Genomic DNA, 57671 nt, shown 5'->3' on the forward strand with positions numbered 1-57671 from the left:
CAGGTGGTCGGAGTCGAACCCGTCGGTGCACCGACTCTGCACGCCGCGCTCGCGGCCGGGCATCCGGTGGATGTGCACATCAACACCATCGCCTCGGATGCGTTGGGGGCCACCAGGATCGGCGAGATGGCGATGGAGCTCGCGCAGCGCTACCGGATCGGTTCGGTGCTGGTGAGCGATGACGCGATCTCGATGGCGCGGGAGTATCTGTGGCGCGAGTTCCGGGTCGTGGTCGAGCCCGCCGGGGCGACCGCGCTGGCGGCGATCCAGAGCGGTGCGTATGTGCCGGGACCGCAGGAACGGCCGGTCATCGTGTTGACCGGAGCCAATACGGACCTCACCACGCTCTGATCCGGGCGTCGGGGAATCCGGAACGTCGTCTACTCACAAGGCGAAAGTTATCCCCAAATCGGGAATCGCTCTGGCACACCCCGCGATGATCGGCCAGGCTTGATCACAACGTCGAAATGTCCGCGACGTCGAAATGTCAAGGGGTGGAGTCATGTACGAGGCATATACGGCACTGGTCGGCAATGTGGTCACCCATCCGGTGCGACGCAGCCTGCCCAACGGGCAGCAGTTGGTCACCTTCCGGATGGCCAGCAATGCGCGCAGACTCGATCGCGGCAGTGGGGACTGGGTCGACAACGGGACGGTGTACGTCACGGTGAACTGCTGGCGCAAACTGGTCGAGGGGGTCGATGCCTCGCTGAGCGTCGGCGATCCGATCCTGGTCTACGGCCAGTTGCGGTCGAACGAATACCGCACCAAGGAGGGGCATACCCGGCAGGATCTCGAACTGCGGGCCAATGCGATCGGACCGGATCTGGGCCGCTGTACCGCCACGGTGCTGCGGCGCGGGAATTATCGAAAACCCACCGAACCGCGGTTCTCCGATTCCGCGCCCGCACCGTCGTCGGACGCGGAGGCCGGAGTGCCGACCGAGCCCACCACGCGACTCGTGGCGGTGCTCGATTCGGACGCTTCCGGGCGCGGGTAGGGCTGTTCGCACACGGGGCGGATACGATCGCTCCGCACTGTCATCGCGCGGTGCATCGGCGCCGGGCTCCCCGCGTGAGCGGGGATGAGCCACACTAGGGTGAGGGATATGGCTGAGTTCATTTACCAGATGAGGAAAGTTCGTAAGGCGCACGGCGACAAGGTCGTCCTGGACGATGTGACCCTGAACTTCCTTCCCGGTGCCAAGATCGGTGTCGTCGGGCCGAACGGCGCTGGTAAGTCCAGCGTGCTGAAGATCATGGCCGGACTGGATCAGCCCAACAACGGTGATGCGTTCCTGGCTCCCGGTGCGACCGTCGGCATCCTGCAGCAGGAACCCCCGCTGAACGAGGAGAAGACCGTCCGCGGCAACGTCGAGGAGGGTCTCGGCGAGGTCAAGGTCAAGCTGGACCGGTTCAACGAGATCGCCGAACTGATGGCGACCGACTACTCCGACGAGCTCATGGACGAGATGGGCAAACTCCAGGAATACCTGGACCACGCCGACGCGTGGGATATCGACTCCCAGCTCGAGCAGGCCATGGACGCGCTGCGCTGCCCGCCGCCGGACGAGCCGGTCACCAACCTCTCCGGTGGTGAGCGTCGCCGGGTCGCGCTGTGCAAACTGCTGCTGAGCAAGCCGGACCTGCTGCTGCTGGACGAGCCGACCAACCACCTGGATGCCGAGAGCGTGCTGTGGCTCGAACAGCACCTGGCCTCCTATGCCGGCGCCGTCCTGGCCGTGACCCACGACCGGTACTTCCTGGACAACGTCGCGGAGTGGATCCTCGAGCTCGACCGCGGCCGCGCCTACCCGTACGAGGGCAACTACTCCACCTACCTGGAGAAGAAGGCGCAGCGCCTCGAGGTCCAGGGCAAGAAGGACCAGAAGCTGCAGAAGCGCCTCAAGGAGGAGCTGGCCTGGGTCCGTTCCGGCGCCAAGGCCCGGCAGGCCAAGAACAAGGCGCGTCTGGGCCGGTACGAGGAGATGGCCGCCGAGGCCGAGAAGCACCGCAAGTTGGACTTCGAGGAGATCCAGATCCCCGCGGGGCCGCGCCTGGGCAGTGTCGTGGTCGAGGTCGAGCACCTGGACAAGGGTTTCGGCGATCGCCAGCTGATCAAGGATCTGTCGTTCACGTTGCCGCGCAACGGAATCGTCGGTGTCATCGGCCCCAACGGTGTCGGTAAGACCACGCTGTTCAAGACCATCGTCGGACTCGAGTCGCCGGACAGCGGCGAGGTGAAGGTCGGCGAGACGGTCAAGCTCAGCTACGTCGACCAGAACCGCGCCGGGATCGACCCGAAGAAGAATGTGTGGCAGGTCGTTTCGGACGGTCTGGACTTCATCGAGGTCGGCAACCAGGAGATGCCCTCGCGCGCCTACGTCAGCGCGTTCGGATTCAAGGGCCCGGATCAGCAGAAGCCGGCCGGGGTGCTCTCCGGTGGTGAGCGCAACCGCCTCAACCTGGCGCTGACCCTCAAGCAGGGCGGCAACCTGATCCTGCTCGACGAGCCGACCAACGACCTGGACGTGGAGACCCTGAGTTCGCTGGAGAACGCGCTCGAGCAGTTCCCCGGCTGCGCCGTGGTCATCTCCCACGACCGCTGGTTCCTGGACCGCACCTGCACGCATATCCTTGCGTGGGAAGGTGATTCGGACAACGAGGCGTCCTGGTTCTGGTTCGAGGGCAACTTCGAGGCTTACGAGGCCAACAAGATCGAGCGGCTCGGACCGGAGGCGGCCAGGCCGCATCGGGTCACCCACCGCAAGCTCACCCGGGACTGATCCCGCCCCGGCGCCGCTACCGCGCGGTAACCCTCCGGCGAAACGTGTGTTTCGCCACAATTGGATAGAATCGCCCAACGTGCAACGGGCGCAACATATGTCGGGCTTCACCTGGTAGTTCGGTCATGTCCGAGTGAGGTAGGACCAACCGGGCCGCATTGGCGGCTGGGCGTCGCCGAAGCTTTGGGAAGTATTTCCTTCAGCGTTCGCGACGCCCAGCTACCCTCGACTCCGGCGTCACTTTGTTACGGAACCTAATCCGAGGAGTTGGCGAAGAAAATGACGGTCTCGTCCGAATTGTCCAGTGCCGCTTGGGCGGCGGGGTTACCGGAGCCGCTGCGGGGCGAACTCGCGACGCTCGAGGAAGCCTATTTCCGCCATGCGGACACCGGCGATGTGGACTGTGCTATCAGCGGAAGTTCGAGTCTGGTGTTCCGCCGACACCTCGAGCTCGGTATGCAGCGGCGCGCGGGCGAGCGTCGCGTCCTGGTCCACCACCCCGACGACAACACCGGGCTGGGTGCGGCGGTCCAGCTCGTCACCGATGACATGCCCATGCTGGTCGAATCGGTCACGGCCGCACTGACCAGGATCGGAGTCAGCGTCAGCGAGGTGATCCACCCGATCTTCGAGGTGATCCGCGACGCCGACGGACGTCTCGAATCCGCCGCCGCGCACGAGGTGGACGGCCACGGCATGATCGGGCTGCGCGAGTCCTGGATGCATGTGCAACTGCATCCCTCGACCAGCCGCGAACTGCTGGCGCGGGTGGAGAACGAGATCCCCGACGTCCTCACCGACGTGCGCCAGGTCATCGGCGACACCCAGGCCATGCGCACCGTGCAGGACACCCTCGCTGGGGCGTTGAAACTCGCCGCGAAGAACGGCACCGCGCCGTTCTCCTCGACCGATCTGATCGACTGCGCGAATCTGCTGCGCTGGCTGGCCGACGGTCACTTCACCGTGCTCGGTTACGCCCGCTACGAGCGCGCCGCCACGGCGACGAAATCCGTTGTGGTGCCGGACAGTTGCCTCGGCGTGCTGCGCCCGGACGTGGGCACCGACTTCCGCGTTCCCGTCAACGGCGGTGACCGTCCACTGCTGATGCTGACCCAGGGGCTGGTCCCGGCCACGGTGCACCGCTCGGTCTACCCCTACTTCATCGGTGTCGCGGACTTCGACGACACCGGCGCGCTGATCGGGAAACACGTCTTCATCGGCGTGTTCACCGTCGCCGCACTGCACGAGAACGTGCTGGACATCCCGGTGATCGAGCGCCGGGTCCGGTCGGTCATCGAGGCCAGCGGATTCGATCTGGAGTCCTTCTCCGGGCAGGCCATGCTGGAGGTGATCCAGTCCTTCCCGCGCACCGAGCTGTTCTCCTCGGACGCCGAGACGATGCGTCGCACGGCCGGTGCGGTGCTGAATGTCGGTATGCGACGGCAGGTTCGGCTGTTCCTGCGCTCGGACTCCTACGGTCGTTTCGTGGCCTGCATGGTGTATCTGCCGCGCGACCGCTACACCACCGCGGTCCGGCTCGAGATGCAGGAGATCCTGGTCCGCGAACTGGGCGGCGTCTCCATCGACTATTCCGCGCGGGTGTCCGAGAACGAGCTCGCCAGTGTGTATTTCACCGTGCGCCTCGCGCAGCCGGGCACCCCGGTGGACGCCTCGGAGGCGAACCGGCTGCGCATCCAGGATCTGCTCGGCCAGGCGAGCCACACCTGGGACGACGAGCTGCGCGAGGTGGTGTCCAGCTCCACGGTGCTCGATCCCGCTGTCGTGCAACGGTATTCCGATGCGCTGCCCGAGGCGTACAAGGCCGATTTCGATCCGGCCCGCGCGCTGGCCGATGTGGTACGGCTCGAACATCTGGGCGGCGACCGCATCGAGCAGCATCTGTATCGGCGGCCCGGATCCGATTCCGGCTCATGGCGTTTCACGCTCTACGTGGGCAGCGGCGTCTCGCTGAGCCAGGTGCTGCCGCTGTTGCAGAGCCTGGGCGTCGAGGTGGTCGACGAGCGTCCGTACCAGGTGTCCTTCGAGGACGACCGGGAGTGCTGGATCTACGATTTCGGCCTCCAGGCCCGCCCGGATCTGCTCAGCCGCGCGCTGGACCGGAACATGGACGCCGAACTCATCGAGACCCCCGAGCGGCTCGACATGTTCGAGGCCCAGGAGCGCGGTCTGCGCGAGCGTTTCACCGAGGCGTTCGACGCGCTCTGGTACGGCCGCGCCTCGGCCGACGCACTGAACGAACTGGTCCTGCGCGCCGGTCTGCACTGGCGCACGGTCTCGATCCTGCGCGCCTACTCGAGGTACCTGCAACAGGCCGATTTCCCCTACAGCCAGGCCAATATCGCCCGCGTGCTGCTGGCCGCCCCCGATGCGGCGCGGTTGTTCGTGGAGCTGTTCGCGGCGCTGTTCGATCCCGATTCCGCCTCGCCGGAACGGGCCGCCGAGCTCGAGCAGGCGGTGGCCGAGCGGATCAACGAGGTGGTGAGCCTGGATGCCGACCGCATCCTGCGCGCGATCCTGAGCCTGGTGAAGGCGACGTTGCGGACCAACTACTACCGCACCGACGAGAACGGCGAACCCCGCTCCTACCTGTCGATCAAGGTGGAACCGCAGGAAATCGCCGAATTGCCCAAGCCCAGGCCACAATTCGAGATCTTCGTGTACTCGCCTCGGGTCGAGGGTGTGCACCTGCGGTTCGGGCCCGTGGCCCGTGGCGGGTTGCGATGGTCCGACCGGCTGGAGGATTTCCGGACCGAGATCCTGGGGCTGGTGAAGGCGCAGGCGGTCAAGAACGCCGTGATCGTGCCGGTCGGTGCCAAGGGCGGTTTCGTGGTGAAGCACCCGCCCGCCGCGACCGGTGATCCGGGCGCGGACCGGCAGGCGATGCAGGCCGAGGGGATCGCGTGCTATCGGACGTTCATCTCGGGTCTGCTGGATGTGACCGACAACGTGGATCACGCGTCGGGTGCGGTGATCCCGCCCGAGCGCGTGGTGCGCCGCGATGGTGACGACACATATCTGGTGGTGGCCGCGGACAAGGGCACCGCGACGTTCTCCGACATCGCCAACGAGGTCGCGCAGTCGTACGGGTTCTGGCTCGGCGACGCGTTCGCGTCGGGTGGTTCGGCGGGCTACGACCACAAGGCCATGGGCATCACCGCCAAGGGCGCGTGGGAGAGCGTGAAGCGGCACTTCGCCGAGATGGATATCGACACGCAGACAACGGATTTCACTGTCGTCGGTGTGGGTGACATGTCGGGTGACGTGTTCGGCAACGGCATGCTGCTCTCACGCCACATTCGCCTGGTGGCCGCGTTCGATCACCGCCACATCTTCCTGGACCCGAATCCGGATGCGGCCACGTCGTTCGTGGAGCGGGAGCGGATGTTCGCGCTGCCGCGGTCGTCCTGGGCGGATTATGACAAATCCCTGATCAGCGCCGGTGGCGGGGTATTCGACCGCACGGTCAAGGCGGTGCCGATCAGCCCGCAGGCGCGCGCCGCGCTGGGCCTGGCTGACAACGTCACCACGCTCTCGCCCCCGGAATTGATGCGCGCGATCCTGCTGTCCCCGGTGGATCTGCTGTGGAACGGAGGTATCGGCACCTACGTGAAGGCGTCGAGCGAATCCAACTCCGAGGTCGGCGACAAGGCCAACGACGCGATCCGGGTCAACGCGAATGCCATGCGGGTCAAGGTGATCGGCGAGGGCGGCAACCTCGGCGCCACCGCGCTGGGCCGAATCCAGTTCTGCGCCAACGGCGGCAAGATGAACACCGACGCGCTGGACAACTCCGCGGGCGTGGACTGCTCGGACCACGAGGTCAATATCAAGGTGCTGCTCGACGGCGTGGTGACCAGCGGTGAGCTGCCCGCGGGCGACCGCAACGCGCTGCTGGCCTCGATGACCGACGACGTGTCCTCGATGGTGTTGGCGGACAACGTATCCCAGAACTTCCTGATGGGGATGTCCCGCACCGAGGCGCCGCGCATGCTGAATGTGCACATGCGCGTCATCGACGATCTGGAAGAGCGTCGCGGGCTGGATCGCGAACTCGAGGCGCTGCCCTCGGACGCGGAGATGAACCGCCGGGCCGAGATCGGTACCGGTCTGACCTCGCCCGAATTGGCGAATCTCATGGCGCACGTGAAGCTTTCGCTCAAGGCCGATCTGCTCGAGACCGATCTACCGGACAGCCCGTACTTCTCGGCGCGGCTGCCGGAGTACTTCCCGGTGCCGTTGCGGGAGCGGTTCGGCGCGGCGATCAAGCGGCATCGGCTGCACAGCGAGATCGTCACCACCATGGTCGTCAACGAGATGGTGGATCTGGGCGGTATCACCTACGCGCATCGGCTGAACGAGGAGATCGGCGCGGGCACCGGCGATTCGGTGCGGGCGTTCGCGGCGGCGAGCCAGATCTTCGATCTGCACTCGATCTGGGAGCGGATCCGGGCCGCGGACACCTCCGTCGCAGTCAAGGACGATCTGGAGCTCGAGACCAAGCGGACCCTCGATCGGGCCTCGCGCTGGTTGCTGAGCAACCGGCCGCAGCCGGTCGCGGTCGGGTCGGAGATACACCGGTACAACGAGCAGGTGCGGGCGCTCGCGCCGGAGGTGCCGGGGTGGCTGCGCGGTCACCACATCGACACCCTCCAGGAACAGTCGACGAAACTGATCGCCCGCGGCGCGCCGGAGGCCCTGGCCACCGAGGTGTTCGGCCTGCTCAATCTGTTCCCGCTGCTGGACATCATCGATATCGCCGACATCACCGAACGCGACGGCGCCGAGGTGGGCGCGCTGTACTACGCGCTCAACGAACACCTCAAGGTCGACTGGCTGTTGCAGGCGGTCAGCCACCTCGAACGCGGTGATCGCTGGCACGCCCTGGCTCGTCTCGCGCTGCGTGACGACATGTACTCCTCGCTGCGTTCGCTCACCCTGGACGTGCTCTCGGCCGGTGATCCGGAGGAGACCGCCGAGGAGAAGATCGCCTACTGGGAGTCGAAGAACCAGGCCCGCCTCGGCCGCGCCCGCGCCGCCCTGTCGGAACTGTTCCAATCCGGCACCCACGACCTGGCCACCCTGTCGGTCGCGGCCCGCCAGGTCCGCAGCATGGTCAGCGGCGTCGGCGTGCAGTCCGACCTGCGCTGAACGTCGTCCCGCCGGTCGCCCTGATCCGGGCGACCGGCGGGACGCGCAGCCGTGGGTTCGGAACGACCACTCGATGCTGGTCCGGTGCGCGCTGCCCGGCATACTGGGTAGCCGATTCGGTCCGCGCGGTGTGGCGGTGGCGCCGGACGGGCTCAGTGCTTCTATCGGGAGGTATCGCGTGACCAGTGTCGACTCGCCGCAGAGTGACGGGGGTGTCGAGGCCGAGGCGCCGCGGCATTTCCACACCAAGGTCGAGGTGCGGTGGTCCGATATGGATGTGTTCCAGCACATCAACCACGCTCGGATGGTGACGTTGCTGGAGGAGGCGCGGATTCCGTGGCTGTTCGGTGAGGGGAAGCCGACCGACGGGTTGCGCACCGGGTGCGTGCTGGTCGATCTGCATGTGCAGTACAAGGGGCAGTTGCGGCACGAGGACACGCCGCTGGACGTGTCGATGTGGGTCGAGCAGTTGCGGGCGGTGGATTTCACCATCGGGTACGAGGTGCGGGCCGCGGGTGCGGCGCCGGATTCGCGGGCGTCGGTGATCGCGACCACGCAGATGGCCGCCTTCGACATCGATACCCAGCGCCTGCGCCGGTTGACCCCGAGCGAGCGCGACTATCTGGCGCTGTGGAAGTGACGATACGGCGATGATGCCCGGACAGGGAACGCTGCTGGTTCCCGATCCCGCCGAACGCGAGAACCTCAGCACCTTCGTCGGTCGCGCCGTGCGCCTGGACCCGGCCGCGGTGATCCGGCTGCGACGTCGCGGTGATCGCTACGTCTCCGCTTGGGCCGCAACGAGTTTCGAGGTGCTGGCGGTGCGCACGGTGGTCGGTGAACTCGGTGTCGACGATGTCACCGCCGGTGGGGATGTGTTGCTGACCGGTCTACGCGCGCCCGCGTCGGACGGCCGGATCGATCTCGGATTCTCCATGGATTCGGCCTGGCGTACCGCGCTGCCGCCGGTGACGGGTTTCAGCCACATCGACGACATTCCGGCCCGTTCGTTGGTCGAATTGGCCGAGCGCGGTGTGGAATTGGCCGCCGAACACGGCAGTGGACACGGTCCGCCCGCCTCGCTGCTGGAGCAGACCGTGCTGACCGTCACCGGGGCGGGAGAGCGGGCCGAGGTGCCGATGCGCGTGGTGTTCGCGCTGACCGCAATGGATTTCATCCCGCACGGGGGTGATCGTCCCGATGCGCGGCGGATCGCTCCCGGTGAGATCGTCCGGGTCCGGGCCAGCCGCACCTGGCTGCGTCTGGACGCCCGCTACGGTTCGGTGGCTCGTCGTCGCGGACCGGCCCTGCTCGCGCGCTGACCCCCTGTTTGCGCGTCGAACTGTCTCGTCGAGGCGGTACTAGGTGTGCACGGGTGCGGCTGCGGTCAGCACCGGACGCAACGGCCCGTCCGACAGCCGGTTCACCAGGGGAGTGACGTAGCGCCGCAACAGAATTGCGGTGAAGTAACCGACGACCACACCCACGATGGCTCCGGCGAGGACGTCGTGCGGATAGTGCGCGCCCACGTACACCCGGGAGATCCCCATGATCGTCGCGGCGACGAATGCCCAGATGCCGAGTCGCCGGTTGACCACCAGTAGCGCCACCGCCATGGCGAACACCACGACGGTGTGATTGCTCGGAAAGGAGTAGTCGTCCGGCGCGGGGCATTTCTCCAGCAGGAATGCGCTGGGGAACCGGTAGCAGGGACGCCGTTCGGAGATGATCAGCTTGATCGCGTCGTTGACGACATAGGCGATGACCGCGACGAACGGCACCGCCAGCGCCGCGGCCATCACCGACGCGTCACGTCGGCGGGCGAGCCACCAGCCGATGACCATGAACACCACGAACAGCCCGACCCCGACTCCGCTGTATACGGTCATCGGGGTATTCAGCCAGGAGGTGTCCCTGGCGAACCGGGTCGTGTCGACGTACCAGGATCCATCGATACCGGCTGGATCCAAGCTCAGGATGTCGCTGGTCATATCCTCGATTTCTCGATCGAGGTGCGGCCGCTCGTCGCCCCGCACCGTGCCCGGACAGATCATCCAGGCTCGCACAGGCCCGCTGAGAAATTGCTGAGCGCGACTCGCAGCGCTTATGCCGAAGTTACGAAGCGCAGTGCTCGGGCGACTCCGGCAGCGTCAGGCGACTCCGGCCAAACGCAACAGCGCCGTGGTGGCCGCGGCACCGATGGCGACCACCACCAACGGCACCTTCCGCCAGGCGAGCACCACCGCGACCAGCACCCCGGCGGGCAGTGCGAATCGAGCCCGATGATCGGCCGGAACGAGGGTGGTCACCGCCAACGCGGTCAACAGCACAACCGACCCGATCTCCAGAAATTGAGCGATCCGAGGCGGAAACGTCAGCCGCCGTCGCAACACCGGCCCGGCCAACCGAATCCCGAACGTACCGACAGCCAGACAAGCGGCCCCGGCGATCAACGCGACATTCATGACGCCGCAATCCGTTCCGCGTTCGATGACCCGACTGCCATGCTCGTTGGGTCGCTCGCGTACGTCGGGCCGGTTGTCGCAGCGGCCGCGCGCCTCGGGTCGGTTGTCTCACTCAAATAGCTGATTGCCGTGTTCGACGGTGTGACCGTGGCACCCGATGGACCGATCATCGCATTCGAAGGATCGGCTATCGCATCCGATGAACCGGGGGTCGCACTCGTTGTGGCTGTTGTCGGCTGTAGCGAGTCGCGGTGGGGAGCGGGCAGCATTCTCGTGATCACATCACCCCGACGACCGCGCAGTTTGTCGGTCATATGTTGTGCGGTGAGCACGACGAACGCGGCGGGCAGGGCCAGCAGTACCGGCAGACCTGCGGGTAGGAACACGGCGGCGACCACGGCCACCACGGCTCCGGCCAACGCGGCGTGCCGGGTTCGACGATCTCGCAGGGCGGGCAGCGCCAGCGCGATGAGTACGGCGGGGAACACCGCGTCCAGCCCGAACTCGTCCGGATTCGGGACCGCGGTGCCCAGGCCGACGCCGAGCAGCGCGCCCACCGGCCAGGCCAGCAGCACGCCCAGGCCGCAGAGCCAGTAGGCAGCGCGGCTGCGTTCGCGATCGGATTCGCCCAGTGCCATGGCGACCGATTCGTCGTTCATGACGTGCGTGCCGAGCAGTCGCCGCCAACCGGTGCCCAGCACGTCGGGCAGGGCCAGCCCGTACGGTAGATGCCGGGCATTGACCAGCAGTCCGGCCAATACCGCCGCGATCGGTCCGCCACCTGCGGCGATAATGCCGACGAAGAGGAATTCCGAGCCGCCGGCCAGCACCAGCACACTGAGTACGATCGGCAGCCAGGCGGGCAGTCCGGAGGTGACCGCCGTGGCCCCGTAGGACACGCCGATCACGCAGACGGCCAGGCAGACCGCTGCGATTCCGGTGAGGTCACCGCGACTCAGTGTTCGTTGTATCGAACGCACGACTTCTATAGTGAACACCGCATCGCGGTTCGTCAACGTCGCCCGGAGCACACCCCATGTACCCTTCGGAATCACCATGACCGAGCAGGAAAGCGTTCCCGAATCGACCCCGCAGCAGACGATCGCGGCCGGACTGCGCCGTGAGCGCGCCCGGTCCGGGCTCTCGCTCACCGAGGTCGCCAAGCGCGCCGGAATCGCGAAATCGACGCTGTCGCAACTGGAATCGGGTTCGGGCAATCCGAGTATCGAAACCCTGTGGGCGCTGTGCACCGCCCTGGGCATCCCGTTCTCGAATCTGCTGGACCCGCCGCAACCGCAGGTCCGGGTGATCCGCGCCGGTCAGGGCCCGGAGGTCGCGTCCTCCACCTCGCGCTACCGGGCCACCCTGCTCGCCGCCGCCCCGCCCAACGTCCGCCGCGACCTGTTCCGCATCACCGCCGAACCCGGCCACCCCCGCGACTCGGACCCACACCTGCACGGCAGCGTCGAACACGTCCTGCTGGCCGCCGGCCGCGCCATGGTCGGCCCTGCCGACGACCCCGCCGAACTACATCCGGGCGACTACATCTGCTACCCCGGCGACCGCCCCCACGTCTTCGAGGCCCTCGAACCCGGCACCTGGGGCATGCTCGCCAGCGACTTCATCTGACCCCTTCCGCCGCAACACATTCCGGTCGACGACGGTTGCCGGCGCCGGATTACGCCGCGCCCTCGCCGAGGTACTGCAACCACACCGGGTCCAGGTCGGCGGTGGTGGACAGCAGCCGCCAGTGCGGGCCCTTGGGAGCGACCATCGGGTGGCGGAGGGTCCAGCCGAGTTCGCTGAGCATCTTGTCGGCCTTGCGATGGTTGCAGGGTGCGCAGGAGGCGACGCAGTTCTCCCAGGAGTGCGCGCCGCCGCGGCTGCGCGGGATGACGTGATCGATGGTCTCGGCCTTGCCGCCGCAGTAGGCGCAGCGGTATCGGTCGCGGTGCATGAGGGCCGCGCGGGTCATCGGGACGCGCGCGCGATAGGGGACTCGGACGTAGTTGCGCAGTCGGATCACCGAGGGCAGCGCGATCGACGCACCGGCCGAATGCACGACCGGACCCTCGGCGTTGTGGTGCACGGCATCGGCCTTGTCGCAGATCAGCAGCACGATGGCGCGACGTGCGGACAGGGCGGTCAGCGGCTCGTAGGTGGCGTTCAGAAGCAGCACCCGGCGCTTGCGCCATGCTGGCTGCGGTGGATTTTCCAGATTGCGATGCACCGGAGTGTCGCAGGGAGAATGTTCGGAATGCTCGCGATCGGGGTGGTCACGATCGGGATGGGAATGGTCGGACAGGATGTGCAGCGGAATGGCCCCCGACCCACGATTGTGGACGTCGGCGGGCTGGAGTTGTCGATGCGCTCTGGCCTCTTGTGACCGAGCGCCGTGCCGCTGCTTCATGAGGACCCCGAATTCGTGTAGTCCGGTTCGTGTGGTATCTGGGCACAGACACTGCCACCCAGTTGACCACGGAACCCGTACCAATGCACGAGTATTTCGCACATTGTCGGGCACGTTCGGGTGAACAACGCGTGATCGGCGGCCGTCCCACGCTCGACCGGCCGGTTCGCCGCCGCCGACTATGCTTCGAATGCGGCGGGCCCATTCGGCCGCGAGGGACGGTAGGCGGCCCGGATGACGTCCGGTTGCCGCGCACGAGGCGATGAAGGAGCGAGCAGGTGGCCGGTGAGCGACAGGTGACGGAACCGGCGACGTTCTACGAGGCGGTCGGCGGCGCGGAGACCTTCCACCGGCTGGTGGCGACGTTCTATCGTGAGGTCGCCGCCGACGAGGTGTTGCGCCCGCTGTATCCGGAGGAGGATCTCGGCCCGGCCGAACGTCGCCTGCGGATGTTCCTCGAACAGTACTGGGGCGGCCCGCGCACCTACTCCGACGAGCGCGGACATCCGCGACTGCGCATGCGGCACATGCCGTTTCGGATCGGCCCGATCGAACGCGACGCCTGGTTGCGCTGTATGCGCATCGCGGTCGAGGAGATCGGATCCGAGGTGCTGGACGACGAACACCGCCGCGCGCTGCTCGATTACCTGGAGATGGCGGCAAATTCGCTGGTCAACTCGACTTTCTGAACCTTGTGGCACAAAACCTGGTGCAACCCAAAGCTTTTCCGGGCGGCGGGCATCGGCTGCTGATCATTTGCCGAATGTCGCCAACACTAGGTAGTTGCCGCACCTTCGCCGGAAACCTTTGGCACTATTGGGTGTCGTGACGCCTTCATCACCCGGAGATCCGGCGGTAGGGCCGGATATGGGGTCCTCCGTGGTTGTGCCGACGGCCTCGTCCGGGCCCGATGCTTCCGACGAATCAACAGTGCTCGAGTCCGGTCCGCCCGGCGGGCAGTGGTGGCGCTCGGCCGTGTTCTACCAGGTCTATCCGCGCTCGTTCGCCGATTCCGGCGGTGACGGGGTGGGCGATCTGGGTGGCCTGCTGGAGCGGCTCGGCTATCTGGAGTTGCTCGGCGTGGACGCGCTGTGGATCTGCCCGGTGATGCGCTCGCCGATGGCCGACGGCGGGTACGACGTCAGCGATCCGCGCGATATCGATCCGCTGTTCGGCGATATCGCGGTGCTCGACGAGGTGCTCGAGGAGGCGCACGACCGGGGGATGCGGGTCACCATGGATCTGGTGCCCAATCACACCAGTGACCGGCATCCGTGGTTCACCGCCGCGTTGCGGGCCGCACCCGGCAGCCCCGAACGCGAGCGCTACATCTTCCGCGACGGCCGCGGCCCGAAGGGGGCCGAGCCGCCGAACAACTGGCCCAGCATCTTCGGCGGTCCCGCGTGGACGCGCGTCACCGAGCCGAACGGTAAGCCCGGCCAGTGGTACCTGCACATCTTCGCGCCCGAACAGCCCGATCTGAACTGGGAGAATCCCGAGGTCGTCGCGGATTTCGAACAGACCATGCGGTTCTGGCTGAACCGCGGCGTGGACGGTTTCCGGATCGATGTCGCGCACGGGATGGCCAAACCGCCCGGCCTGCCCGATATGGACCGGGTCAACACCGCGATGCTCGTGCACGACGACAACGACCCGCGCTTCAACGATCCGGGCGTGCACGACATCCACCGCCGCCTGCGCAAGGTGCTCGACGAGTACCCGGACGCGGTGTCGATCGGTGAGGTGTGGGTCGATGACAACGTGCGTTTCGGTGAGTACGTGCGGTCCGACGAACTCCATCTCGCCTTCAACTTCCGCCTCGCCGAGACCTCCTTCGACGCCGCGAAAATCCGTGCCGCGGTCGATAATTCGATCGAAGCGGTGGCCGCGGTGGGTGCCGTGCCGACCTGGACGCTGTCCAATCACGACATCGAACGCGAGGTGACCCGGTACGGCGGCGGCGCGGTGGGGCTGCGCCGGGCGCGCGCGATGATCCTGCTCGAACTGGCCCTACCGGGTGCGGTGTTCCTCTACAACGGTTCGGAACTGGGCCTGCCCAATGTCGACGATCTGCCCGAGGACGCGCTGCGCGATCCGACGTGGGAGCGCTCCGGGCACACCGAACGCGGCCGCGACGGGTGCCGGGTGCCGATCCCGTGGGAGGGCCGGCAGCCGCCGTTCGGTTTCACCAGCGCCGAGCAGTCCTGGCTGCCGATCCCGCCGCAGTGGGCCGGGCTGACGGTGGAGTCGCAGCTCGAACGGCTCGACTCGATGGTGTCGCTGTGCCGGATGGCGATCGAATTGCGCAGTGTGCGACCGGAATTCGCCGGTGACGGGCTGGAGTGGTATGGCAGTCCGGTCGGCTGCCTGGCGTTCCGGCGCGCGGGTGGATTGATCTGTGCGGTCAACACCTCGTCCGTGCCGACGCCGCTGCCGCCCGGTGAGGTGCTGCTGTCCAGCGTGCCGCTCGACGGCGCGATGCTGCCGCCCGATACGGCGGTGTGGCTGGTGTAGCGGGTGCGGGAATCGACACGCGCGGGCGAACAGCTCACCAGTCGGCACGGCGTCCGGGCGCATCGTCTACCGTTGGGTCGTGAGCATTCTCGAGACAGTGCTGATCTTCCTCGGCATTCCGCTGGTGATCTACGCGGTCATCGCGGGGTTGTCGTTCCTCGGCAAACCGTATCCCGGGGAGAAGCCGGTCCACTACAACCTCGGCGACAAGTGGACCGCGGACCCGGTGCTGTGGAGCGCGACCGACGAGGTGACCGGCCACGGCCACCACGACGCCTCGCACGGCGCCCACGACGCAATCGAATCCGCGGAGTCGGACCTGATCGGAGGCCGGGCAAGTGGCAAGTTCTAATTGGCCCGCGGTGGTCGAGGCAGACCTCCCACACGGGTGGGTCGTCACCACCAGCGGACGCGTGTCCGGGGTTCACGAGCCGGGCACCGTGTTCAGGGAGGCGCCGTTCAGCGACACCGAGCGGTTGATCATGGACAACACGCTCACCGAGGTCACCCGCGCTACCAAGGTCCGGTTCAACGTCTTCATCGGTGAGCTGGGCGCGGATTCGGCCGCGGGCGCGGACGCGATCTTCCCGCACACGCCCGAGGCGGCGCGTTCGGTGCTCATCGCCGTCTCCCCGAACGACAAGGCCGTCGAGGTCCGTTCGGGCCGCGACGTCGCCGACCGCGTCAACGACCGGATCTGCCAGCTCGGTCTGACCGCGCTGCTCAGCTCGCTGCGTCAAGGTGAGCTGATCGACGGGCTGGTCTCGGCGGTTCGGGTCATGGGTTCGGCTATCGGCCGTCCCAGCTGATCGACGTCTTCGGACAACTACAGACTGTTTCGCGATCCCGTGCACGGGCGCGTACCTGGTTGAGGTGCGTGCTCGTGCACGGGATCGTGTGTATGTGCCGGTGTGGTGCGCTCGTTGTACGAGCGTCGGCGGATCGCGGTGCGGCCGGTGCGTTCGAGATGGTCCTGTGGGACAACACGTACGGCTGTCCGAGGACCACAACGCAGTCGTTGACCGCCACTGTCTACGCGGGGACGCGGGGACGCGGGGACGCGGGGACGCGGGGACGCGGGGACGCGGGGACGACGCGGCAAAATGTGAACTATGGCTCCGGTAATCCTAGTCCTCATTGGGCTTCGGCGTTGCGATCTGTACCTCTTTTCTGTGAAAGATGGTTCTGATCAAGCAATTCTGGAGATACCCGTTGACCGGCCAGGCTCGACTCGGCAGACTTGAGTAAACCGGAATGGTGATTCTCATTATCGCGTCGATTGGAGGGCCGGATGACGGTCCGAGCAGAGTCCGAAGTACGTTCGCCCGAGTTGGCCGGGCGGGTCGAGGAGTTGAAGGAGCGGGCGCGCAGGCTGCGGCGGGAGTTGCCGGACAGCGCCGCGGCCGCCGATGCCGAGAACGCCGACTCGGCCGAGAGTATGCGCAAGATCTGGGAGGCCGGGCTGTACGAGTTCCATCTGCCGCGGCGTTACGGCGGTATCACCGATGGCGATCCGGGCGTGCTGACCGAGGATTTCCTGGAGATCGTGCTGGATCTGTGCGCCGGTGATTCGGCGGCGGGGATGAACTACAGCGTGCAGACGTTGGTGACCACCGAGATCTTCGGCACCGACAACGGTCTGCCCGAATCGACCAAGGCCGAGCTGGCGGAGCTGATCACGCGCGACGGTGTCAGGCTGGTCGCCTCGAATGCCGAAACCGGTTCCGCGCGACCGGTTCTCGGCCGCGTCGTGCCCGGCGGGATCCGGATCAGCGGGGTGAAGTCGTTCAATACCAACAGCGGCGGTGGCGGCTGGGCCAACGTCGGGCTGCGGATGTCGCCGGACGACCAGCCGATGAGCTATCACGCGCTGGTGCCGCTGGACAGCGAAGGTGTGCGGTGCACCCACGAGTGGGACATGATGGGGCAGCGCGGAACACACAGTCAGACAATCGAATACAACGACGTCTTCGTGCCGGATGGTTACCATTTCCCGCGGCCCGGGATGTCGCCCGGGGCGTTGTCGGCCCTGTTCCTCGCGCACTCCGCGATCATGCTCGGACCCGGATACGGCGCGCTGGACGCGGCGCTGGACTACGTCCGCAAACTCGACCGATCGACGTTGCCCGGCGAATTCGATTCCGCCACAACCGATCCCCTGGTGCGTCGGCGGATCGGGGAGTACGTGTCGACCCTGGGCGCCGCGCGGGCGTACCTGCTGCGCACCGCGGGGCAGGTGGCCGGCGGTATGGACGATCTGGACCTGACCATCGAGTCGTTCGCGGTCAAGGTCGCGTGCGTGAAGGCCGCGCTCGACGTCACCGCGGGCATCTTCGATTTGACCGGCGCCCGCAGCGCGTCGAACCGGTACCGCTTCGACCGTTTCTGGCGCAACGCCCGGACCTTCTCCCTGCACGATCCGACCGACGCCAAGGAGGTCTGGGTCGGCGACTACCACCTGACCGGGGCCGAGCCGCCGGTGGTCGCGTATCTGCGGGTGTAGTGCCCGGGTAGCCTCCATGCCATGAGCGCCGAGGTCACGGGTGCCGCGGGGCCGCGCCCCCCGCAGCAGGAGCGGAGCCGGGAGGCGCTGCGGAAGGTGCTGGCCGCCGCCGAGGACATCCTGCGCACCGAGGGCCCCGACGCGTTCACCATGGCCGGGGTCGCCGAGCGGGCCGGGGTGTCGGTCGGCGCGGTGTACCGGCGGTTCGCGGGCCGGGAAGAGCTGGTCAACGCGGTGAAGGATCGCCTGATCGACAACATGGAGAGTGAGTTGTCCGCGGCGCTGGCCGCCGCGGACGACTCGCTCGAGGGTGTCGTGGACGCGTTCGCCGGCGCGATCGTGCGCGGGTTGTCCGCGGGCACCGATGTGTTCCCACATCTGTTGAGCGGCAAGGGCGGTGAGGCGAAACAGGAACGGACCGGCCGCGCGGTGGCCGTCATGCAGCGCCTGTTCCTCGACGCCGCGGGCGCCCACGCGGCCCAGGTCCGCCGCGCCGATCCGGTGACGGCTCTGGCGACGGTCTTCCGCGTCCTGCTCGGCGGCTGCATCCACCGCATGCTGACGGTGCAGAACGTCCCCGACGGCATCTCCTGGCAACGCTGGATCGAGGAGACCTCCGATATGGCCGTCGTATATCTGACCACGCCCGGTCGACACCACGAATGAGCTGCGGCCCGATATCTGCTGTGAGCAGAATCGAGGCGTGCCGCGGGCGGGGTGATCGTAGGCTCGGAACATGGCCGAGCATCCACGACTTCATGCCATCCCCGGCGGACGAGACGAACGCACCGGGCCGGATGCGCCTCGGCCCGCGCCGGCGCGGCACACCGGCGAGCCGCTGTGGCGGGAGGCGCTCGGGCGGAGGTTGCGCGCGTTGCGCGGTGAGCAGGGGGAGACCCTCGTCGAAACCGCTGGGCGCGCAGGCGTTTCGCCGCAGTACCTGTCCGAGGTCGAGCGCGGGCGCAAGGATCCCTCCAGCGAGATGGTCGCCGCCCTGGCCGGAGCGCTGGGCGTCACCCTCGTCGGCCTCACCGAACAGGTCGTGCGGGATCTACATCAGCGGCACCGCACCGAATTCGCGTCAGGGGCGCGTCGCAACTCGGGTCCCACGATGTACGCCCTTGCCGCCTGAGCTCTCGGATATCGTGTCGCGGATGTGTCGGCGCGCCGTAGGCGGGTTGCACCGTCGGCGAGGTCGAGCCGATGGCCGGTGGTCGTAGGCAGTCGGCCGCAGCGATCCGGATCATCGGGTGAGTTCGGTATTCCCTTGCGCTGCAGTCGCATTCCGTTCGGCGTGCCAGGTACGGGCCGCCTCGACATCGTCGATGTGGTTGTACGCCCACGATCGCAGCACCGCAACCGTGTCGCTGAGGCCGCGGGTTCAGCGGCCGATCACGCGACGGGGTCGAGGATCTGGTCGATCAGGCCGTAGTCGACGGCGGTGTGGGCGGTGAAGACACGGTCGCGGTCGGTGTCGTGGCGGAGGGTTTCGACGTTCTGGCCGGTGTGGCGGGACAGGATGGATTCGATTTCCGCGCGCATGCGGACCAACTCGTCGGCTTGCAGGATGAGGTCGGGGATCGCGCCCTGGCCTCGGGTGGCGGGCTGGTGCAGGACGACGCGGCCGTGCGGGAGCATCGCGCGACGTCCGGTCGAGCCACCCGCCAGCAACACCGCGCTGACGGCGATGGCCTGGCCGACGCAGGTGGTCGCGACGGGGGACCGGATGTACTGCATGGTGTCGTAGACCGCGAGCATGGCGGGCAGGTCGCCGCCCTCGCAGTTGATGTAGAGGTTGATGTCCTGGCCGGGGCTGTCGGCGTCCAGGTGCAGCAGTTGGGCGATGAGGGCGTTCGCAACACCGGCGTCGATGGGAGTGCCCAGGTAGACGATCCGCTCGGTGAGCAGATGCGAGTAGACGTCCATGATCCGCTCGCCGCGCGGATGCTGGGCGATGACATTGGGAATCGTGTAGCTGGTCATGAGTGCGCCTCTGCGGTCGTGGTCGGCTCGGTCACGCGTTGATGCCGACGCGCGGTCGTTGCGGGATGATCTGGTCGAAGGAGTCCACGATCCGGTCCACGAAGCCGTACGCCCGGGCCTGCTCGGCGGTGAACCAGCGATCGTGCAGCGAATCCTCGTAGATGCGGTCGAACCGCTGGCCGGTGTCCTCGGCGATGATGCCGAGCACCGTGTTCACCGTGTGCCGCAGATCGTCCGCCTGCACCTCGACCTCACCGGCGGTGCCGCCGATCCCGGACGAGCCCTGATGCATCAGGATGCGGGCGTGCGGCAGCGCGAAACGTCGCCCGGGACTGCCCGCGGACAGCAGGAATTGTCCTGCGCTGCAAGCCAATCCGAGCGCCAGCGTGGACACCTCGCACGGGATCAGCCGCATGGTGTCGCGGATCGCGAGCATCGAGGGCACCGAACCGCCGGGGGAGTGGATCCACAGCGAGACGGGCGCGTCGGGATCCTCGGCGGCGAGGGTGAGCAGTTGCGTCATCAACACGGTGCCGTTGTCGTCGTCCAACGGTCCGTCCAGTACCAGAATGCGGCGGCCGAACAGCTGTTCGCGCATCCGCCAACCGAACATCGGAGTCTTGTCGTCCTGAGCCATGCCTCCACGATGCCGCGCGAACGCCGGGAAATCGCGCCACGCTGCTCTGGGCGGATCAGCTCACAGCAGCGAACGCTTCGGGGACGAGTTGAACTGGTGTGCAACCACTTTCGGATGTCAAACCGGCAACGTCAGCGGTCGCGGAGCGGAATGTCGCAGGGCGGTTCGACGCCCATTCGAGAGGTGCTGTGCGCGTCGGACCAAGTGATGTCGTTGCCGACCGCCGACTTCATTCAGCGACCGCATCGATCGGCGAGTGTCGTTGGGCAGCAACCTGTTCGGCAGTTATCGGACCCGGCCCACGGGGCGGTCTTTCGGCGGTCCGGGATCGTCCGGCGCGCCGATGTAGGCTGCGACGCAGGGGCCGGATACGCCGCCGACCCCCTCCCACGACGGTGGAAGGGGGCCGGCTAGTTCGCGCCTGACTCAGCTGGCGTCGAAAGTCCTTGCGCGCAAGGAGCGTTCGATGCCCGCTTTACCCTCGACCACCAGGCGGCGCAGGGCCGGGGGATGGTCGTCGGCGAGGAACTTGTCCGCCACGGCGACGGCCTCGTCGGTGATCGCCCAGTGCGGGTAGAGGCCGACCACGACGGTCTGCGCGACCTCGCTCGAACGCCGCTCCCACACCGCCGGGATCTCGGCGAAGTAGCGCTCGACGTAGGGGGCGAGCAGATCGGCCTGACCGGCCGGTGCGAAGCCGCCCACGATGGCGCGGGTGGTGATGTTCGGCAGCGAATCGTCGGTCAGCACCGAATCCCAGGCGCTCTGCTTGACCTGCGCCTGCGGGCGGGCGGTCGCGGCGGAGGCGGCCTGACGGCGGCCCGCGGCGGTCTGGTCGCGATCCAATTCGCTGTCGATGACCGGTGTTTCGACACCGTCGGCATCGATGACGCCGGATGCTGCCAGTGCCTGCACGACACGCCAGCGCAGATCGGTGTCGACCACCAGACCGGGCAGCCCGGACGTCGCGGCATCGCCGGACAGCAGCGCGTGCAGCACCTCGGTATGCGCCGGGGACAACCGCGCGCCGGTCAACGCGTTGACGAAGGCGAGCTGATGATCCGACCCCGCCTCGGCCGCCCGCGCCAGCTCCAGCAGCCGGTCGGCGAATTCGGGCCAGCCGGTGGCCGCGGCCCAGTCCGGTTCGGCGTAGCTGCTCAGCGCGGTGTTCGCCTGCATCAGAAGACGTTGCACCACACCGATTTCCGACTCCGCGCCGACACCACTGCGCACCAGGGCGACGAAATCGCGGGCCCGCATCTCGGCCTGACGGGTCATCTCCCACGCGGCCGACCAGCACAGCGTGCGCGGCAGCGATTCGGCGATATCGGCGATGCGGGTGGTGACCGTGTCCAGGGACTCCGGATCCAGCCGCACCGAGCAGTAGGTGAGGTCGTCGTCGTTGATCAGCACCAGCTTGCCGCGTTCGACGCCGACCAGTTCGGGCACCTCGGTGCGTGCGGCGGCGTCCACGTCGAGCTCGATACGCTTGGTGCGCACCAGCTTTCCGTTCTCATCGTCGTAGATGCCGATGGCCAGGCGGTGCGTGCGGTACTCACCGGCGCCGGGCGCGGCGCCCTCCTGCACCACCGCGAACGAGGTGAACTTGCCGTCCGCCACCTCGAACTCCGGGCGCAGGATGTTCAGGCCGGTGGTCTTGAGCCACTGCGCGCCCCAGCTGGAAAGGTCACGGCCCGAAGACTTTTCGAGCGCGCCGACCAGATCGTCGAAGGTGGCGTTACCGTAGGCGTGGTCGGCGAAGTAGTCGCGCAGCCCGGCCAGGAACGGCTCCTCGCCGACGTAGGCGACCAGCTGCTTGAGCACCGAAGCGCCCTTGGCATAGGTGATTCCGTCGAAGTTGACCTCCACCGCGGCCAGATCCGGGATGTCCGCGGCGATCGGATGCGTGGAGGGCAGCTGGTCCTGCCGGTACGCCCACGACTTCTCGACATTCGCGAAAGTCGTCCAGGCACTGGTGTATTCGGTCGCGGAGGTCTGGCACAGCACCGAGGCGAAGGTCGCGAAGGACTCGTTCAGCCACAGGTCGTCCCACCACTTCATGGTGACCAGATCGCCGAACCACATGTGCGCCATCTCGTGCAGCACTGTCTCGCAACGGCGCTCGTAGGAGGCGCGAGTCACCTTGGAGCGGAACACATAATCCTCGAGGAAGGTGACCGCGCCCGCGTTCTCCATTGCGCCCGCGTTGAATTCGGGCACGAACAGCTGGTCGTACTTGCCGAACGCGTACGGCACACCGAAATTCGCGTGATAGAAGCCGAAACCCTGTTTGGTCTCGGTGAACAGCCGCTCGGCGTCCATGTGCTCGGCCAGCGACGCGCGGCAGTAGATGCCCAGCGGGATGTCGCCGTGGTCGTCGGCGTAGCTGTCGGTCCACTTCGCGTACGGACCGGCGATCAGCGCGACCAGGTAGGTGCTCATCTTCGGGGTGGTGGCGAAGGTGTGCCGGACCACCTCGCCGGTCTGCTGGGTGTCGGTGGTCGCGCCGTTGGAGATGACCTCCCAGTCCCGCGGCGCGGTGACGACGACGTCGTAGGTCGCCTTCAGGTCCGGCTGGTCGAAGCAGGCGAACATCCGCTTGGCATCGGCTGTTTCGAACTGCGAGTAGAGGTAGACCTTGTCGTCGGTGGGGTCGACGAAGCGGTGCAGACCCTCACCGGTGTGCGAGTATTCGGCGTCGGCCTCGACGACGAGTTCGTTGCGCTCGGCCAGGCCGGTCACGGTCAGGCCCACGGACTCGTCGTACTCGCCGATCTCGACCGGGACGCCGTTGAGCACCGCGGACCGCACACCGGCGCCGACGAAATCGATGAACGTCTGCGTGCCGGGCTGCGCGGTGAAGGTGACGGTGGACCGGGAGAAGAACGTCTCACCGGCGCTCGTATCGGGACCGGTCGGCTGACCCGTCAGGTCGAGTTCGACGCGGTAGTTCTCCACGGTGATCGTCGCGGCCCGTGCGAGCGCCTGCTCACGGGTGAGGTTCGGTGCGGACAAGGAGACTCCTTCGCTGGTCGGAGAACTGTGCCGGGCAGGCTGCCCCATCCGGTCCGGGGACGGGCGACGCGCTCGGCTCGGTGCGTCGTGCGGTCCGCGACCCGCCGCGCCGACCGGGATCACCTGTCGTGCACGGGTGCGAATGCAACGTTGCCCAGAATGCCACGTTGTCCGCGAGCGGGGGTGTGTACGTGCCCGCGACCGGCGGCGGCGTACCCCTCGGTAGGCTGTGCGGCGTCCGCGCGGCTCGGTGCCGAGCGCGCTGGGCCGGACATCGGGTGAGTCACCGCCGCGCATACGAGGAGGACAGTTGAAGCACATCCACGCGGGTAAGGTGCGCGATCTGTACGAGGACGGCGATTCGCTGATCCTGGTCGCATCGGATCGCGTCTCGGTCTACGACGTGGTGCTGCCGACGCCGATCCCCGACAAGGGTGCGCTGCTGACCCAGCTGTCCAACTGGTGGTTCGAGCATCTGTCCGGCATCCCCAACCACGTGCTGTCCACGACGGATGTGCCCGCGGAGTTCGCCGGACGCGCGGTCCGGGTGCAGCCGCTGAAGATGGTGCAGGTCGAATGCATCGCCCGCGGTTACCTGTCCGGCTCGGGCCTGAAGGAGTACCAGCGCACCGGATCGGTCTCCGGCATCGCGCTGCCGCCAGGCCTGCGCGAGGGCGACCGCCTGCCCGAACCGATCTTCACCCCGACCACCAAGGCTTCGGTCGGCCACGACGAGCCGATCACCTTCGAGGACGTCGTCGCCCAGGAAGGCCGCGAGGTCGCCGAGCACCTGCGCGACCTGACCCTCGAGATTTACACCCGCGGCGCCGCCCACGCCGCCGACCGTGGCGTCATCATCGCCGACACCAAGGTCGAATTCGGCTGGGACGCAGACACTCTCACCCTCGGCGACGAGGTCCTCACCTCGGATTCCTCCCGCTACTGGCCCGCCGCCTCCTGGCAGCCCGGCGCCCCCCAGCCCTCCTTCGACAAACAGTTCGTCCGCGACTGGTCCACCTCCACCGGCTGGAACAAGGAATACCCGGGCCCCGAAATCCCCGCCGACATCGTCACCGCCACCCGCGCCAAGTACCAGGAAGCCTACGAACTGATCACCGGCACCCCCTGGACCGTCCCGACCGCCTGACAGCGCCTAGCCCAGATCGACCCGCACACCAGCGATTTCAACCGGTGCGCTGATCGGCTCGGTGACGACGGTCTGGTAGCCGACCGATGTCGGTTCGGTATGCAACGTCCACACCTCACGTTCCGGGTCGACGATCAAGTACTCGGGAACCCCGGCCGCCGCACAGATGCCGGGTTTGTCGATGTAGTCGGTCTCCCTGCTGCTGTTGGAGACGATCTCGACAAAGGTCAGCGCCTTCGACGCGTGCAGCTCGGAATTGATGTGAAAGATGCTGATGTCGGGAGCTTTGTCGTTCTTGCCGGTACCGGCGACCTTGACATCCGATTCGATGCGAAGACCGGGCGCTTTGACACGGATACGGAATGCGATGTCGAAGATGGCGTGCCAGTGTGCGGAGCGCTGCGGTGATACGACGATTACGTCCCCCTTGGCGTCGGCCCGGAACCCCTCGGGCACGTCCATTGCCGCTGCGATTTCTACCAGCTCGTTGTGCAAGCTCATGCGCGCTCCTGTTTGTGGGTAGCCCTCTCTCGACGGCCAGGGCTACCCGAGTCCTGGCCGGGAAGGGACGAGTGTCTTATGGGTGCTGAAAGATGTTGTGCACCAGTGTTATCAGCGTAGGCGGGCGGCGCGGAGGAGGAGGTAGTCGCGTTCGGGGGTGTTGGTGGCTTTGCGGGCGGCGGATGTGTAGTAGGTGATCGCGGTGGGGTGGTCGTGGGCCATTTCGTGGAGGTGGGCTCGGACCGCGTCGAGGCGGTGGGTGGTGGGGAGGGTGGGGTCGAGGGTGGCGGTTATGGCCAGGGCGGCGGCGGGGCCGTGCACCATGGCTACCGCTACCGCGCGGTTCAGGGTGATCAGGGGGTTGGGGGTGAGGGATTCCAATTTGTTGTACAGCAACAGGATTCGGGGCCAGTCGGTGTCCTCGGCGCGGTGGGCCTGGGCGTGCAGGGCCGCTATGGCCGCTTGCAGACGGTAGGGGCCTTCGAGGCCGGAGGCGATGGCCGTGGTGGTCAGGCGGATGCCTTCGGTGAGCTGGGTGCGGTTCCAGCGGGTGCGGTCCTGCTCGGGCAGGGGGATGAGTTCGCCGCTGGGGCCGGTGCGGGCGGCGCGGCGGGCGTCGGTGAGCAGCATCAGGGCCAGCAGCGCGGTGACCTCGGGGTCGTCGGGGCGGAAGCGGCGGGTCAGGCGGGTCAGGCGGATGGCCTCGGCGGCCAGGTCGGCGCGGTGCACCGCCTCGCCGGTGGAGGCGGTGTGGCCCTCGGTGAACATCAGGTACAGCACGTGCAGCACCGATTCGCGGCGGTCGGTCCACGCGGCGGCCTCGGCTCGATCCGAGAGCGCGAAGGGGCGTTCCAGTGTGGCGAGACGCTTCTTCGCGCGTGAAATCCGTTGCGCCATGGTCGCTTCCGGGATCAGGAAGGCGTGCGCGATCTCCTCGGTGGTGAGTCCACCGACCGCGCGCAACGTCAACGCGATCGCGCTTGCCGGGGACAGCGCGGGATGACAGCACAGCAGCAACAGGGTGAGGGTGTCCTCGCGCGCGGACCCGATATCGTTGTCCGGCCGCACATCTCGCGTCGCGGCGGTGACCTCGCGATTACGCCGGGCGATCTCGGACCGCACCGCGTCGACCAGCCGCCGCTGCGCGACCTGGATCAGCCAGCCTCTGGGATTGTCCGGCAGTCCGCTCTCGGGCCACTGCGTCGCGGCCGCCAGCATCGCCTCCTGCACCGCGTCCTCGGCGGCATCGAAATCCCCGAACCGCCGCGCCAGCACCCCGAGTACCGTCGGAGCGACTTCCCGCAGCAGATACGCGATCTCCCGATCCGGCCCACCGGCCCCGACACGGTCCGATCCGACGACCGTGCCGGACGAACGGGACCGGGACGGCGTTCCGGTGGGCGGCTCGACTGCCGAACTCTCAGATTCTCTTGCAGCGGAACGGGATTCGCTCACGAGTCGGTCGCGGGTGCGGCCATGACCTGCCGGACCTCGATGCGTTCACCGATCGGCTTGCCGCCCGGACCGGGAGCGGCCGAAGCCTGGGCGGCGATCTCGACGGCGCGCTCGGGGGTGTCCACGTCGACGATCCAGTACCCGGCCAGGAACTCCTTGGTCTCGGGGAACGGGCCGTCGGTCACCACCGGGGCCGAGCGGCCGTCGGAGCTGACCACCAGAGCCTGATCGGGAAACGCCAGCCCCTGGGCGTCGACCAGTTCCCCGGAATCGCGCAACTGTTCGCCCAGCATGCGCTGGAAATCGATGTGCGCGGCGATCTCCTCGGGCGTCCACTCGGTAATCGGGGTGTCGCAGAATTCGGCGGGCGCATAGGTCTTGATCAGCATGTATTTCACGGTCGGCTCCTGGTGTCGGTTCGGCGGTCGCTCGGCGCAGGCGGTAACGCCCGCGCCTCGCATCGGGGTTGTTCCCTGAAAGGTCGGAACCGGCGGCCCGGAATCATCACATCCAGATAGTGATCCGCATCACAGCGATGTGGAGGTGTCCGCCAGACGCTGCGGATCGACCGGTTCACCCGCCCGGACCAGCTCCTTGATCCGATCGGTGACATCCCAGACGTTCACATTCATCCCGGCCAGCACCTGATTCCCGGAATCCAGCCAGAACGCCACGAACTCACGAGCGGCGGTATCCCCGCGCACCACAACCGTCGTCTCCTGATCGGGCGCGACGTAACCGGTGTACTCCATGCCCAGGTCGTACTGATCGGTGAAGAAATACGGCACCCGGTCGTAGACCGCCGCCACGCCCAGCATGGTCCGCGCCGCCACGGCGGGCTGATTGAGCGCGGTGGCCCAGTGCTCCACCCGAACGCGCCGCCCCAGCAGCGGATGCTGCTGATCGGCGATATCGCCGACGGCGACGATATCGGGATCGCTCGTGGCCAGCGACTCGTCCACCAGCACCCCGCCCTCGACCGCGAGCCCGGCGTCGGTGGCCAGATCGATATTGGGCCGCGCCCCCACAGCCACCAGCACCGCGTCGGCCTCGATGACGGTGTCGTCGTCGAGCCGCACCCCGACCGCGCGCCCCTGATCGGTGACGATCTCCGCGACCCGGGCCCCGCACCGCAGATCCACCCCGTGCGAGCGATGCAGATCGGCGAACACCTGCCCCATCTCCGCGCCGAGCGCGGCACGCAGCGGCACCGGCTCGCTCTCCAGCACCGTCACCTCGACATTCGCCGCCCGCGCGGCCGCGGTGACCTCCAGCCCGATCCAGCCGCCGCCGATCACCGCCAGCCGCCGCACCGAACCGAACAGCTCGATCAGCGCATCGGAATCCTCGATGGTCCGCAGGTGATGCACGCCCCGGGCATCGGCCCCGGGCAGCGGCAGCCGGCGCGGCCGCGATCCGGTCGCCAACGCGAGTTTGTCGTAGGGCAGCGTCGAACCATCCGGTAGCTCAACGGTTTTCGACGCCCGGTCGATCCCGGCCACGGTGGTGCCCAGCATCACCTCGACATGGTGATCGCGGTACCACTGCGCGGGCTGCACCGTGAAATCGGGCAGCGCCTGTTTGCCGAGCAGATGTTCCTTGGACAGCGGGGGCCGCTCGTACGGCAGGTGGTCCTCCGCGGCGATCAGGGTGATCGCACCGGCGAAATCGTCGGCACGCAGATTCTCGGCGATCTTGGCCGCGGCGAGCCCGCCGCCGACGATGACGAACCTGGGATCTGTGCTCATGCGAACCCTCCGTGCGACGGTGACCAGGTCGTCTCCGACCCTACTGCGACCCACCGACAAGGTCGGGAAATATCCGGAACTTTCCGTCGTTGATGAGAATTGACGGTGGTGGTGCACCACCGCCCCGAAACTTTCGAGAGGACGCGACGTGAGTGATGCGACAACCGGCACCAGGGACCGGGTGGACTTCTGGTTCGATCCGCTGTGTCCCTGGTGCTGGATCACCTCCCGCTGGATTCTGGAGGTCGAGAAGGTCCGCGATATCGAGGCCCGCTTCCACGTGATGAGCCTGGCGGTGCTGAACGAGGGACGCGAGGGTCTGCCCGAGCAGTACGTGGAGATGATGAAGTCCGCGTGGGGCCCGGTGCGGGTGGCCATCGCCGCCGCGCAGAAGCACGGTGACGAGGTGCTCGCGCCGCTCTACACCGCGATGGGCACCCGTATCCACAACCGCAAGGAAGAGTACGAGCGCGAGGATCGCGCCGAGTCGTTCGCGCTGATCATCCCCGAGGCCCTGGCCGAGGTCGGTCTGCCCGCGGAGTTGGCCGAGGCCGCCACCAGCACCGACTACGACGAGGCGCTGCGCGAGAGCCACCACGCCGGGATGGACAAGGTCGGCCCCGATGTGGGCACCCCCACCATCCACATCAACGACGTGGCGTTCTTCGGTCCGGTGATCTCGCGGATCCCGCGCGGCGAGGAGGCCGGCAAGATCTGGGACGGTGCGGTGGCGCTGGCGTCCTACCCGCACTTCTTCGAACTCAAGCGGACCCGCACCGAGGGCCCGGTCTTCGACTGAAACGAATTGGGGTGCACCGTGATTCGGTGCGCCCCAATTCGTCGTCCCCCGGGAATCGTCCTCCGGCCGGGCGAAATCGCTCAGCGCACGTTGCTCGGGATCTCGGTGTAGTGCCCCAGCACCACATACACGTCGGGCACGGTGTGCATGCCGTAGCGCGCCGCGGCCTCGGCCACCATCCGATCCCCCTCGGGAAACTGCGTCGGCGACATCCGCACCGAGTCGACCCGCTGTCTCGCGTAGTTCATGCCGGTGACCGGAAATTCGCCGTCGGCCCCGCGTCGGAGCCGCTCGCGGGGCCTGACACAATCGCTGCCATGCGCGTATACCTGGGTGCCGACCATGCCGGCTTCGAGCTGAAGAATCACATCAAAGACCACCTGAAGCAGGCCGGACACGAGGTGATCGACTGCGGCGCACACGAATACGACGCCGTCGACGACTACCCGGCGTTCTGCATCGATGCCGCGCGGCGCGTGGTCGCCGACGAGGGCAGCCTCGGCATCGTGCTCGGCGGTAGCGGGAACGGTGAGCAGATCGCCGCGAACAAGGTGCCCGGCGCGCGCTGTGCCCTGGCCTGGAGTGTGGAGACCGCGCAGCTGGCCCGGCAGCACAACAACGCGCAGCTGATGGGTATCGGCGGTCGGATGCATCCGCTGCCCGAGGCGCTGGCCATCGTCGACGCCTTCCTGGAGACCCCGTGGTCGGACGAGGCGCGGCACCAGCGACGCATCGACATCATCGCCGAATACGAGACGACCGGTGTGGCGCCGGAGGTTCCCGCGAACTGATCGCACCACCAGGAGTCGATCGCACCCCGTCCGCGCAGTTCGGCGGGGTGCGGTCGGCTGTGGTGTTGTTCGATCGTGAGTGAAGGGTGAGGACGGGTCATGCCGGAGGGGCATACGCTGCATCGGCTGGCGAAACTGCATCATCAGCGGTTCGCCGGGGGAATGGTGCGGGTGTCCAGTCCGCAGGGCCGCTTCGCCGAGGGGGCCGCGCTGGTCGACGGGCGGGTGCTGGTGCGCGCCGAGGCGTGGGGGAAACATCTACTGCACCACTATGATTCGGGCCTGACCGTGCACGTGCACCTGGGGTTGTACGGGACGTTCACCGAGACGTCCGGGCCGCTGGGTGATCCGGTGGGGCAGGTGCGAATGCGCATCGCCGGTGCCGGTCGGGGCGGGGAGCAGCTGTATGGGACCGATCTGCGCGGGCCGACCGCCTGCGAGGTGCTGCACGAGCCGGAGGTCGCGGCGCTGACCGCTCGGCTGGGCCCGGATCCGTTGCGCCGCAACGCCGATCCCACGGCGGCCTGGGACCGCATCCGACGTTCGTCGCGCTCGGTGGGCGCGCTGCTGATGGATCAGAAGGTGCTGGCCGGGGTCGGCAACGTCTATCGCGCGGAAGTGCTGTTCCGGCACGGGATTTCGCCGCAACGCCCCGGGCGCGAGTTGAGCGTGGCCGAATGGGACGAGCTGTGGGCGGATCTGGTCGAGCTCATGCGGGTCGGGGTGCGGCAGGGCAAGATCGTCGTGGTACGTCGCGAACACGACCACGGCGCACCGTCTTACGTCGAGGGCAAGCCGCGCACCTACGTGTACCGCCGCGCCGGAGATCCTTGTCGTCTGTGTGGTTCGACCGTCCTGCATTCGGTGCTGGACGGCCGAAATCTGTTCTGGTGCCCCACCTGTCAGCCCGGCTGACGGTTCCCCGCTACGTCGCCGCCGCGATCAGTGCGAGGTCTGGGCGGTGAAGGCGCGACCGCGGTCGCTGATCTGCCAGCAGCCCTTGTACGGGATGGCGACGATCAGGCCGCGGGCCTGTAAGCGCGCGAGTGCGTTGCGAGTGCTCCATCCGGAAAGCCTTGCCTGGCGCTGGATCTGCACCGCCGACAACAGCCCGCCGGGACGCAGGATGCTCAGCACGACCGACTGTGCTGCCTGGCCGAACTTCATGGCGTCTCCTTGAAATGCTCGAACACCCGAAGGTGTAGGCAGAGCCGGTGAATTCGCTCGAATCGCGGGAGGATTACACTGACCAGGGTAATTATCGACATCACCTGCTGTCAACAGCGTGTGATGTCAACATCAGCAGGGTGAATTCGTTGTGAGGGGACACACATGCCGACGGCCACCGAGGAGCCCAAAGGGGAATCCCGGCGCTGGCGGGGGCGCGAACCCGCCGACCGCATCGCCACCCGCCGTCGGCAACTCCTGGACGCCGGATTGGAGCTGATGGGGACCATCGGCGCGGCCGGGATGTCGATGCGCGCGGTGTGCCGCGCCGCGAGCCTGACCGAGCGGTACTTCTACGAGAGCTTCGCGAATCTGGACGCCCTGCAACTGGCCGTCCTCGACGAGGTCGTACTCGGCGCTCGTGATCGGCTGCTCGCCGCGTTGGCCGATGCCCCGCCCGAACCGGAAAAGGTTTTCGCGCACGTGGTTTCGCGCTTCACCGACTACATGGACGAGGATCCGCGACGCGGCCGCATCATGTTCGTGGAATCCCAGGCGACCCTCGCGCTGGGTGGCCGCGGTAACGAGCTGATCGTCGAATTCACCGCGCCGATCGCGATGAGTCTGTCCAGCGGTGAGCGCAAACGGAATCCGCCGGACGATGTCGATATCCGGCTCAATGCGCACGCCATCTTCGGTGCGCTGGCATTCCTGTATCGGCCGTGGCTCGATGGGGCGCTGGATATTTCGCGGGATCGGTTCGATCGGCATGCGACCAGTGCGATCACCGAACTCGCGCGGGCCAGGTCGTCGGGGGCGGTGCGTTCGGGTAAGTCGGCCAAGGGGAAATAGCGACTTCAGAAGCCGCCTCCGCCCCAATCGCCGCCACCGCCGTCGAAACCGCCACCGTCCCAACCACCTTGGTCGAACCCGCCCTGGTCGTAACCACCTTGGTCGTAGCCGCCCTGATCGAATCCGCTGTTGTCGTAACCGGATTGGTCGTAACCGCCCTGATAATCCTGCCCGGCGGCGAACCCGTCGTCGTAGCCCGAACCGTAGCCGCCCTCGAAACCGGCCGCGTCGTATCCTACGCCCGACATACCGTGGAAGAGCGTGTCGAACAGCAGTACCGAACCCACACCCCAGGCCCCGGCCACCAGCGCGGTCTTCCACCACGGCTCGGAATACCACCCGGCCGGGACGGGCCGGCCGGCCACGCGACCGCCCGGGTAGTAGTTCGGGGTCTGCGCGGACGGGATCGGCGACGCCTGCACCCGGCGGCCGTCGAAATCGACCGTGCGATCCTCGGAAACCGCTCCGGCCGAACGCTGTCCGTCGAGCTCGGCGACCGGCGGCCCCGGATCCAGGCCCATCGCGGTCCGCGCGGCCCGCACGTAGTACAGCCCTTCGAGCGCGGTCTCCTTCGCCAGCTGGGCCTGCGCGACGGTCGCGGCCTGATCGATCTGCGAACCGGCGGCGTTGAGTCGCTCACCGGCGTCGGCGAGGGCCTGCTTGGACGCCTGATCGGTGCCCGTGAGGTTGTAGACCTGACCGCCCAGACGCTCGATGAGCCGACGGGCCTCGGCCTTGGCGTCGGCGAGCTGCGTCGCTCGATGTCCGCGGGCGGTATTGCGCCCCGCGAAGGTCATCACCAGGAAGACCACGAGGACGACGACCAGGATGGCCAGAAGTATCAGCACACGTCCAGCGTACGCGGATTCGATAGCCGCCCGGTTGCTGTTATCCCGCTGCGGCTACGTCGTACGGGAGTTGCACGGGGATCGGCAGACTCGGCTCCGGCTCGTCGTACTCCGGCTCGGATATCGCGAATCGCCGTTTGCCCGCGGTCTTCGCCGAGTACATGGCCCGGTCCGCGCTGCGTAGCAGGTCGGCGAAATCGCAGGTGCTGTCCGGCGGGCAGTACGCGACACCGACACTCGCCGACACCGGTACCGGTCCGGCGTCGGTCGACACCGGGTCGTGCAGCGCGGCCAGCACACACACGGCGACTTCGCGCAGGGTGTTGCGGCGGGTCGGGAGCGCCAGCACGAATTCGTCGCCGCCGTACCGGCAGACCACCGTGTCCGGTGGGCAGGTGACCCGCAGCCGACGCGAAATCTCCACCAGCACTTCGTCTCCGACGCTGTGCCCGTAGCCGTCGTTGATCTGCTTGAAGTCGTCCACGTCGATGAGCAGCAGCCCGACGCCGCCCGAACCGTTCACGGTCATCATGCGGACCCGCTGCTGGAGCAGCGAGCGGTTGGCCAGATCGGTGAGCGCGTCGTGGGTGGCCTCGTGCCTGAGTTGATGATGCAGATCCACGATCTCCTGGACCCGGACCGACATCTTCTCGTCGAGATTGGCCTGCTGCTGTGCGAGGGCCTGCTGCTGGAGCGCTTCGGCGTAACTCTCGAGGGCGTGACTGGCCACGAGCGGCCAGCGGCTGGCGACGAGTGAGCGCGGATATCCCGGGGCGAAGCCGAGTAGTGCGCGGCTGGCGGGCGCGAGCATGCTGCGGGTGCGGTCGAACGGCGCCTCGGCCAGCCGTCGCCCGATCCGGCGTGCGGGCTCGGCGGGGAACGGCTCCGAGCAGGCCAGTTCGAGTAGTTCGTTGATGAGCGAGGCGAACACGCGCTCCAGATGTTCGGGCGGGACGGTCAATCCGCTGTGGTGATAGACCGCGCAGGCCCAGTCCCGGGACGTCGTGGTGACGGCGGCGGCTGTCGCCGGATCGAGTTCGGTGAGCATCGCGCTCACCTCACACAGACGTCACGGGGCACGCGCGGCGCGCCGACTGTGCTCTCCGGACCGAAACCCTCCGGATCGTGCCTACTGCTATGCGGTCCGCTCCACCGATCCCGGTGCATGCTCACCGCCCCCTTTCCAGATACCCCCGTCCGGCAAAAAGGATCCTAGCAAGCCACCCGACTCCGAAAAATGCTGTTTTCCAACCTCTTCCGGAATTCGGCCAATGGCAACGCGTAGGTCATCGGTGTGAGAGCTGCGGCGTTACACCCCGCCCCAGCGTGTCGCCCACGACGCGCCGAACAAGTTCTGTCGACCGCACTGGACAACGATGTGACATCCGTCTCCTCCGCATCGGGCGCGTCCACCCCCACCATCCGCTTCCCGCGGCACCCCGCCGCCCCCGCTGGCAGGGCGATTGGCATTTCCGAAGCGAGGTTCGGTACAGTCTCAGTCGCAGACGACATCGAGGCGATCCCGTCGGTGTCGTGTGCCTGCGGGCGTAGTTCAATGGTAGAACCTCAGCCTTCCAAGCTGATGGTGCGGGTTCGATTCCCGTCGCCCGCTCTGTGGTCCACTCGGATCCTCCGGGATGTAGCGCAGCTTGGTAGCGCATCCGCTTTGGGAGCGGAGGGTCGCAGGTTCAAATCCTGTCATCCCGACTCATGGTCAGCGACGTGCCTGGTCAGACCATTTTTTTGCTTGCGCCCAACGGGTGCCGTTCAAGTTGCTCCGCCTGCAACCCGCTGGCAGGCTACAACTGTCGGGTGCAGTTGCATGGTCGATCGACGTCCCCGAGGGTCTGCCGAGGAAATGTAGCCGACTCCTTGGTCGGCTCAGCAACCTCGCCGTAAAGCGTTGTGCAGCAGATGCTCTGGACACATCCGCCAACGCTGCACCGAGCCTGGTCCGAGGAAGCTCGACACCGGAATCCCGAGACTCTCGATATGACCAGATGGTAGTTGTGTGCGACGCCCAGCCAAGAGGCCACGGGAACACCAGTATCTTGTCCTGCAGCACTTTCGATCGAACCGGGGCGTGCAGTTGTGAAACTAAAGTGAATGAAAAACCATCCGACCGCCGATGAAACCGCTGGTCAAGAAGTGTGCTCCCCGCGCACGCGGGGATGATCCTTGACATCGGCATATCCGAAGGGCGGAACATACGTGCTCCCCGCGCACGCGGGGATGATCCGCGGGCACTGGGGGTGTAGCGCCGGAATCACTCGTGTCGGTCCGGCCATGAGCTCATCGTAGGGTGGTTGGCGTGCGCGACTTCGACAATGTCCTCGGGGGCGAGACGATCACGCAGGTCGCCTGGGTGGTGACCGATATCGCGGCGACCGAGCGATTCCTGAGCACCTGCTTCGGCGTGCGGGCCTGGACGCGGCTGCCCGATGTGCGTTTCGGTCCCGAAACCTGTTGGTACCGTGGCGAACCCGCCGATTTCACCGCGCACATCGGGCTCGCCTATCGGGGCGCGATGCAGTTCGAGCTGATCCAGCCGGTGCGCGGGGTGTCGATCTATTCGGAATTCCTCGAGCGATCCGGCCCCGGACTGCACCACATCTGTTCCGAGCCAGCGGATTTCGACGCGGCGCTCGAGGCCGCATCCGCGCAGGGCATCGAGATCGTGCAGCACGGCGATATGTTCGGCGAGATGCGATTCGCCTACCTCGACGGCGCCGCGGCAGGGGTGCCGTTCCTGGAACTCGCCGAGATCGGCCCGAACATGCGCCAGATGTTCGAGCGGATAGAACGGGATTCCTGAGCGCGAAATATAGACTCCGCACATGAAATTCAGCGCCGGAGTCCTGTTGTTCCGTCGTACCTCGGGCATCGAGGTGCTGCTGGGGCACATGGGCGGGCCGCTGTGGGCGCGAAAAGACTTGGGGGCCTGGTCGATTCCCAAGGGTGAATACGATCCGGAATCCGAGACCGCGCGGGTGGCGGCGCGGCGGGAGTTCACCGAGGAACTCGGACTGCCGGTGCCCGAGGGGGAGTGGATCGCGCTCGGTGAGGTCCGTTACGGCAGCGGCGGCGGCAAGAAGGAACTCACGGTCTGGGCGATCGAGGCGAATCTCGATACCGCACAGGTGAATCCGGGTACCTTCGAGATGCAGTGGCCGCCACGATCGGGCCGTATGCAACAGTTCCCGGAGATCGATCGCGCCGAATGGTTCGATACGTCGGTCGCGCACGACAAGCTCGGCGCGGGTCAGCGACCGTATCTGGACCGCCTCACCGATCAACTCGCCGCACCGTGACACGCCCGTAGGAAATGCCCAGTCGGCTTGCAGGAATCTCCCAGCTTCGCTCGGTAGAGATAGGTCGGTGATCACCGTATTCCGGCGCACCCGGGCGATGCTGGGACGCCGCGTGTCGGCGGTCCCGTTGCGTATCACGCTGGTCGTCGCCCTGGTGACGCTGGCCGGAATCGTCCTGGCCGCATCGGGAATGGCGGTCACCTCGGCCCTGTCCAAATCGCTGACCGACCGCACCGACGAGCAGCTGTTCGACGCGTCGCACTCCTGGGCCCGGCCCACGCCGATGAAACTGGTCAGCACCGCCGACGGCCAGATGACGTGGATTCCGGCCGACGCGACGGCCCCACCGCCGAAGCTCGGCTCGGCCGAGCAACCGCATCGCTTCTTCGAACTGCGCCGCGGCCCGGAGGGTGAGCTCTACCGCGTCCAACCCGACCGAACCACCTCGATCCCGAAACTGTCCGGACTCAGAGCGCACACTCCGGTGACGCTCCCGTCCTCCGACGGTTCGGACACCAACTGGCGAGTCCTGTTGACCACCAACACATATGGCTCGACCATCATCGGCCTGCCGCTCACCGACAACGCCGACACCGTCTCCAAACTGATCGGTTTCGAGATCGCCACCACCGTGGGTGCGCTGGTCCTGCTGGGCGCGGGCGGCTATCTGGTGGTGCGGCGCAGTCTGCGTCCGCTCAGTCAGGTCGAGGAGACCGCCGCCGCGATCGCCGGGGGCGATCTGAGTCGCCGGGTGCCGGTGCGAGATGTGGATACCGAGGTCGATCATCTCGCGCGTTCGCTGAACGTGATGCTCGCCCAGATCCAGCACGGCGTCACCGCGACCGAGGCGTCGGAGGAGGCCGCGCGGCGTTCGGAGGCCAGGATGCGGCAGTTCGTCGCCGACGCCAGTCACGAACTGCGCACCCCGCTCACGACCATCCGCGGTTTCGCCGAACTGTATCGCCAAGGGGCGAGCCAGGATCCGAAGCTGGTCCTGGAACGGATCGAGGCCGAGGCCGGGCGGATGGGCCTGCTGGTGGAGGATCTGCTGATGCTGGCCCGGATGGACGCGCAACGTCCGCTGGAGTCGGTTCCGGTGGATCTGCTGGCCCTCGCCGGTGACGTCGTGCACGGCGCGCAGGCCATGGCCGCCAAGCAGGATGGCCCGGATCATCCTGTGGCACTGGATATTCGGGAGGGTCCGGGCACGCTCGAGGTGTCCGGTGACGCCGCGCGGCTGCGGCAGGTGCTGGCCAATCTGGTCGGCAACGCGATGGCGCACACCCCGCCCGGCACGCCGGTCACGGTGCGGCTCACGCCCAGCGCGGATTCGGTGCGGATAGAGGTGATCGACAAGGGGCCGGGCCTGTCACCCGAGGCCGCCGTGCGCGTGTTCGAACGGTTCTACCGCACCGATTCCTCACGGGCGCGAGCCAGCGGCGGCAGCGGGCTGGGGCTGTCGATCGTGCGGGCGCTGGTCGTCGCGCACGGCGGTACCGTCGCTGTGGACAGTGCGCCGGGCGAGGGTGCGACGTTCACCGTCGAACTGCCGCGCACCCGCCCCGAACAGTGACGATTCCGGAAGAATCGGCTCCCAGCGATCTCGCAGCTCCGATCCAGTGCGCACCAAGGCTGACCGACGAATCTTGATGACATGACCGAGACCTCGACCGTTATCGCTTCGAACCGCAGGGGCGCGGCGGTGGTGCGCCCGGCGAGCCCGAAGGAGGCAGCGTGCGTAACCACGCAGGGCTCTCGGAAGCACCACGATGCAGCAGAGCCCGCACCCGTACTGGATGTGGTTATTCCCGTGTACAACGAGGAACGTGATCTCGGCGTCTGCGTGCGCCGGTTGCACGAATTCCTCGGCGACGGATTTCCGTTCAGCGCGCGAATCACCATCGCGGACAACGCTTCCACCGATGCCACCCTCGACGTTGCGAACTATCTCGCGGCCGAGCTGGATGGCGTCCGGGTGGTCCATCTGGACCGCAAGGGCCGCGGCCGCGCGCTGCGGGCGGTCTGGGAGGCGTCCGACGCCCAGGTCGTCGCCTATATGGACGTGGATCTGTCGACCGATCTGAACGGACTGCTGCCGCTGGTCGCGCCGCTGGTGTCCGGGCATTCGGATCTGGCGATCGGCACCCGGCTGGCGAAATCCTCGCGCGTGGTGCGTGGACCCAAGCGGGAGTTCATCTCCCGCTGCTACAACCTGATTCTGAAAGCCTCACTGCAAGCGCGGTTTTCGGACGCGCAGTGCGGTTTCAAGGCGATGCGCACCGATGTGGCGCGCAAACTGCTGCCGCTGGTGCAGGACGGTGAATGGTTCTTCGACACCGAACTGCTGGTGCTGGCCGAGCGTTCCGGGCTGCGGATCCACGAGGTCCCGGTGGACTGGATCGACGATCCGAACTCGAGCGTGAACATCGTGGACACCGCGCGCAAGGATCTCGAGGGCGTCTGGCGGGTCAGCAAGGGCCTGGCCAAGGGCACGCTGCCGGTGAACGAGCTGCGCGCGGCGATCGGGCGCGAACCGCTGGTGGACGGCGTGCCGCTCGGCATGGTCGGGCAGCTGGTGCGGTTCGGCATCATCGGGGTCATCTCGACGCTGGCCTACATGCTGCTGTATCTGGTGTTGCAGCCGCTGACCGGTGCGCAGTCGGCGAACTTCCTGGCGCTGCTGATCACCGCGATCGGTAATACCGCCGCGAACCGGGCCTTCACCTTCGGGGTGCGCGGTTCGGCCAACGCGGTATCGCACCAGGTCCAGGGGTTGGTCATCTTCGCGCTGACCTGGTTCCTGACCAGCGGTTCGCTGTTCGCGCTGCATCACTGGGCCCCGGCCGCGGCGGTGCACCTGCAATTGTTCGTGCTGGTGGTCGCGAATCTGATCGCCACGTTGATCCGGTTCGTCGCGCTGCGCTGGGTGTTCCGCAATGCGGTTCCGGCCGCCGCGATCGCGAACGAGCAGGCCGCGAGCGAGATGGTGGCCGCGGATCCGGCCGTTTCGCAGGCCGCGACGGCCGAGATGGCGCTCGCGTCGCGGGGCGAGCGGCTCTGCGCCGACCAATAATTCGACATCGAGTGGCCGGGATCCCCCGTGGATCCCGGCCACTGTCGTATGCGGGGCGCGAATTTTCGGCAGGCTCCCAGCTTCTTCTCAGCGTGGTCCCAGGGGCGACGTGGACGGATGGACGATGATTGGTCGCCATGACCGATACCGCGATTGCGCCGAGTCCGCCGAGCAGTCCACCCGGGCGCCCGGGGCGACACCTGCCGCGCGGGGAGAGTCTGGCCGTCGCGCTGCTGCTGATCGGGACCGCGGTCGCGTATCTGTGGAATCTCGGGATCAACGGCTGCGCCAACTCCTTCTACTCCTCGGCGGTGCAGTCGGGGGCGCATTCCTGGAAGGCGTTCTTCTTCGGCTCCTCGGACTGGGGCAATTCGATCACCGTCGACAAGACTCCGGCCGCGCTGTGGCCGATGGAGATCTCGGCGCGGCTGTTCGGCATGCATCCGTGGAGCATGATGCTGCCGCAGGTGCTGTTGGGTATCGCCTCGGTGGCGCTGCTGTGGGCGACGTTGCGGCGCACGCACGGCAGTGCCGCCGGAGTACTCGGCGGGCTGGTGTTGGCGGTGACTCCCGTTGCGGCACTGATGTTTCGGTTCAACAACCCGGACGCGCTGCTGGTCTTCCTGATGATCGCCGCGGTGTGGGCGATGACCCGGGCGCTGGCGGACGGTCGCTGGCGATGGCCGGTGCTGTGCGGGGTGTTGGTCGGATTCGGTTTCCTGGCAAAGCAATTGCAGGTGCTGCTGGTGTTGCCCGCGCTGGCGCTCGTCTATCTGATCGCCGGGCCGCCACGGGTGCTGACCCGGCTGCTGCAACTGTGTGCGGCTGGAGTGGCGATGATCGTCGGTGCGGGCTGGTGGGTGCTGGTCGCGCAGCTGTGGCCCGCGTCGTCGCGTCCGTATTTCGGTGGGTCCGAACATAATTCGATCATCGAGTTGACCCTCGGATACAACGGGCTGGGGCGGTTGGGGGTCGGGTCGTCGGGGCAGTTCCCCGGGCCGCCCGGCGGGAAGATGCCGAAGGGTGGCATGTTCGGGTCCTCGCCGGGGATCGATCGGATGTTCCAGGAAACCGTCGGTGGTCAGATCGGGTGGTTCATTCCGGCGGCTGTCGTTTTGCTGATCGCGGGGATCATCCTGCGCGGCACAGTGTCCCGGACGGATCCGCAGCGGGCGGCGCTGCTGCTGTGGGGTGGGTGGATGCTGGTCACCGGGCTGGTGTTCAGCTATATGCAGGGGATCTTCCACCAGTACTACACCGTGGCGCTGGCCCCGGCGGTCGCCGGGACCGTGGGGTTGGGTGCGGTGACGGTGTGGCGTGCGCGGGAACGGATGTGGGTGCGAGTGGTGGCGGCGTTGGCCGTCGTGCTGAGTGTGGCGGCGTCGATGCTGTTGCTGTCGCGCACACCGGATTTCGTGCCGTGGCTGCGGTGGGTGGTGCTGGCCGTCGGGATCGTGAGTGTGGCGGCGTTGCTGATTCCTCGGTGGGAGAAGCTCGCCGCCGTGGCCGCTCTGGTGACCGTGTTGGCGGGGCCGGTCGCGTTCTCGCTGAAGACGATCGGCATGCCGCATACCGGTGGCATCGTATTGGCCGGGCCGAAAACGAGTTTCGGCATGTTCGGCCCGCCGCCCACCACCCAGGACGAGCAGAAGGGCGCGCAGCCGGGGCAGAAGAACGGTGCCGCCGATCTGAAAACCCCTGCGGGACAGCAGGACAAGCGGCATCACGGACCGTTCGGCGATGCGCCGGATCCCGCGCTCATCGCGAAGTTGCGCGACGGAGGTACGAACCACACCTGGGTTGCGGCCGCGGTGAGTTCGATGATGTCCTCGGATCTGCAACTCGAATCGGGTCATCCGGTCATGCCGATCGGTGGTTTCGGCGGCGGCGACCCCTCACCGACCCCGCAACAGTTCCAGGACTATGTCGCGCACAGGCAGATCCACTACTTCATCGACCGGCCCAAGGATATGCACGGTCCCGGCTCGCGCGACCGCACCTCGGCCGCGTCGGAGATCACCAAATGGGTCGAGCAGCACTACACGGCGACGATCATCGGTGACCTGCCCGTCTACGACCTCACCGCGCCGCAACACGCTGCGCGGTAACGAGATCGGACCGGCAGGTCGTCGGCACGCGTCTACAGTCGCGGGTCGACCGGCTCGGATTCCAGGGCCAGCACCGCGAAGACGGCCTCGTGGACGCGCCACAGTGGTTCGCCCGCGACGAAGCGGTCCAGCGACTCCAGGCCCAGGGCGTATTCGCGTAGGGCCATGGAGCGTTTGCGGCCCAGGCCGCGCGAGCGTAGGCGGCGCAACTGGTCGGGGCGCAGATACTCCGGGCCGTAGATGATCCGAAGGTATTCCGGGCCACGGCATTTCACGCCGGGCTGCACGGGACGCGCACTGCGCGTGGCGGTTCCGAGGGTGAGTGCTTCGAGCGGCTTGACCACCATGCCCTCGCCGCCGCTCGCGGTGAGTTCGGTCCACCAGGATGTCGCCTCGGCCTCGGACTGCGGATCGGACAGGTGCACGATCCTGCGGCGGGTCTCGGTGAACAGTCCGGTACCCGCGGCGGCGAGGGCATCGAGCTTGCTCAGGTGCCATTCATGGTCGCGCACAGCGTAATTCACACCCTCGGCCGCGAGGAGCTGGAACGGGGCCAGGCGCAGCCCGTCCAGGCCCGACACCGGCCAGCAGTAGCGGCCGTAGGCGGTGGTGAACGCGTCGGCGTCGGCGTGGCGGGCGGTGGTGCGGGCCGCGAGTTCGCCGACGTCCTGACCGCGTGCCGCGGCGGCCGCGACGATCTCGGCGGCCGCGCCCAGGGATGCCCGGGCCGCCGCGCCGACGGCCGCGTACTGATCGCGCAGCAGGCCGATCGCCTTGGCCGACCACGGCAGGAGTTCCGCGTCGAGGGCGAACCAGTCCGAACCCAATTCCTCGAACAGGCCGGACTTTTCGGCCGCAGTGCGGATGTGGTGCAGCACCGCCTCGATCAGTTCCGGATCGTCGAAGAACGGGCGGCCGGTGCGGGTGTAGAGCGCGCCGGTGCTGCCGTCCTCGATGCCGAAGCGGTCGCGGGCGGTGGTCGCCGAACGCGTCACCACGGCGATGGCGCGCGAGCCCATGTGCTTCTCCTGGCACACGACGGTCGGGACGCCCTCGGCACGGTAGTACGCGAACGCCTGCGCCGGATGTTCGAGCAGATCCTCGGAATCGGCTGTGGCACAGGGGGACATCGTCGGCGGCAGGTAGATGAGCCAGCGCGGGTCGACCGCGAAACGGCTCATCACCTCGAGGGCCGCGCTCGCGTTCTCCTCCTGGACACTGACCCGGCCGAGGTGGCGGGTCTCCACCACGCGGCGGCCGAGCACGTCGTCCAGATCCAGCACGGCGGGATCGCGGTGGGTGGTTCCCCCGGATGTCGTCGTGTCCTCCAGCGGGCGGGCCGGTTCGCACCAGACCTGTTCCGCCGGAACCGATACCGTCTCGCGCTCCGGATAACGCAGCGCGGTGAGTCGTCCGCCGAACACCGCGCCGGTGTCCAGGCACAGGGTGTTGTTGACCCAGCGCAGTTCGGTGGTCGGGGTGTGGCCGTACAGGACCGTGGCGCGGCCGCGGTAGTCCTCGGCCCACGGGTAACGCACCGGCAGGCCGAATTCGTCAGTCTCGCCGGTGGTTTCGCCGTACATGGCGAACTGGCGCACGCGGCCCGACGCGCGGCCGTGGTACTCCTGCTTGAGTCCGGCGTGGGCGACCACGAGATCGCCGCCGTCCAGGACGTAGTGTCCGATCAGACCGCGGCAGAAATCATGTGCGGCCCTGCGGAATTCGTCGTCCTCCTGCTCGAGCTGGGCCAGGGATTCGGCCAGGCCGTGCGCGATGGTGACCTTGCGGCCGTCCAGGGCGCGGACCAGCTTGAATTCGTGATTTCCGGTGACGCACAGGGCATTTCCGGATTCGACCATGCCCATGACCAGGCGCAGTACGCCCGGGGTGTCGGGTCCGCGGTCGACCAGATCGCCGACGAACACCGCCGTGCGACCGTCGGGGTGCCGGGCGTCGACCGGACGTGCGGTCTCGTCGCGTCGGAGCGCGTAGCCCAGTTCCTCCAGCAGCGTTTCCAATTCGGAGCGGCAGCCGTGCACGTCGCCGATCACGTCGAACGGGCCGGTCAGCTCGCGCCGATCGTTCCAGAGCTTCTCGTCGGCCACGGTCGCGGCGTCGATCTCCTCGGCCCCGCGCAGCACGTACACCCGGCGGAAACCCTCCCGCTCCAGGCTGCGCAGGCTGCGGCGCAGGTCGCGCTGCTGGCGGGTCACCACGTGCGCGCCGACGTGCGCGCGTTCGGGGCGTCGGGTGTTGCGCTCCAGGCACACTCGATCGGGCACGTCCAGCACGATCGCGACCGGCAGCACGTCGTGTTCGCGGGCCAGGCGGATCAGTTCCTGCCGTCCGTGCGGCTGCACATTGGTCGCGTCGACCACCGTGCGCAGGCCGCGTCGCAGCCGCACGCCCGCGATGTGGTGCAGGAGTGCGAAGGCGTCGTCGGTGGCGGTCTGGTCGTTCTCGTCGTCGCTGACGATGCCGCGGCAGGCGTCGGAGGACACGATCGCGGTGTGCGGAAAGTGCTTGTGCGCGAAGGTGGATTTACCCGAGCCGGTGCATCCGACCAGTGCCACCAGGGACAGTTCGGGGATGGTCAGTTCGGTCATCACGCCGCTCCCTTCTCGCCGCGCTTCTCGAAGACGGCCAACTGCGTCGGCGATCCCAATGCCGGATCCTGCGGGCCCACCGGCTCGAAACGCACCAGGTACCAGTATTTTTCGGCCACTCGACGCGCCCACGCCTCGAATTCCGCACGGCTCCACTCGAACCGGTGATCCGGATGCCGGAACGACCCGGCGGGCAGCGTCTCGAACAGCGCGTTGTATTCGCCGTTCGGCGTCGTCACGATCACCGATCCCGGTGCGGCGGAACCGAATACCGCCTGCTCCAGCGCACCGAGGCGGGGCGGGTCGACGTGCTCGATGACCTCCATCAGCACCGCTGCGTCGAATCCGCGCAGCCCGGCGTCGCTGTAGGTCAACGCTCCCTGCCGCAAGGTGATTCGCTTGGCAACCCGCTCGGGCGCCCGATCCAACCGCAACCGCCGCTGCGTGATCCGCAGCGCCCGCATGGATACGTCCACTCCCACGATCTCGCTGAACGCCTTGTCCGCCAACAACTGCCGCAGCAGGGCTCCCTCACCGCATCCGAGGTCGAGCACTCGTCGTGCATCGACCTCGTGCAACGCGCGCACCACAGCTGCTCGTCGCGTGACCGCCAACGACGGCGGCGCGGGTTCTTCGGCATCAGCGGCAACCTCGCTCGCCGCTCGATCATCCGCCGCCGCAACGGTTGTTCCACCCGACAACTCACCGGATTCCGTTGTGGCCGAATCATCTTCGTCCGTCACGGTCTCGTCGATCGCGTCCAGGGACTCCGGGGTCGTGTCATCGATCTCGGCCAGGCGGGCCAGAGCGGTGCGGACCAGGGAGTTCTTGCGCGCGAGATAACGCCGGGTGATCCAGGCGCGCTCCGGGTGGCCGACGAGCCAGCCCGAACCCGCGCGCAGCAGCTTGTCGATCTCGTCGGCGGCGAGCCAGTAGTGCTTGCTGCCGTCCAGCACGGGCAGCAGGACGTACAGGTGTGACAGCGCATCGGCCACACGCATCATCCCGCTCAATTCCAGTCGCACGTAATGTGATTCGCCCCATTCGGGAAATGCCGGATCGAGCGGAATCGGGGTGGCGCGAACCTCCCAGCCCAACGGTGCGAACATCCGCTCGACCGTCTCCGCCCCACCCCTGCACGGCACCGCGGGCAATTCGATCCGCAACGGCAGCGCGGTGGCCGCGAGTTCGGGCCGCTGCTCGCACTTCCCGTGCAGCGCACTCTTGAACACCGTCGAGATCGCCACCGACATCAGCGAGGAAGCCGCGTACGGCCGATCGTTCACATACTGCCCGAGGCTGAATTCCGTTGTCCCCCGGTTCTTCCCCCGCACCAGCCGAACCGGATCGATCTCCAACAGCAGGGCGGCGGTACACCGCTCCTCGTCGGCTTCGGGATACAACACGTGCGCCACCCCGTACGACTGCTCGAAAACCTGCCCCCGCCCAGGATTCTTGTGCAGCAGAAACCCCAGATCGGTGGCAACCCACTCGGCCCCGTCGTCCCGCACACACGTAATCGTCAGCAACACCCTGCGATTTTTGCCCGCCCCCACCACCCCCAGCAACCCAATTCCGGACAGATTCGCGACGGTCCGTAGCGGTCCCGCGTCAGCCTCGATTCTGTGCCGGTAGCCTCTCCTCCGATAGATCCGTACGCCGAAGGTTTGCTGGAGGTCGGCGATGGAAACCGGATGTACTGGTGCGCCAGCGGCAATCCCGCGGGCCGACCAGCGCTGGTGGTGCACGGTGGGCCGGGCCGCGCGCCTGTCCGGCATCCCCGGCGACCTGATACACGGCCGCCTGGACCTCAGCGCCCCCCTCGAAACCGCCTGGGACCTGGCGAAAGCCTGGCCCGACGCCCGCCTCCACATCATCGAGGACTCCGGCCACACCGGCAGCCCCACCATGGCCGCCGCCATCACCCACGCCATAGCTCGCTTCGCCCAGCCGGATACCGATCACCCATGACCAGCGTTCACACACGGCAATGTCAACGGCTGCTTGGCATCTCGTTGTACAGCGAACTTGTATGATCGATTCGTGAGGCAGCTCTCCTATACAGAAGCTCGCAGAACTCTCTCGCCGAGGTGTTGGACGCCGCTACCGAGGATCTCGAAGAGATCGTTGTGACTCGTGCTGGGCGTGAATCCGCCGTTGTGGTCTCGCTTCGTGAATACGAGGCGTTGAAAGAGACCGCGTATCTGCTCGGTAACCCGGCCAATGCCCGCCATCTGCAACGCGGACTCGAGGAATTCGCGGCGGATGGCTTCAGGCTGGGGGAATGTCCGAACGTTCTCTATGACGGGGTCCGTGTGAAGAGTTTCGGCGGGGTGTTCAGACTGCTTCGACGCCGAGGGGGATTACGCGGGCCGTTGCGGTTGCGGTGGCGATGACGGTTCCCTCGGGGGTGGTGAGGGTGGCTTCGAGTCTGGCTATGTCGCCGTCTCGGTGGGTTACGTGGCCGCGGCCGAGGAGGCGGCCGGGGCGGGTGGGGTGGAGGAAATTGACGTTCATGTCCAGGGTTGATTGGAATTCGTCGGGGGACAGGGTGGCCAGGAGGGCGGGGCCGAGGGTGTCGTAGAGCATGGCCGCGAGGAATGCGCCCAGGACGTTGCCCATCGGGTTGGTGAAATCCGTTGTGGCGGTGAAGGCCAATTCGATGACGCCGGCTTCGGGGTCGGCGTCGACGAATTCCAGGCCGAGGGTTCGGGCGGCCGGTGGTTGCGGTGTCTCGCCGCGCATCGCGGCCCAGAACTTGCCCGGACGGCCGTGGGTGACGTCGGCATCGGGACTCATGGCCCGACTCTACTTGTTCGCCGGTGGTCGCCATGGGTGGTCGCGGGCACAGGGTGTGCGTCGATTAGGGTGCGGCGCATGCGAACACTGGCCAGAATCATCGGTTCCACCGCTGTCGTGGCGGCCGCGGTGGCGCTCACCGCATGCGGCGGCAGTGATACCAAGAGCTCCCCGGCGAGTTCGACCACGACCGCGGCGGCCTCGGCGAGTGCGCAGACGCAGTCCGCCGCACCGGCGAGCCACGGGCGGGAATGCACCGCCGACGACGTCAAGACCACCGGCGGATTCGGGGATGCGCCGACGATCACCATTCCCGACGATTGCGATCCGCCGACCCACCTGGTCACCAAGGACCTGATCACCGGGACGGGGCCCGCCGCCAAGACGGGCGATCAGGTCAGCATGAACTACACGCTGGTCACCTGGTCGGACAAGAAGAAGCTGGACAGCTCGTTCGATCGGCACGAGCCCTTCCCGCTGCAACTCGGCGCGGGCCAGGTCATTCCCGGATGGGATCAGGGCCTGGTCGGCATCAAGCAGGGTGGACGGCGGTTGCTGATCATTCCGCCGGACCTCGGTTACGGCCAGGGCGGCAACGGCATCAAGCCCAACGAAACCCTCGTCTTCGTCACCGACGCGGTGAAAATCGGCAGCTGAGCCGTTGACCGATCCGGGCGTCCGGCTACTTGTCGGTGGCGCCCGGTATGGTTCGGCGAGTAGGAGAGGTCGAGCCGCGGGAGTTGCGGCATCGGCCGCGAGCCGCTCGACCGGAGATGCCCGGTGAGTCGGCCCTCCGGCCGGTTTCTGGCCGGGGACCGGGGTCGACTAGGCTTGTCGGGATGCGTTCGGGGGGACGAACCAGAAGACTTTGTCCAGTGAACAACGAGCAAGGAGCATGTCCGTGAAGAGCACCGTCGAGCAGCTGAGCCCGACCCGGGTCCGCATCAACGTCGAGGTGCCCTTCGAGGAGCTGAAGCCGGACTTCGACCGGGCCTACAAGACACTGGCCGGTCAGGTGCGTATTCCGGGTTTCCGTCCGGGTAAGGCCCCGGCCAAGCTGCTCGAGGCCCGGCTGGGTCGCGGCGCGGTCCTCGAACAGGTCGTCAACGATGCGCTCCCGGCCAAGTACAGCGACGCCGTGACCAGCAGCGAGGTCAAGGTCATCGGGCGTCCGGAGATCGAGATCACCAAGATCGAGGACGGCCAGGAGCTGGCCTTCACCGCCGAGGTGGACGTCCGCCCCGAGATCACCCTGCCCGACTTCTCCGGCATCGCGGTCACCGTCGACCCGATCGCGATCGAGGACACGGACATCGAGGAGCAGTTGCAGTCGCTGCGCCAGCGGTTCGGCACCCTGACCACCGCCGAGCGCGCTGTCCAGGACGGCGACTTCGTCTCCATCGACCTGTCGGCCACCGTCGACGGCCAGGACGTCCCGGAGGCCTCGACCACCGGCCTGTCCCACGAGGTTGGTTCGGGCCAGCTCATCGAGGGCCTGGACGAGACGCTGATCGGCCTGAACGCCGAGGAGTCCAAGGAGTTCACCTCCACCCTGGTCGCCGGTGAGCACGCCGGTAAGGAAGCGGTCATCACCGTCAAGGTGAACTCGGTCAAGGAGCGCGAGCTGCCCGAGGCCGACGACGAATTCGCCCAGCTGGCCAGCGAATTCGACACCATCGACGAGCTGAAGGACGATCTGCGCACGCGCGTGGAGCGGGTCAAGAAGGTCGAGCAGGCCGGCGTCATCCGCGACAAGGTGCTCGAGGCGCTGCTGGAGCGGACCGAGGTGCCGCTGCCCGAGGGCGCGGTCCAGGCCGAGATCGACGCGGTGCTGCACGACGCGGTGCACGGCTTCGACCACGACGAGGCCAAGTTCGCCGAGGCCCTCGAGGCGCAGGGTTCCACCCGCGAGGAGTTCGACAAGGACACCAAGGAGGCCGCGGAGAAGTCGGTGAAGACCCAGCTGCTGCTGGACGCCGTCGCCGACGCCGAGGACACCCAGGTCGGCCAGGACGAGCTGACCGAGCGGATCCTGTTCCAGTCGCAGCGCTACGGGCTGTCGCCGGAGCAGTTCATCCAGCAGATCCAGCAGGCTGGTCAGCTCGGCGCGATCTTCGCCGATGTCCGTCGCGGTAAGGCCCTGGCCGGTGTGGTCGGCCAGACCACCGTCACCGACACCGCGGGCAACACCGTCGACACCGACGAAATGTTCGGTGGCGCAGCGGATTCCGAAGACGAGGGCCAGGACGAGCAGGCCGCCGAGACTGCCGCCGCGGCTGCTGAGTGAGTTCAAGAATGTGCGGCGCGGTTGCGCAGCGCGCGAGCTTGCGAGGGCGCCGTCAGGCACTGCGCGATTCGCTTGCAGCGTGGCTGAGCGCCAGCGAAGTTGCGCTGTAAGCGAAGACAGGGCGGTACCGGGAGTTCGGTGCCGCCCTGCTTCGTTAGGGTTTGTGTCAGCGAATCAGATCTGCGGTCGATCCGACGGGCGGTCCGGGTATTTCGGACCGGATGTCCACGGGGGATCGCACGTTGGATAGAGACTGCGTGCTTGCAAGCAGCGAGCCGGTGAGAGAGGGCAGGTATCCGTTAATGACATCCCCAACTTCTGGGCTCAACCTGAGTGATTCGGTCTACGAGCGGCTGCTGCGGGAACGAATCATCTTCCTGGGCACCGACGTCAACGACGACATCGCCAACAAGCTGTGCGCCCAGATGCTGCTGCTGTCGGCCGAGGATCCCAAGCGCGACATCGCGCTCTATATCAACTCGCCCGGCGGTTCGGTCTCCGCAGGTATGGCCATCTACGACACCATGCAGTTCATCGAGTGCGATGTCATGACCATCGGCATGGGCCTGGCCGCCTCGATGGGGCAGTTCCTGCTGACCGCGGGTGCGAAGGGTAAGCGTCTGGCGCTGCCGCACTCCCGGATCATGATGCACCAGCCCTCGGCCGGTATCGGTGGTACCGCGGCGGATATCGCCATTCAGGCGGATCTGTACGCGAAGAACAAGGAGGAGATGAACCGGCTGCAGTCCGAGCACACCGGCAAGACGGTCGAGCAGATCGAGGCCGACGCCGACCGCGACCGCTGGTTCACCGCCGCCGAGGCCCTGGACTACGGCTTCATCGACCGCGTGATCACCCGGCAGACCCAGGCCGGTAACGGCAGCAGCGAATAAGCAGACCTCACAAGGACTTTGGAGACGAAGATGGCCAATCTTTACGGTGCGCAGTCGCGCTACATCCTGCCCTCGTTCGTGGAGCACTCGAGCTTCGGGGTCAAGGAATCGAACCCGTACAACAAGCTGTTCGAGGAGCGCATCATCTTCCTCGGCATGCCGATCGACGACACCGTCGCCAACGACGTGATGGCGCAGCTGCTGGTGCTCGAGTCGCTGGATCCGGACCGCGACATCACCATGTACATCAACTCGCCCGGCGGTGACGTGACCGCGCTGATGGCCATCTACGACACGATGCAGTACGTGCGTGCCGACGTGGCCACGGTCTGCCTCGGCGAGGCGGCTTCGGCGGCGGCGGTGCTGCTGGCCGCGGGCACCCCGGGTAAGCGGGCCGCGCTGCCCAACGCCCGCGTGCTGATCCACCAGCCGCGCACCGGCGGTATCCAGGGCCAGGTCTCGGACCTGCAGATCGCGGCGGCGGAGATCGAGCGCATCCGCACCCAGATGGAGACCATCCTGGCCGACCACACGGGCAAGACGCCCGAGGAGGTCCGCAAGGACACCGACCGCGACAAGATCCTCACCGCGGAAGAGGCCAAGGCGTACGGGATCGTCGACGAGGTCTTCGGTTACCGCAAGCTGAGCGCACAGAAGAAGTGAGTGATTCGGCGGCGTCCCGGTGGCCGTAGGCTTCGGGTATCGGGATGCGCCGGACACTCGGAGTGAGAAACATGCCAAGTTGTCGCCCATCCCGGGGCGCAGCAGGTACGGTCGTTCCAGGGACCTTTGCTCGCGGTAGTCGACAAGGACCGCACAAACTCATCAGGTCGGTATCGGGGAGAATTCAGCCGGTACCCTCCAGCGCCGCACCGGGTGTTGCGGGTAGCGTTGTTTGAAGGCGGCTTGTCGGCGACCGCGGAACAGATGGTTGCACGCGGACAAGGAAGTAGGGACCCACGAGATGGCGCGCATCGGTGATGGCGGCGACTTGCTCAAATGCTCGTTCTGCGGAAAGAGTCAGAAGCAGGTCAAGAAGCTCATTGCGGGACCGGGGGTGTACATCTGTGACGAGTGCATCGACCTGTGCAACGAGATCATCGAGGAGGAACTCGCCGAATCGAGCGAGGTCAAACTCGACGAGCTGCCCAAGCCTGCCGAGATACGGGATTTCCTGGAGAACTACGTCATCGGGCAGGACACCGCCAAGCGCACCCTGGCGGTCGCGGTCTACAACCATTACAAGCGAATTCAGGCCGGCGACAAGAGTCGCGACGGCCGCGGTGAGCCGGTCGAGCTCACCAAGTCGAACATTCTGATGCTGGGTCCCACCGGCTGCGGTAAGACCTATCTGGCCCAGACGCTGGCGAAGATGCTGAACGTCCCGTTCGCCATCGCCGACGCGACCGCGCTGACCGAGGCCGGCTATGTGGGCGAGGATGTGGAGAACATCCTGCTCAAGCTGATCCAGGCGGCCGATTACGACGTCAAGCGCGCCGAGACCGGCATCATCTACATCGACGAGGTCGACAAGATCGCCCGCAAGTCGGAGAACCCGTCGATCACCCGCGACGTCTCCGGTGAGGGTGTGCAGCAGGCGCTGTTGAAGATCCTGGAGGGCACCCAGGCCAGCGTGCCGCCGCAGGGTGGTCGCAAGCACCCGCATCAGGAGTTCATCCAGATCGACACCACGAACGTGCTGTTCATCGTGGCGGGCGCGTTCGCGGGCCTGGAGAAGATCGTGCAGGACCGGGTCGGCAAGCGCGGCATCGGATTCGGCGCGGAGGTCCGCTCCAAGGCCGATATCGACACCGCCGATCACTTCGCCGATGTGATGCCCGAGGATCTGATCAAGTTCGGTCTGATCCCGGAGTTCATCGGCCGTCTGCCGGTCGTGGCCTCGGTGACCAACCTGGACAAGGATTCGCTGGTCAAGATCCTGTCCGAGCCGAAGAACGCGCTGGTCAAGCAGTACGTTCGGCTGTTCGACATGGACGGCGTCGACCTGGAGTTCACCCAGGACGCGCTGGAGGCCATCGCGGATCAGGCGATCCTGCGCGGCACCGGCGCTCGCGGTCTGCGCGCCATCATGGAAGAGGTGCTGCTGCCGGTGATGTACGACATCCCCAGCCGCGACGACGTCGCCAAGGTGGTCGTGAACGCCGACACCGTCAACGACAATGTGCTGCCGACCATCGTGCCGCGCAAGCAGTCCCAGCGCACCGAGCGTCGCGAGAAGTCGGCTTAGGAGCGTCGGGAGAAGCCGGACCGAGTTTCACCGCACACGTCGAACGGGCCCTGGGAGAGTGAATCTCCCAGGGCCCGTTCGCTATTCGGCTCATTCAGAGGTAATGGTCAGTTCGGCCAAGCGGGGTTGCGGCCGAGGTGGGTGAGGATGCGGTCCAACGGGGATGCGCCGGGGGTGCTGGGGAGTTCGGTGGCGAAGGCGGTGGATGCCTTGCGGGCCTCGCCGGTGGGGATCACGGCGATGATTTCGAGGGAGGGGGCGATGAAGTCGTCGGCGAGGTGGTACGGGACGTGCAGGGCGCGGGCGATGTCCCAGGCGTGCACGACGTAGTCGATGAAGTGGACCTGTAGGGCGAACGCGCCGGGAGCCTGTGCGCCGGGGCCGAATTCGGGGAGGTCGAAGGTGCGTTCCAGGATGTCGGGCTGATCGTAGGCGGCGGTGACCTCCGCGACGGCGTCGGCGTAGTCGCGGAGGGGGTCGGCGGCGAGGGGCTGGACTTTCCAGACGTCCAGGTCCGCGCCGTTGCCGCAGGCTGCCGCCGCGAAGCCTCGATGCTGAATGGTCATGTGCGCCAACAGATCTGTGACTGTCCAGTCGGAGCACGGGGTGGGGCGGTCGAGGTGGTCGGGGGTCAGGTGGTTGACGATCTCGACGGAGTAGTCGACGGCGCGGCGGTTCAGGTCCTGGATGTCGGTAATGGTCATACCGAGATAGTAAGCGCATGCATATCATATGTCTATGCTTATTAATTGGAGCACGTAAAGTTTGCTGGCATGGCGGAGTTCGATGGCGGCGCGCGCCCCGATCTGGCGGCGATGATGGCACCGCTGACGCGGGCGCTGATGGCGGCCGAACAGCCCGTACTCGATGAGCACGGGCTGTCGATGTGGGCCTATGTCGTCCTGCTCGGGCTCGAACGCGGGCCCGCGCGCGGGCAGGGCGTGTTGGCGCAGGAGATCGGCGCGGACAAGACGCGGATCATTCCCGTACTGGACGACCTACAGCAGCGCGGCCTGATCGAACGCCGTCCGGACCCGGCGGATCGGCGGGCGCGGGTGCTGGCGCTGACGCCCGAGGGACGGGCGCTGCGGGACGCCACGCAGGCCGGTATCCAGGCCAAGGAAGAGATCCTGTTGCGCAGGCTCGACGCCGCCGACCGGCGCGGCCTGCTGAACTCCCTGATCGCGCTCTCCGCGCTCTCGCGCGAGGAACTCCTCGGGGAGGACGGTCCTACACCCCCTTGAGCACTCGGCGAGTGCGTGCGCACCCGCCCCGGACCGGTGTCGAACGGTGTGCCCGCTCGAGCCCGTCGCCGGAGATCGCCGTTGATCTCCCTGGTTCGCCGTTGAACCTTCGTCCGTCATTGAGAAAATCGTCCGCGGTGGAAGGCTTGTTACCGCCGAACCGCTCAGCTGTTGTGACGGTCCGGCGGTCGCGGATTCATCGGCGCCGGAGCGGATCAGATGGGCTCGACCTGGAGGTCGTCCTGGCTCCAGTAGGCGCGCATGCTCAGGATGCGGCCCTTGTCGTCGAACTCCATGATGTCCACGGGGGAGATGGTCATGCGGTGGCCGTGGCCCTCGGAGACCATGGTGAACGAGACGGCGGCGTGGTTGCCCGAGACGCGGATGACGCCCGGTTCGGCCTTGCGCTGCAACGGTTCCAGGACCGCGTACAGCTCGCGGATGGCCTCGAGTCCGCGACGCGGTTCGCTGCCGATCGGATCCTCCACGACCGCCTCGGGCGCGTAGAGCTCGAGGATCTGCGCGGCGGTACCGCTCGCCACCAGCTCGACGTACCGATCGACCGTCGCGCGACTCTGCTGTGTGCCCATGGCTGCTCCCAGTGGATTGAAACGTGTTCCAGTTTCGCAGCGTAGCAGTCGGGCGGCGGGTGGTCAGTCGGCGTGGGCGGTCAGTGGGACCGCGGTGAGGCGTTCGGGCGCGGAGTAGATGTTCATGGTGTCGCCGCGCAGGAAGCCGACCAGTGTCAGGCCGGTTTCCAGGGCCAGGTCGACGGCCAGGGAGCTGGGCGCGGAAACCGCGCCCAGCATGGGGATTCCGGCCATCACGGCCTTCTGTACGAGTTCGAACGAGGCTCGGCCGCTGACGATCAGGATCAGGTCGTGGGCGGGAATCCGGTTCTCCCGCAGGGCCCAGCCGATCACCTTGTCGACCGCGTTGTGGCGGCCGACGTCCTCACGCACGGCCACCACCTCACCCTCGGGGGTGAACAGCCCGGCGGCGTGCAGGCCGCCGGTGGAGGCGAAAACCTTTTGGCGGGTTCGTAATTCGTCCGGCAGGGTGGTCAGGACCGCGGGGTCCACGGCCGGGCCGGGTGTGGGCAGGGGGTAGCGGCTGCGGGTGCGGACCTCGTCGAGGCTGGTGCGCCCGCACAGGCCGCAGGCGCTGGTGGTCAGCACGTTGCGGGTGGAAATCGGTGTGGGCGTGCGTAATTCGATGTCGAGGACGTTGTAGGTGTTCTGCCCGGCGGTGCTCTCGGACGGTGTCTCCGGGAAACCGAGGTGGGTGCGCATGTTGCTCGCTCCGGGTGCGCAGCGGTCCGCACCGGCGCAGTAGCGGGCCGAGACGATGTCCTGGGCGGACCCGATGATGTTCTCGCTCAACAGGAATCCGTGCGCGAGATCGACATCGTTGCCCGGGGTGCGCATGGTCACCGTCAGTGCTTCGCCGTCGACGCGCAGTTCCAGCGGTTCCTCCACGGCCAGGGTGTCGGGGCGTCGCACCTGACCGTCGGCGGTGATCCGCAGCGTTCTGCGCCGGGCCGTCACCCTGCTCATGGTCCTGCCTCGTTCCTGTTCTCGCCCAACGTCATCGGTCCGTGCGCCGATGGCTCACCGGGTGTGGACGTGCGGCTCCAACCGTATGGTCACGGCCTTGGACACCGGCGTGTTGGACCGGTCGGCCACGTGATTCAGCGGCACCAGCGGATTGGTCTCGGGATAGTAGGCCGCGGCGTTACCGCGCGGAGTGGAGTAGGCGACCAGCCGGAATCCGGTCACCTTACGCTCCACGCCGTCGGTCCACTCCGAGATCAGATCCACCAGATCGCCTTCGGTGAAACCGAATTCGGCGATGTCCCGCGCGTTGACCAGGACCACGCGACGGCCGTTGTGGATGCCCCGGTAGCGATCGTCCAGGCCGTAGATGGTGGTGTTGTACTGGTCGTGACTGCGCAAGGTCTGCAGGATCAACCGGCCCTCGGGCACGGGCAGCCACCGCAACTCGTTGACCGCGAAATTCGCCTTGCCCGTGGTGGTTCGGAACTCGCGCGCATCGCGCGGCGGATGCGGCAGCTGGAAACCGTTGTGCCCCCGGACTTTCGCGTTGTAGTCCGTGCAGCCGGGCACCACCCGGGAGATCGAGTCGCGGATCGCGTCGTAATCGCCGCGGAACTTCGCCCACGGCACCGGGTGATCGGGACCGAACAGCTCCTGCGCCAGCTCGCACACGATGGCGACCTCGCTGCGCAGATCCGGGCTCACCGGGGTCAGCCGACCGGTCGACAGATGCACCATCGACATCGAATCCTCCACGGACACCTGCTGTTTCGCCCCGAGCGGGGACAGATCCAGATCGGTGCGGCCCAGGGTCGGCAGGATCAGCGCGGTCCGCCCGTGCACGACGTGGCTGCGGTTGAGTTTCGTGGAAACCTGCACGGTCAGCGCACACTGGTGCAGCCCGGCCTCGGTGACCCCGGTATCGGGGGTGGCCGAGACGAAATTGCCGCCCATACCGAGGAAGACCTTCGCGCGGCCCTGCTGCAACGCGCGAATGGCGTCGACGGTGTCGTAGCCGTGTTTGCGCGGGCTGGTGATGCCGAATTCGGAATCCAGTGCGGTGAGGAAACTTTCGGGCATCTTCTCCCAGATGCCCATGGTGCGGTCGCCCTGCACGTTGGAGTGGCCGCGCACCGGGCACACGCCCGCGCCGGGCTTGCCGATCATGCCGCGCATGAGCAGCAGGTTGGTGGCCTCCTCGATGGTGGCGACGCCGTGCTTCTGCTGGGTCAGGCCCATCGCCCAGCAGATGATGGTGGATTTCGAGCTGGCCAGCAGTTCGGCGGTGCGGTCCAGATCCTCGCCGGTCAGACCGGTGGCCTCGAGCACCGTGGCGAGATCGACTGCGCGCATCTGCTTTTCGTATTCGGCGAAACCGGCGGTGTGCGCCTCGACGAAGGCGCGGTCCACGACCGTGCCGGGCGCGCGGTCCTCTGCCTCGAACAGCAGTTTGCCCAAGCCCTGGAACAGGGCCATATCGCCGCCCAGGCGGATCTGCAGGAAATCGTCGGCGATATCGATGCCGGTGGTCAGGCCGCGCAGGGTCTGCGGATCACGGAAACCCAGCAGCCCGGTCTCAGGCAGCGGATTGATCGCGATCACCCGCGCGCCGTGCTCCTTGGCCTTCTGGAGGGCCGAGAGCATGCGCGGATGGTTGGTGCCCGGATTCTGCCCGGCGACCACGATCAGCTCGGCCGCGGAGAAGTCGTCGATGGTCACCGAGCCCTTGCCGATACCGATCGAGGCGCTCAGCGCGGTGCCCGAGGATTCGTGGCACATGTTCGAGCAGTCCGGCAGATTGTTGGTGCCGTAGCTGCGGACCAGCAGCTGATACAGGAACGCGGTCTCGTTGGCGGTACGGCCGGAGGTGTAGAACAGGGCCTCGTCGGGGGAATCCAGCGCGCGCAGTTCGTCGGCGATCAGCCGGTACGCCTCGTCCCAGGCGATCGGGGTGTAGTGCTCCTCGCCCGGACGCAAAACCATCGGATGGGTCAGCCGACCCTGCTGGCCGAGCCAGTAACCGGACTTGTCGGCCAGCTCCGCGATCGAGTGCCGGGCGAAGAAATCCGGATCGACCGTGCGCAGCGTCGCCTCCTCGGCGACGGCCTTGGCCCCGTTCTCACAGAATTCGGCCGGGCGGCGATGGCCGCTGGGTTCGGGCCAGGCGCAACCGGGACAGTCGAATCCGTGCTGCTGGTTGACCCGGGTCAGGGTGCGGGCCGTGCGGATGACGCCCATCTCCTCGACCGCCCGCTCCAGCGCGACCGTCACGGCGGTGACACCGGCGGCCTGATGCTTCGGAGGAGTGACAGCGACCTTGGATTCGTCGATATCGTGAGACGGCGCGCTGCGATGCATGATTCCATCGTCCTCCTGACCGGACAGCTCGGACAACCGGCCGCGCGCTGTCCGACCGCACACGGTCCGGCTGCCGAGCCTACGCGCCGCGCCGAAGGTCGTCGGCAATGCCATGGGAACGTTCACAATCCGAGACGGTCGTACCCGCGCCGGTGCGACACACTTACCGCCGATGCCGCGAATCGCCCCCATTCGGGCCGCCGGGCAGTAAGTATCGATGCGACCGCCGGGGTCGAATGCCCCGGAACCGGACAGCAAGGATCGGAACAGGATGGACAAAGGACTCTGGACCGCGCGGATTCGCCGGTGCGTCGCACATCCCGCGGCAGCGGGCCTGGGCGTGGCGGCGGTGCTGCTCGCGCCCGTCGCGCTGCTCACCGCACCCGCCGGAGCGACCGC

The 57671-nt window shown here is 67.1% G+C and carries 53 protein-coding genes, 2 tRNA genes and 2 pseudogenes (2 of these 57 running past the window's edge); 35 read left to right on the plus strand and 22 right to left on the minus strand.

All coding sequences use genetic code 11. The annotated features are described in order from the left end of the window. From NRB20_RS16875 to NRB20_RS16900, 6 genes are all read left to right on the plus strand, one after another. Positions 1-351, plus strand: the final stretch of a protein-coding gene (locus NRB20_RS16875) for a serine/threonine dehydratase (protein ID WP_319945017.1). Its footprint begins 600 nt before the window's first position; the window shows 351 of its 951 coding nt (coding positions 601-951); its start codon lies beyond the left edge, outside the window; the stop codon is at positions 349-351. Positions 352-502: 151 nt separating this feature from the next. Continuing rightward, complete coding sequence (gene ssb, locus NRB20_RS16880; protein WP_153411060.1) at positions 503-1000, plus strand: single-stranded DNA-binding protein; 498 nt, start codon at positions 503-505, stop codon at positions 998-1000. A 108-nt stretch (positions 1001-1108) separates the two neighbouring features. Then, positions 1109-2785, plus strand: a complete 1677-nt coding sequence (gene ettA / locus NRB20_RS16885; RefSeq protein ID WP_153411061.1) for an energy-dependent translational throttle protein EttA — start codon at positions 1109-1111, stop codon at positions 2783-2785. A gap of 279 nt (positions 2786-3064) precedes the next feature. Then, entirely contained in the window at positions 3065-7954 is a 4890-nt protein-coding gene (locus NRB20_RS16890) for an NAD-glutamate dehydrogenase (RefSeq protein WP_153411062.1), read from the plus strand. A gap of 178 nt (positions 7955-8132) precedes the next feature. Beyond that, entirely contained in the window at positions 8133-8594 is a 462-nt protein-coding gene (locus NRB20_RS16895) for an acyl-CoA thioesterase (protein ID WP_319945018.1), read from the plus strand. Positions 8595-8607: 13 nt separating this feature from the next. Next, positions 8608-9276 (plus strand): hypothetical protein, encoded by a 669-nt coding sequence (locus NRB20_RS16900; RefSeq protein WP_406603843.1) that lies wholly within the window; start codon positions 8608-8610, stop codon positions 9274-9276. A 39-nt stretch (positions 9277-9315) separates the two neighbouring features. Here NRB20_RS16900 and NRB20_RS16905 read toward each other — a convergent pair whose 3' ends face one another. The 3 genes from NRB20_RS16905 to NRB20_RS39770 form a co-directional block, all read right to left on the minus strand. Continuing rightward, complete coding sequence (locus NRB20_RS16905) at positions 9316-9945, minus strand: phosphatase PAP2 family protein (protein WP_153411065.1); 630 nt, start codon at positions 9943-9945, stop codon at positions 9316-9318. 159 nt (positions 9946-10104) lie between these two features. Next, positions 10105-10419, minus strand: a complete 315-nt coding sequence (locus NRB20_RS16910; RefSeq protein WP_153411066.1) for an AzlD domain-containing protein — start codon at positions 10417-10419, stop codon at positions 10105-10107. After that, positions 10416-11399 (minus strand): AzlC family ABC transporter permease, encoded by a 984-nt coding sequence (locus NRB20_RS39770; RefSeq protein ID WP_454786542.1) that lies wholly within the window; start codon positions 11397-11399, stop codon positions 10416-10418. The genes NRB20_RS16910 and NRB20_RS39770 overlap by 4 nt, the downstream gene beginning before the upstream one ends. A 76-nt stretch (positions 11400-11475) precedes the next feature. On the opposite strand from NRB20_RS39770, the gene NRB20_RS16920 reads away from it, so the two are divergent. Next, positions 11476-12048: a helix-turn-helix domain-containing protein gene (locus NRB20_RS16920; RefSeq protein WP_153411068.1), complete on the plus strand. Its 573-nt coding sequence runs from the start codon at positions 11476-11478 to the stop codon at positions 12046-12048. Positions 12049-12097: 49 nt separating this feature from the next. Here NRB20_RS16920 and NRB20_RS16925 read toward each other — a convergent pair whose 3' ends face one another. Further along, complete coding sequence (locus NRB20_RS16925) at positions 12098-12829, minus strand: HNH endonuclease (protein WP_194289888.1); 732 nt, start codon at positions 12827-12829, stop codon at positions 12098-12100. A gap of 278 nt (positions 12830-13107) precedes the next feature. Here NRB20_RS16925 and NRB20_RS16930 point away from each other — a divergent pair, with 278 nt between their 5' ends. From NRB20_RS16930 to NRB20_RS16960, 7 genes are all read left to right on the plus strand, one after another. After that, entirely contained in the window at positions 13108-13518 is a 411-nt protein-coding gene (locus tag NRB20_RS16930) for a globin (RefSeq protein WP_319945019.1), read from the plus strand. A gap of 178 nt (positions 13519-13696) precedes the next feature. Then, entirely contained in the window at positions 13697-15343 is a 1647-nt protein-coding gene (locus NRB20_RS16935; protein WP_153411069.1) for a glycoside hydrolase family 13 protein, read from the plus strand. 79 nt (positions 15344-15422) lie between these two features. Next, the gene (ctaJ, locus tag NRB20_RS16940; RefSeq protein ID WP_319945021.1) at positions 15423-15695 is read left to right on the plus strand and encodes an aa3-type cytochrome oxidase subunit CtaJ; all 273 of its coding nucleotides are present in this window, start codon (positions 15423-15425) and stop codon (positions 15693-15695) included. Beyond that, complete coding sequence (locus tag NRB20_RS16945) at positions 15682-16152, plus strand: DUF5130 family protein (RefSeq protein ID WP_319945022.1); 471 nt, start codon at positions 15682-15684, stop codon at positions 16150-16152. Before ctaJ ends, NRB20_RS16945 begins: the two co-directional genes overlap by 14 nt. A gap of 482 nt (positions 16153-16634) precedes the next feature. Beyond that, positions 16635-17846 carry an acyl-CoA dehydrogenase family protein gene (locus NRB20_RS16950; RefSeq protein ID WP_153411070.1) on the plus strand — a complete coding sequence of 404 codons (1212 nt, stop codon included), beginning with the start codon at positions 16635-16637 and terminating at the stop codon, positions 17844-17846. Between the two features lie 21 nt (positions 17847-17867). Next, entirely contained in the window at positions 17868-18512 is a 645-nt protein-coding gene (locus tag NRB20_RS16955) for a TetR/AcrR family transcriptional regulator (RefSeq protein ID WP_153411071.1), read from the plus strand. Between the two features lie 70 nt (positions 18513-18582). Then, a complete protein-coding gene (locus NRB20_RS16960) occupies positions 18583-18978 on the plus strand; it encodes a helix-turn-helix domain-containing protein (protein WP_153411072.1) in 396 nt (131 codons plus the stop codon). Between the two features lie 260 nt (positions 18979-19238). Here the strand turns inward: NRB20_RS16960 and NRB20_RS16965 are convergent, their stop codons facing one another. The 3 genes from NRB20_RS16965 to pepN form a co-directional block, all read right to left on the minus strand. Continuing rightward, complete coding sequence (locus NRB20_RS16965; RefSeq protein WP_153411073.1) at positions 19239-19829, minus strand: ClpP family protease; 591 nt, start codon at positions 19827-19829, stop codon at positions 19239-19241. A 31-nt stretch (positions 19830-19860) separates the two neighbouring features. Continuing rightward, positions 19861-20466: a ClpP family protease gene (locus tag NRB20_RS16970; protein WP_153411074.1), complete on the minus strand. Its 606-nt coding sequence runs from the start codon at positions 20464-20466 to the stop codon at positions 19861-19863. Between the two features lie 426 nt (positions 20467-20892). Next, on the minus strand, positions 20893-23481 hold the full coding sequence (gene pepN / locus NRB20_RS16975) for an aminopeptidase N (protein WP_153411075.1): 2589 nt from the start codon (positions 23479-23481) through the stop codon (positions 20893-20895). Between the two features lie 310 nt (positions 23482-23791). On the opposite strand from pepN, the gene NRB20_RS16980 reads away from it, so the two are divergent. After that, positions 23792-24628 carry a phosphoribosylaminoimidazolesuccinocarboxamide synthase gene (locus NRB20_RS16980; protein WP_153411076.1) on the plus strand — a complete coding sequence of 279 codons (837 nt, stop codon included), beginning with the start codon at positions 23792-23794 and terminating at the stop codon, positions 24626-24628. Between the two features lie 6 nt (positions 24629-24634). On the opposite strand, the gene NRB20_RS16985 is transcribed toward NRB20_RS16980, so the two are convergent. From NRB20_RS16985 to NRB20_RS17000, 4 genes are all read right to left on the minus strand, one after another. Further along, complete coding sequence (locus NRB20_RS16985) at positions 24635-25129, minus strand: Uma2 family endonuclease (protein ID WP_153411077.1); 495 nt, start codon at positions 25127-25129, stop codon at positions 24635-24637. A gap of 111 nt (positions 25130-25240) precedes the next feature. Next, entirely contained in the window at positions 25241-26446 is a 1206-nt protein-coding gene (locus NRB20_RS16990) for an RNA polymerase sigma factor (RefSeq protein ID WP_319945039.1), read from the minus strand. 134 nt (positions 26447-26580) lie between these two features. Further along, a complete protein-coding gene (locus tag NRB20_RS16995; RefSeq protein WP_319945023.1) occupies positions 26581-26982 on the minus strand; it encodes a YciI family protein in 402 nt (133 codons plus the stop codon). A gap of 129 nt (positions 26983-27111) precedes the next feature. Continuing rightward, complete coding sequence (locus NRB20_RS17000; RefSeq protein WP_153411079.1) at positions 27112-28332, minus strand: NAD(P)/FAD-dependent oxidoreductase; 1221 nt, start codon at positions 28330-28332, stop codon at positions 27112-27114. 148 nt (positions 28333-28480) lie between these two features. On the opposite strand from NRB20_RS17000, the gene NRB20_RS17005 reads away from it, so the two are divergent. Then, the gene (locus tag NRB20_RS17005) at positions 28481-29131 is read left to right on the plus strand and encodes a mycothiol-dependent nitroreductase Rv2466c family protein (protein WP_319945024.1); all 651 of its coding nucleotides are present in this window, start codon (positions 28481-28483) and stop codon (positions 29129-29131) included. Between the two features lie 110 nt (positions 29132-29241). Here the strand turns inward: NRB20_RS17005 and NRB20_RS17010 are convergent. Continuing rightward, positions 29242-29382, minus strand: a pseudogene (locus NRB20_RS17010) (M48 family metallopeptidase); the annotation flags it as partial. 66 nt (positions 29383-29448) lie between these two features. Here NRB20_RS17010 and NRB20_RS17015 point away from each other — a divergent pair. Then, on the plus strand, positions 29449-29922 hold the full coding sequence (locus NRB20_RS17015; protein WP_153411080.1) for a ribose-5-phosphate isomerase: 474 nt from the start codon (positions 29449-29451) through the stop codon (positions 29920-29922). A 99-nt stretch (positions 29923-30021) separates the two neighbouring features. Further along, a complete protein-coding gene (locus tag NRB20_RS17020; RefSeq protein WP_153411081.1) occupies positions 30022-30837 on the plus strand; it encodes an Fpg/Nei family DNA glycosylase in 816 nt (271 codons plus the stop codon). 27 nt (positions 30838-30864) lie between these two features. Here NRB20_RS17020 and NRB20_RS17025 read toward each other — a convergent pair whose 3' ends face one another. Next, positions 30865-31089, minus strand: coding sequence for a hypothetical protein (locus NRB20_RS17025; protein WP_153411082.1), 225 nt, complete (start codon positions 31087-31089; stop codon positions 30865-30867). A gap of 165 nt (positions 31090-31254) precedes the next feature. Between NRB20_RS17025 and NRB20_RS17030 the strand changes: the two genes are divergently transcribed. After that, a complete protein-coding gene (locus NRB20_RS17030) occupies positions 31255-31941 on the plus strand; it encodes a TetR/AcrR family transcriptional regulator (RefSeq protein ID WP_153411083.1) in 687 nt (228 codons plus the stop codon). A 5-nt stretch (positions 31942-31946) separates the two neighbouring features. On the opposite strand, the gene NRB20_RS17035 is transcribed toward NRB20_RS17030, so the two are convergent. Then, complete coding sequence (locus NRB20_RS17035) at positions 31947-32738, minus strand: DUF1542 domain-containing protein (RefSeq protein WP_153411172.1); 792 nt, start codon at positions 32736-32738, stop codon at positions 31947-31949. Between the two features lie 91 nt (positions 32739-32829). Continuing rightward, positions 32830-33837 (minus strand): GGDEF domain-containing protein, encoded by a 1008-nt coding sequence (locus NRB20_RS17040; protein WP_153411084.1) that lies wholly within the window; start codon positions 33835-33837, stop codon positions 32830-32832. A 493-nt stretch (positions 33838-34330) separates the two neighbouring features. Here NRB20_RS17040 and NRB20_RS17045 point away from each other — a divergent pair. From NRB20_RS17045 to NRB20_RS17075, 7 genes are all read left to right on the plus strand, one after another. Beyond that, a tRNA-Gly gene (locus NRB20_RS17045) sits at positions 34331-34401 on the plus strand. Between the two features lie 21 nt (positions 34402-34422). Beyond that, positions 34423-34496 (plus strand) — tRNA-Pro (locus tag NRB20_RS17050). A 604-nt stretch (positions 34497-35100) separates the two neighbouring features. Then, complete coding sequence (locus NRB20_RS17055) at positions 35101-35604, plus strand: VOC family protein (protein ID WP_319945026.1); 504 nt, start codon at positions 35101-35103, stop codon at positions 35602-35604. Positions 35605-35626: 22 nt separating this feature from the next. Beyond that, positions 35627-36100 carry an NUDIX domain-containing protein gene (locus tag NRB20_RS17060; RefSeq protein ID WP_153411085.1) on the plus strand — a complete coding sequence of 158 codons (474 nt, stop codon included), beginning with the start codon at positions 35627-35629 and terminating at the stop codon, positions 36098-36100. A 97-nt stretch (positions 36101-36197) separates the two neighbouring features. Then, complete coding sequence (locus tag NRB20_RS17065) at positions 36198-37673, plus strand: sensor histidine kinase (protein WP_153411173.1); 1476 nt, start codon at positions 36198-36200, stop codon at positions 37671-37673. 129 nt (positions 37674-37802) lie between these two features. Beyond that, entirely contained in the window at positions 37803-39173 is a 1371-nt protein-coding gene (locus NRB20_RS17070) for a glycosyltransferase (RefSeq protein WP_406603844.1), read from the plus strand. A gap of 137 nt (positions 39174-39310) precedes the next feature. Then, a complete protein-coding gene (locus NRB20_RS17075) occupies positions 39311-41281 on the plus strand; it encodes an ArnT family glycosyltransferase (RefSeq protein WP_153411087.1) in 1971 nt (656 codons plus the stop codon). Between the two features lie 32 nt (positions 41282-41313). Here the strand turns inward: NRB20_RS17075 and NRB20_RS17080 are convergent, their stop codons facing one another. Continuing rightward, positions 41314-43887, minus strand: coding sequence for a polynucleotide kinase-phosphatase (locus NRB20_RS17080; protein ID WP_153411088.1), 2574 nt, complete (start codon positions 43885-43887; stop codon positions 41314-41316). Continuing rightward, complete coding sequence (locus tag NRB20_RS17085) at positions 43887-45398, minus strand: 3' terminal RNA ribose 2'-O-methyltransferase Hen1 (protein WP_406603837.1); 1512 nt, start codon at positions 45396-45398, stop codon at positions 43887-43889. The genes NRB20_RS17080 and NRB20_RS17085 overlap by 1 nt, the downstream gene beginning before the upstream one ends. A 247-nt stretch (positions 45399-45645) precedes the next feature. On the opposite strand from NRB20_RS17085, the pseudogene NRB20_RS17090 reads away from it, so the two are divergent. Beyond that, positions 45646-45858, plus strand: a pseudogene (locus tag NRB20_RS17090) (prolyl aminopeptidase); the annotation flags it as partial. 68 nt (positions 45859-45926) lie between these two features. Next, positions 45927-46283: a type II toxin-antitoxin system Phd/YefM family antitoxin gene (locus NRB20_RS17095; RefSeq protein WP_319945041.1), complete on the plus strand. Its 357-nt coding sequence runs from the start codon at positions 45927-45929 to the stop codon at positions 46281-46283. On the opposite strand, the gene NRB20_RS17100 is transcribed toward NRB20_RS17095, so the two are convergent. Then, a complete protein-coding gene (locus NRB20_RS17100) occupies positions 46225-46686 on the minus strand; it encodes a PaaI family thioesterase (protein ID WP_194289889.1) in 462 nt (153 codons plus the stop codon). The two genes, NRB20_RS17095 and NRB20_RS17100, sit on opposite strands and share 59 nt — an antisense overlap. A 78-nt stretch (positions 46687-46764) precedes the next feature. Between NRB20_RS17100 and NRB20_RS17105 the strand changes: the two genes are divergently transcribed. The 5 genes from NRB20_RS17105 (at position 46765) to clpX (ending at position 52114) form a co-directional block, all read left to right on the plus strand. Beyond that, a complete protein-coding gene (locus NRB20_RS17105) occupies positions 46765-47343 on the plus strand; it encodes an FKBP-type peptidyl-prolyl cis-trans isomerase (RefSeq protein WP_153411090.1) in 579 nt (192 codons plus the stop codon). Between the two features lie 244 nt (positions 47344-47587). Then, positions 47588-48973, plus strand: a complete 1386-nt coding sequence (tig, locus tag NRB20_RS17110; protein ID WP_406603838.1) for a trigger factor — start codon at positions 47588-47590, stop codon at positions 48971-48973. 302 nt (positions 48974-49275) lie between these two features. After that, the gene (locus NRB20_RS17115) at positions 49276-49866 is read left to right on the plus strand and encodes an ATP-dependent Clp protease proteolytic subunit (RefSeq protein ID WP_153411092.1); all 591 of its coding nucleotides are present in this window, start codon (positions 49276-49278) and stop codon (positions 49864-49866) included. 30 nt (positions 49867-49896) lie between these two features. Beyond that, on the plus strand, positions 49897-50529 hold the full coding sequence (locus NRB20_RS17120; RefSeq protein WP_153411093.1) for an ATP-dependent Clp protease proteolytic subunit: 633 nt from the start codon (positions 49897-49899) through the stop codon (positions 50527-50529). Positions 50530-50830: 301 nt separating this feature from the next. Next, on the plus strand, positions 50831-52114 hold the full coding sequence (clpX, locus tag NRB20_RS17125) for an ATP-dependent Clp protease ATP-binding subunit ClpX (RefSeq protein ID WP_153411094.1): 1284 nt from the start codon (positions 50831-50833) through the stop codon (positions 52112-52114). Positions 52115-52221: 107 nt separating this feature from the next. Here the strand turns inward: clpX and NRB20_RS17130 are convergent, their stop codons facing one another. Beyond that, the gene (locus NRB20_RS17130) at positions 52222-52818 is read right to left on the minus strand and encodes a TIGR03086 family metal-binding protein (RefSeq protein WP_153411095.1); all 597 of its coding nucleotides are present in this window, start codon (positions 52816-52818) and stop codon (positions 52222-52224) included. Between the two features lie 69 nt (positions 52819-52887). Here NRB20_RS17130 and NRB20_RS17135 point away from each other — a divergent pair, with 69 nt between their 5' ends. Then, positions 52888-53358, plus strand: a complete 471-nt coding sequence (locus tag NRB20_RS17135; RefSeq protein WP_153411096.1) for a MarR family winged helix-turn-helix transcriptional regulator — start codon at positions 52888-52890, stop codon at positions 53356-53358. A 215-nt stretch (positions 53359-53573) separates the two neighbouring features. On the opposite strand, the gene NRB20_RS17140 is transcribed toward NRB20_RS17135, so the two are convergent. From NRB20_RS17140 to NRB20_RS17150, 3 genes are all read right to left on the minus strand, one after another. Beyond that, positions 53574-53948: a nuclear transport factor 2 family protein gene (locus tag NRB20_RS17140; protein ID WP_153411097.1), complete on the minus strand. Its 375-nt coding sequence runs from the start codon at positions 53946-53948 to the stop codon at positions 53574-53576. 63 nt (positions 53949-54011) lie between these two features. Next, complete coding sequence (gene fdhD, locus NRB20_RS17145; RefSeq protein ID WP_153411098.1) at positions 54012-54914, minus strand: formate dehydrogenase accessory sulfurtransferase FdhD; 903 nt, start codon at positions 54912-54914, stop codon at positions 54012-54014. A gap of 54 nt (positions 54915-54968) precedes the next feature. After that, a complete protein-coding gene (locus tag NRB20_RS17150; RefSeq protein ID WP_153411176.1) occupies positions 54969-57272 on the minus strand; it encodes an FdhF/YdeP family oxidoreductase in 2304 nt (767 codons plus the stop codon). A gap of 271 nt (positions 57273-57543) precedes the next feature. Between NRB20_RS17150 and NRB20_RS17155 the strand changes: the two genes are divergently transcribed. Next, positions 57544-57671, plus strand: the start of a protein-coding gene (locus NRB20_RS17155; RefSeq protein WP_153411099.1) for a hypothetical protein. The gene runs 313 nt beyond the window's last position; the window shows 128 of its 441 coding nt (coding positions 1-128); the start codon lies at positions 57544-57546; its stop codon lies beyond the right edge, outside the window.

The sequence above is a fragment of the Nocardia macrotermitis genome (assembly GCF_009604405.1).
In the GTDB taxonomy this organism is placed as follows: domain Bacteria; phylum Actinomycetota; class Actinomycetes; order Mycobacteriales; family Mycobacteriaceae; genus Nocardia; species Nocardia macrotermitis.

Coding starts and splice junctions, on each gene's coding strand:
- NRB20_RS17025 (WP_153411082.1), bottom strand. CDS start 31,089: ATGAAGTTCGGCCAGGCAGCACAGTCGGTCGTGCTGAGCATCCTGCGT.
- NRB20_RS17000 (WP_153411079.1), bottom strand. CDS start 28,332: ATGAGCACAGATCCCAGGTTCGTCATCGTCGGCGGCGGGCTCGCCGCG.
- NRB20_RS17040 (WP_153411084.1), bottom strand. CDS start 33,837: ATGCTCACCGAACTCGATCCGGCGACAGCCGCCGCCGTCACCACGACG.
- NRB20_RS16890 (WP_153411062.1), top strand. CDS start 3,065: ATGACGGTCTCGTCCGAATTGTCCAGTGCCGCTTGGGCGGCGGGGTTA.
- NRB20_RS17020 (WP_153411081.1), top strand. CDS start 30,022: ATGCCGGAGGGGCATACGCTGCATCGGCTGGCGAAACTGCATCATCAG.
- NRB20_RS16900 (WP_406603843.1), top strand. CDS start 8,608: ATGCCCGGACAGGGAACGCTGCTGGTTCCCGATCCCGCCGAACGCGAG.
- NRB20_RS17150 (WP_153411176.1), bottom strand. CDS start 57,272: ATGCATCGCAGCGCGCCGTCTCACGATATCGACGAATCCAAGGTCGCT.
- NRB20_RS17075 (WP_153411087.1), top strand. CDS start 39,311: ATGACCGATACCGCGATTGCGCCGAGTCCGCCGAGCAGTCCACCCGGG.
- NRB20_RS17135 (WP_153411096.1), top strand. CDS start 52,888: ATGGCGGAGTTCGATGGCGGCGCGCGCCCCGATCTGGCGGCGATGATG.
- fdhD (WP_153411098.1), bottom strand. CDS start 54,914: ATGAGCAGGGTGACGGCCCGGCGCAGAACGCTGCGGATCACCGCCGAC.
- ettA (WP_153411061.1), top strand. CDS start 1,109: ATGGCTGAGTTCATTTACCAGATGAGGAAAGTTCGTAAGGCGCACGGC.
- NRB20_RS17060 (WP_153411085.1), top strand. CDS start 35,627: ATGAAATTCAGCGCCGGAGTCCTGTTGTTCCGTCGTACCTCGGGCATC.
- NRB20_RS17130 (WP_153411095.1), bottom strand. CDS start 52,818: ATGACCATTACCGACATCCAGGACCTGAACCGCCGCGCCGTCGACTAC.
- NRB20_RS17065 (WP_153411173.1), top strand. CDS start 36,198: ATGCTGGGACGCCGCGTGTCGGCGGTCCCGTTGCGTATCACGCTGGTC.
- NRB20_RS17100 (WP_194289889.1), bottom strand. CDS start 46,686: ATGAGTCCCGATGCCGACGTCACCCACGGCCGTCCGGGCAAGTTCTGG.
- NRB20_RS16965 (WP_153411073.1), bottom strand. CDS start 19,829: ATGACCAGCTACACGATTCCCAATGTCATCGCCCAGCATCCGCGCGGC.
- clpX (WP_153411094.1), top strand. CDS start 50,831: ATGGCGCGCATCGGTGATGGCGGCGACTTGCTCAAATGCTCGTTCTGC.
- ssb (WP_153411060.1), top strand. CDS start 503: ATGTACGAGGCATATACGGCACTGGTCGGCAATGTGGTCACCCATCCG.
- NRB20_RS17105 (WP_153411090.1), top strand. CDS start 46,765: ATGCGAACACTGGCCAGAATCATCGGTTCCACCGCTGTCGTGGCGGCC.
- NRB20_RS17115 (WP_153411092.1), top strand. CDS start 49,276: ATGACATCCCCAACTTCTGGGCTCAACCTGAGTGATTCGGTCTACGAG.
- NRB20_RS17080 (WP_153411088.1), bottom strand. CDS start 43,887: ATGACCGAACTGACCATCCCCGAACTGTCCCTGGTGGCACTGGTCGGA.
- NRB20_RS16920 (WP_153411068.1), top strand. CDS start 11,476: ATGACCGAGCAGGAAAGCGTTCCCGAATCGACCCCGCAGCAGACGATC.
- NRB20_RS17030 (WP_153411083.1), top strand. CDS start 31,255: ATGCCGACGGCCACCGAGGAGCCCAAAGGGGAATCCCGGCGCTGGCGG.
- NRB20_RS16955 (WP_153411071.1), top strand. CDS start 17,868: ATGAGCGCCGAGGTCACGGGTGCCGCGGGGCCGCGCCCCCCGCAGCAG.
- NRB20_RS16925 (WP_194289888.1), bottom strand. CDS start 12,829: ATGAAGCAGCGGCACGGCGCTCGGTCACAAGAGGCCAGAGCGCATCGA.
- NRB20_RS17015 (WP_153411080.1), top strand. CDS start 29,449: ATGCGCGTATACCTGGGTGCCGACCATGCCGGCTTCGAGCTGAAGAAT.
- NRB20_RS17035 (WP_153411172.1), bottom strand. CDS start 32,738: ATGACCTTCGCGGGGCGCAATACCGCCCGCGGACATCGAGCGACGCAG.
- NRB20_RS16910 (WP_153411066.1), bottom strand. CDS start 10,419: ATGAATGTCGCGTTGATCGCCGGGGCCGCTTGTCTGGCTGTCGGTACG.
- NRB20_RS16905 (WP_153411065.1), bottom strand. CDS start 9,945: ATGACCAGCGACATCCTGAGCTTGGATCCAGCCGGTATCGATGGATCC.
- NRB20_RS16935 (WP_153411069.1), top strand. CDS start 13,697: ATGGGGTCCTCCGTGGTTGTGCCGACGGCCTCGTCCGGGCCCGATGCT.
- NRB20_RS17120 (WP_153411093.1), top strand. CDS start 49,897: ATGGCCAATCTTTACGGTGCGCAGTCGCGCTACATCCTGCCCTCGTTC.
- NRB20_RS17140 (WP_153411097.1), bottom strand. CDS start 53,948: ATGGGCACACAGCAGAGTCGCGCGACGGTCGATCGGTACGTCGAGCTG.
- NRB20_RS16985 (WP_153411077.1), bottom strand. CDS start 25,129: ATGAGCTTGCACAACGAGCTGGTAGAAATCGCAGCGGCAATGGACGTG.
- NRB20_RS16970 (WP_153411074.1), bottom strand. CDS start 20,466: ATGGCTCAGGACGACAAGACTCCGATGTTCGGTTGGCGGATGCGCGAA.
- NRB20_RS16950 (WP_153411070.1), top strand. CDS start 16,635: ATGACGGTCCGAGCAGAGTCCGAAGTACGTTCGCCCGAGTTGGCCGGG.
- NRB20_RS16960 (WP_153411072.1), top strand. CDS start 18,583: ATGGCCGAGCATCCACGACTTCATGCCATCCCCGGCGGACGAGACGAA.